46 protein-coding genes are annotated in these 57,671 nt (G+C 64.3%); 17 read left to right on the forward strand and 29 right to left on the reverse strand.

Annotated elements, in window-relative coordinates:
* Positions 1 to 162: 162 nt before the first annotated feature.
* Entirely contained in the window at positions 163 to 1,389 is a 1,227-nt protein-coding gene (locus QCM77_RS09820) for a lytic murein transglycosylase (RefSeq protein ID WP_279659566.1), read from the reverse strand.
* A 7-nt stretch (positions 1,390 to 1,396) separates the two neighbouring features.
* Positions 1,397 to 3,046 carry an energy-dependent translational throttle protein EttA gene (ettA, locus tag QCM77_RS09825; RefSeq protein WP_279659565.1) on the reverse strand — a complete coding sequence of 550 codons (1,650 nt, stop codon included), beginning with the start codon at positions 3,044 to 3,046 and terminating at the stop codon, positions 1,397 to 1,399.
* Positions 3,047 to 3,278: 232 nt separating this feature from the next.
* Between ettA and QCM77_RS09830 the strand changes: the two genes are divergently transcribed.
* Positions 3,279 to 3,494: a hypothetical protein gene (locus QCM77_RS09830; protein WP_279659564.1), complete on the forward strand. Its 216-nt coding sequence runs from the start codon at positions 3,279 to 3,281 to the stop codon at positions 3,492 to 3,494.
* Positions 3,495 to 3,598: 104 nt separating this feature from the next.
* Positions 3,599 to 4,561 (forward strand): D-2-hydroxyacid dehydrogenase family protein, encoded by a 963-nt coding sequence (locus QCM77_RS09835; protein ID WP_279659563.1) that lies wholly within the window; start codon positions 3,599 to 3,601, stop codon positions 4,559 to 4,561.
* A 4-nt stretch (positions 4,562 to 4,565) separates the two neighbouring features.
* On the opposite strand, the gene QCM77_RS09840 is transcribed toward QCM77_RS09835, so the two are convergent.
* The 3 genes from QCM77_RS09840 to QCM77_RS09850 form a co-directional block, all read right to left on the reverse strand.
* Positions 4,566 to 5,534 carry an NAD-dependent epimerase/dehydratase family protein gene (locus QCM77_RS09840; protein ID WP_279683173.1) on the reverse strand — a complete coding sequence of 323 codons (969 nt, stop codon included), beginning with the start codon at positions 5,532 to 5,534 and terminating at the stop codon, positions 4,566 to 4,568.
* 161 nt (positions 5,535 to 5,695) lie between these two features.
* Complete coding sequence (locus tag QCM77_RS09845) at positions 5,696 to 6,880, reverse strand: L,D-transpeptidase (protein ID WP_279683175.1); 1,185 nt, start codon at positions 6,878 to 6,880, stop codon at positions 5,696 to 5,698.
* 156 nt (positions 6,881 to 7,036) lie between these two features.
* Positions 7,037 to 7,213, reverse strand: a complete 177-nt coding sequence (locus tag QCM77_RS09850) for a hypothetical protein (RefSeq protein ID WP_279683177.1) — start codon at positions 7,211 to 7,213, stop codon at positions 7,037 to 7,039.
* Between QCM77_RS09850 and QCM77_RS09855 the strand changes: the two genes are divergently transcribed.
* Complete coding sequence (locus QCM77_RS09855; protein WP_279683179.1) at positions 7,212 to 8,003, forward strand: hypothetical protein; 792 nt, start codon at positions 7,212 to 7,214, stop codon at positions 8,001 to 8,003. The two genes, QCM77_RS09850 and QCM77_RS09855, sit on opposite strands and share 2 nt — an antisense overlap.
* Positions 8,004 to 8,070: 67 nt before the next feature.
* On the opposite strand, the gene sseA is transcribed toward QCM77_RS09855, so the two are convergent.
* From sseA to QCM77_RS09870, 3 genes are all read right to left on the reverse strand, one after another.
* Entirely contained in the window at positions 8,071 to 8,922 is an 852-nt protein-coding gene (gene sseA / locus QCM77_RS09860) for a 3-mercaptopyruvate sulfurtransferase (RefSeq protein WP_279659559.1), read from the reverse strand.
* A gap of 206 nt (positions 8,923 to 9,128) precedes the next feature.
* Positions 9,129 to 9,542 (reverse strand): rhodanese-like domain-containing protein, encoded by a 414-nt coding sequence (locus tag QCM77_RS09865; RefSeq protein WP_007613708.1) that lies wholly within the window; start codon positions 9,540 to 9,542, stop codon positions 9,129 to 9,131.
* Positions 9,543 to 9,759: 217 nt separating this feature from the next.
* The gene (locus QCM77_RS09870; protein ID WP_279659558.1) at positions 9,760 to 10,935 is read right to left on the reverse strand and encodes a vWA domain-containing protein; all 1,176 of its coding nucleotides are present in this window, start codon (positions 10,933 to 10,935) and stop codon (positions 9,760 to 9,762) included.
* Between the two features lie 123 nt (positions 10,936 to 11,058).
* Here QCM77_RS09870 and QCM77_RS09875 point away from each other — a divergent pair, with 123 nt between their 5' ends.
* Together QCM77_RS09875 and QCM77_RS09880 are read left to right on the forward strand one after the other, a co-directional pair.
* Positions 11,059 to 11,304 (forward strand): GlsB/YeaQ/YmgE family stress response membrane protein, encoded by a 246-nt coding sequence (locus tag QCM77_RS09875; protein WP_007613712.1) that lies wholly within the window; start codon positions 11,059 to 11,061, stop codon positions 11,302 to 11,304.
* A 93-nt stretch (positions 11,305 to 11,397) separates the two neighbouring features.
* A complete protein-coding gene (locus QCM77_RS09880) occupies positions 11,398 to 12,240 on the forward strand; it encodes an AAA family ATPase (RefSeq protein WP_007600695.1) in 843 nt (280 codons plus the stop codon).
* Between the two features lie 907 nt (positions 12,241 to 13,147).
* Here QCM77_RS09880 and QCM77_RS09885 read toward each other — a convergent pair.
* From QCM77_RS09885 to QCM77_RS09905, 5 genes are all read right to left on the reverse strand, one after another.
* Complete coding sequence (locus QCM77_RS09885) at positions 13,148 to 13,486, reverse strand: immunity 53 family protein (RefSeq protein WP_279659557.1); 339 nt, start codon at positions 13,484 to 13,486, stop codon at positions 13,148 to 13,150.
* Positions 13,487 to 13,548: 62 nt separating this feature from the next.
* Complete coding sequence (locus QCM77_RS09890; RefSeq protein WP_279683181.1) at positions 13,549 to 15,195, reverse strand: GMC family oxidoreductase; 1,647 nt, start codon at positions 15,193 to 15,195, stop codon at positions 13,549 to 13,551.
* Positions 15,196 to 15,209: 14 nt separating this feature from the next.
* Positions 15,210 to 15,803, reverse strand: coding sequence for a GNAT family N-acetyltransferase (locus QCM77_RS09895; protein WP_279683182.1), 594 nt, complete (start codon positions 15,801 to 15,803; stop codon positions 15,210 to 15,212).
* A gap of 205 nt (positions 15,804 to 16,008) precedes the next feature.
* A complete protein-coding gene (locus tag QCM77_RS09900) occupies positions 16,009 to 16,935 on the reverse strand; it encodes an SMP-30/gluconolactonase/LRE family protein (protein WP_279683184.1) in 927 nt (308 codons plus the stop codon).
* A gap of 201 nt (positions 16,936 to 17,136) precedes the next feature.
* Positions 17,137 to 17,490: a hypothetical protein gene (locus QCM77_RS09905; RefSeq protein ID WP_279659553.1), complete on the reverse strand. Its 354-nt coding sequence runs from the start codon at positions 17,488 to 17,490 to the stop codon at positions 17,137 to 17,139.
* Between the two features lie 185 nt (positions 17,491 to 17,675).
* Between QCM77_RS09905 and QCM77_RS09910 the strand changes: the two genes are divergently transcribed.
* Entirely contained in the window at positions 17,676 to 17,900 is a 225-nt protein-coding gene (locus QCM77_RS09910; RefSeq protein ID WP_279659552.1) for a hypothetical protein, read from the forward strand.
* 289 nt (positions 17,901 to 18,189) lie between these two features.
* Here QCM77_RS09910 and QCM77_RS09915 read toward each other — a convergent pair whose 3' ends face one another.
* Complete coding sequence (locus tag QCM77_RS09915) at positions 18,190 to 18,846, reverse strand: glutathione S-transferase family protein (protein WP_279683277.1); 657 nt, start codon at positions 18,844 to 18,846, stop codon at positions 18,190 to 18,192.
* Between the two features lie 167 nt (positions 18,847 to 19,013).
* On the opposite strand from QCM77_RS09915, the gene QCM77_RS09920 reads away from it, so the two are divergent.
* Positions 19,014 to 20,237, forward strand: a complete 1,224-nt coding sequence (locus QCM77_RS09920; RefSeq protein WP_279683186.1) for a polyhydroxyalkanoate depolymerase — start codon at positions 19,014 to 19,016, stop codon at positions 20,235 to 20,237.
* A gap of 129 nt (positions 20,238 to 20,366) precedes the next feature.
* Here QCM77_RS09920 and QCM77_RS09925 read toward each other — a convergent pair whose 3' ends face one another.
* A complete protein-coding gene (locus QCM77_RS09925) occupies positions 20,367 to 23,696 on the reverse strand; it encodes an adenylate/guanylate cyclase domain-containing protein (protein ID WP_279659550.1) in 3,330 nt (1,109 codons plus the stop codon).
* Positions 23,697 to 24,013: 317 nt separating this feature from the next.
* A complete protein-coding gene (locus QCM77_RS09930) occupies positions 24,014 to 24,529 on the reverse strand; it encodes a hypothetical protein (protein WP_279659549.1) in 516 nt (171 codons plus the stop codon).
* A gap of 570 nt (positions 24,530 to 25,099) precedes the next feature.
* Between QCM77_RS09930 and QCM77_RS09935 the strand changes: the two genes are divergently transcribed.
* Positions 25,100 to 26,026 (forward strand): catalase family peroxidase, encoded by a 927-nt coding sequence (locus tag QCM77_RS09935; RefSeq protein WP_279659548.1) that lies wholly within the window; start codon positions 25,100 to 25,102, stop codon positions 26,024 to 26,026.
* Between the two features lie 63 nt (positions 26,027 to 26,089).
* Here QCM77_RS09935 and QCM77_RS09940 read toward each other — a convergent pair whose 3' ends face one another.
* The 7 genes from QCM77_RS09940 to QCM77_RS09970 all read right to left on the reverse strand — a co-directional run bounded on the left by QCM77_RS09940 (position 26,090) and on the right by QCM77_RS09970 (position 35,245).
* Complete coding sequence (locus QCM77_RS09940; RefSeq protein WP_279659547.1) at positions 26,090 to 27,013, reverse strand: helix-turn-helix domain-containing protein; 924 nt, start codon at positions 27,011 to 27,013, stop codon at positions 26,090 to 26,092.
* Between the two features lie 288 nt (positions 27,014 to 27,301).
* Positions 27,302 to 29,170, reverse strand: a complete 1,869-nt coding sequence (locus tag QCM77_RS09945) for an ABC transporter ATP-binding protein (protein ID WP_279683188.1) — start codon at positions 29,168 to 29,170, stop codon at positions 27,302 to 27,304.
* A 201-nt stretch (positions 29,171 to 29,371) separates the two neighbouring features.
* The gene (locus QCM77_RS09950) at positions 29,372 to 30,298 is read right to left on the reverse strand and encodes a 2-hydroxyacid dehydrogenase (RefSeq protein ID WP_279659545.1); all 927 of its coding nucleotides are present in this window, start codon (positions 30,296 to 30,298) and stop codon (positions 29,372 to 29,374) included.
* Positions 30,299 to 30,315: 17 nt separating this feature from the next.
* Positions 30,316 to 31,644, reverse strand: coding sequence for an NAD(P)/FAD-dependent oxidoreductase (locus QCM77_RS09955; RefSeq protein ID WP_279659544.1), 1,329 nt, complete (start codon positions 31,642 to 31,644; stop codon positions 30,316 to 30,318).
* Between the two features lie 52 nt (positions 31,645 to 31,696).
* Positions 31,697 to 32,572: an ABC transporter permease gene (locus QCM77_RS09960; RefSeq protein ID WP_279659543.1), complete on the reverse strand. Its 876-nt coding sequence runs from the start codon at positions 32,570 to 32,572 to the stop codon at positions 31,697 to 31,699.
* 3 nt (positions 32,573 to 32,575) lie between these two features.
* Positions 32,576 to 33,526: an ABC transporter permease gene (locus tag QCM77_RS09965; RefSeq protein ID WP_279659542.1), complete on the reverse strand. Its 951-nt coding sequence runs from the start codon at positions 33,524 to 33,526 to the stop codon at positions 32,576 to 32,578.
* 27 nt (positions 33,527 to 33,553) lie between these two features.
* The gene (locus QCM77_RS09970; RefSeq protein WP_279659541.1) at positions 33,554 to 35,245 is read right to left on the reverse strand and encodes a peptide ABC transporter substrate-binding protein; all 1,692 of its coding nucleotides are present in this window, start codon (positions 35,243 to 35,245) and stop codon (positions 33,554 to 33,556) included.
* A 217-nt stretch (positions 35,246 to 35,462) separates the two neighbouring features.
* Between QCM77_RS09970 and QCM77_RS09975 the strand changes: the two genes are divergently transcribed.
* The 4 genes from QCM77_RS09975 (at position 35,463) to QCM77_RS09990 (ending at position 39,704) form a co-directional block, all read left to right on the forward strand.
* Positions 35,463 to 36,095: a cupin domain-containing protein gene (locus QCM77_RS09975; protein WP_279659540.1), complete on the forward strand. Its 633-nt coding sequence runs from the start codon at positions 35,463 to 35,465 to the stop codon at positions 36,093 to 36,095.
* 130 nt (positions 36,096 to 36,225) lie between these two features.
* Positions 36,226 to 38,067 carry an ATP-binding protein gene (locus QCM77_RS09980; RefSeq protein WP_279659539.1) on the forward strand — a complete coding sequence of 614 codons (1,842 nt, stop codon included), beginning with the start codon at positions 36,226 to 36,228 and terminating at the stop codon, positions 38,065 to 38,067.
* Positions 38,068 to 38,139: 72 nt separating this feature from the next.
* Complete coding sequence (locus QCM77_RS09985) at positions 38,140 to 38,589, forward strand: cupin domain-containing protein (protein ID WP_279659538.1); 450 nt, start codon at positions 38,140 to 38,142, stop codon at positions 38,587 to 38,589.
* 41 nt (positions 38,590 to 38,630) lie between these two features.
* Positions 38,631 to 39,704, forward strand: a complete 1,074-nt coding sequence (locus QCM77_RS09990) for a hypothetical protein (protein WP_279683191.1) — start codon at positions 38,631 to 38,633, stop codon at positions 39,702 to 39,704.
* Here the strand turns inward: QCM77_RS09990 and QCM77_RS09995 are convergent.
* The gene (locus QCM77_RS09995) at positions 39,701 to 41,044 is read right to left on the reverse strand and encodes a cytochrome-c peroxidase (RefSeq protein WP_279659536.1); all 1,344 of its coding nucleotides are present in this window, start codon (positions 41,042 to 41,044) and stop codon (positions 39,701 to 39,703) included. The genes QCM77_RS09990 and QCM77_RS09995 overlap by 4 nt on opposite strands.
* 13 nt (positions 41,045 to 41,057) lie before the next feature.
* Complete coding sequence (locus QCM77_RS10000; protein ID WP_279659535.1) at positions 41,058 to 42,785, reverse strand: phospholipase C; 1,728 nt, start codon at positions 42,783 to 42,785, stop codon at positions 41,058 to 41,060.
* Between the two features lie 279 nt (positions 42,786 to 43,064).
* Here QCM77_RS10000 and QCM77_RS10005 point away from each other — a divergent pair, with 279 nt between their 5' ends.
* Positions 43,065 to 44,240, forward strand: a complete 1,176-nt coding sequence (locus tag QCM77_RS10005; RefSeq protein ID WP_279659534.1) for a YncE family protein — start codon at positions 43,065 to 43,067, stop codon at positions 44,238 to 44,240.
* 37 nt (positions 44,241 to 44,277) lie between these two features.
* Here the strand turns inward: QCM77_RS10005 and QCM77_RS10010 are convergent, their stop codons facing one another.
* Positions 44,278 to 45,096, reverse strand: a complete 819-nt coding sequence (locus tag QCM77_RS10010; RefSeq protein WP_279659533.1) for a transporter substrate-binding domain-containing protein — start codon at positions 45,094 to 45,096, stop codon at positions 44,278 to 44,280.
* 272 nt (positions 45,097 to 45,368) lie between these two features.
* Here QCM77_RS10010 and QCM77_RS10015 point away from each other — a divergent pair, with 272 nt between their 5' ends.
* Positions 45,369 to 46,553, forward strand: a complete 1,185-nt coding sequence (locus tag QCM77_RS10015) for an efflux RND transporter periplasmic adaptor subunit (RefSeq protein ID WP_279659532.1) — start codon at positions 45,369 to 45,371, stop codon at positions 46,551 to 46,553.
* Positions 46,554 to 46,578: 25 nt separating this feature from the next.
* Positions 46,579 to 49,737, forward strand: a complete 3,159-nt coding sequence (locus QCM77_RS10020; RefSeq protein WP_279659531.1) for an efflux RND transporter permease subunit — start codon at positions 46,579 to 46,581, stop codon at positions 49,735 to 49,737.
* 97 nt (positions 49,738 to 49,834) lie between these two features.
* Here QCM77_RS10020 and QCM77_RS10025 read toward each other — a convergent pair whose 3' ends face one another.
* Entirely contained in the window at positions 49,835 to 52,102 is a 2,268-nt protein-coding gene (locus QCM77_RS10025; RefSeq protein ID WP_279683279.1) for a cation:proton antiporter domain-containing protein, read from the reverse strand.
* Between the two features lie 535 nt (positions 52,103 to 52,637).
* The gene (locus tag QCM77_RS10030; protein WP_279659530.1) at positions 52,638 to 53,810 is read right to left on the reverse strand and encodes an MFS transporter; all 1,173 of its coding nucleotides are present in this window, start codon (positions 53,808 to 53,810) and stop codon (positions 52,638 to 52,640) included.
* Positions 53,811 to 53,869: 59 nt separating this feature from the next.
* Here QCM77_RS10030 and QCM77_RS10035 point away from each other — a divergent pair, with 59 nt between their 5' ends.
* On the forward strand, positions 53,870 to 54,718 hold the full coding sequence (locus tag QCM77_RS10035) for an AraC family transcriptional regulator (RefSeq protein WP_279659529.1): 849 nt from the start codon (positions 53,870 to 53,872) through the stop codon (positions 54,716 to 54,718).
* Positions 54,719 to 54,909: 191 nt separating this feature from the next.
* On the forward strand, positions 54,910 to 56,262 hold the full coding sequence (locus QCM77_RS10040) for a malonyl-CoA decarboxylase (protein WP_279659528.1): 1,353 nt from the start codon (positions 54,910 to 54,912) through the stop codon (positions 56,260 to 56,262).
* A gap of 192 nt (positions 56,263 to 56,454) precedes the next feature.
* On the opposite strand, the gene tarD is transcribed toward QCM77_RS10040, so the two are convergent.
* A complete protein-coding gene (gene tarD / locus QCM77_RS10045; RefSeq protein WP_279659527.1) occupies positions 56,455 to 57,624 on the reverse strand; it encodes a D(-)-tartrate dehydratase in 1,170 nt (389 codons plus the stop codon).
* Positions 57,625 to 57,671 lie beyond the last annotated feature (47 nt).

Raw genomic sequence — 57,671 nt, forward strand, 5'->3', positions numbered from 1 at the left:
CTGCTACTGGCAGCGTCAGCGCTACTGGGATGGCTACGGCTGGACCGTCCGCCCGGTTCGCGTTTGCTACTGATCTGATCGCACGGCGTTCATGAGCGCCGCGATCGAAGCCCGGCCGAGCACCTCGGCCGGGCTTTTTCTTTGGCGAAGAGCTGCGGCTCGCTATCGCGCCGCCTGGATCGAGCGCAACACCTCTTCGCTCGGCCAGCAATCGACCTTGAGGCCTGCGGACTTCTGGTAGGCGCCGAGCGCGGCGCGCGTCTGCATGCCGGCCTTGCCGTCGATCTTGTCCTTGTAGAGCCCGACGCGCGTGAGCCCGCGCTGCATCGCCTCGACATCCTTGGTTCGCAATTGCTTCGAGGCCGACCACTGCGTCGCGAACGGCTGCGGGCTCGTCATGCGGTCGCCGAGATGACCGACGAACAGCACGTAGAGATCGGAGAAATTGTATTCCTTGATGACGAAGTAGTTCTTCGTTGTCAGGAAGGACGGGCCGTAGATGCCTTCCGGTTGCAGCAGCGAGGCCGGCTGTGCCTGCTCCGCGTCAGTGAGCTTTTGTCCGCGCACCGGCACAAAGCCTTCGCGCAGCCACTGGCCGATCGGCTTCGTCACCTCGGGCACGCCGGCGGTGCAATCGACCTTGGCCGGTGCCTGCACCTCGTAAGCCCAGCGCACGCCGCTCTGCCAGCCTTTGTTGACGAGCTGTTGCGCGGCGGAAGCCAGCGCATCCGGCACCGAATGCCAGATGTCGATGCGGCCGTCACGATCGAAATCGACGCCGTGCTTGTAATATTCCGACGGCAGGAACTGCGTGAGCCCGGTGGCGCCAGCCCAGGACGCGCGCATGTCTTTCCGCGTCACCACGCCCTCACCGAGAATTTTCAGCGAGAGGATGAACTCGTTGCGATAGGTGTCCTTGCGGCGGCCGACATAGGCCTGCGTCGCCAGCACGCGCACGAGATCGTAAGGCAGCGTGTAGCGGCCGTAATCGGTCTCGCGGCCCCAGATCGCCAGCATGACGGTGGCGGGCACGCCGGAGTTCTTCTCGATCTCGGTCAGCGCCTGACGATATTTTTGCAGCAGCCGCTGCCCCTCGCCCGCAAGCCGCGCGATCGAGGCTTCCCTGACGTAGTCGGCCGGCACCTGCACGAACTCCGCCTGCGACGGCGCACCCGTTGCGGGCCGCCCCGGCAGGATCAGATCGGGCAGCTTGTAATCAGGCTCGAGCCCGCGCGTCTCTTGCTCGAACGTCGCGCGCGACACGCCCGCGGCCTGCGCTTCCGGCCAGAGCGAGGCGATGAATTGCGTGAAGGCGGCGTCGGCGGCGCGGGCGGGCGACAGGCCACAGGTGATAGCGATCACCGCAGCTATGAGCGCCCGCCGCATCATAGTGAGGTCACCGCGTCAGCTTCTTGTACTTCACGCGATGCGGAATGATGCTGTCCTGGCCGAGACGGCGCATCTTGTCCTTCTCGTAGTCCTGGAAGTTGCCCTCGAACCATTCGACATGGCTGTCGCCTTCGAAGGCCAGGATGTGGGTCGCGATGCGATCGAGAAACCAGCGATCATGGCTGATGATGACGGCGCAGCCGGCGAAATCCTCCAGCGCCTCTTCGAGCGCTCGCAGGGTGTCGACGTCGAGATCGTTGGTCGGCTCGTCGAGCAGCAGCACGTTCGAGCCGGACTTCAGCATTTTTGCCAGATGCACGCGATTGCGTTCACCGCCCGAGAGCGCGCCGACTTTCTTCTGCTGGTCGGCGCCCTTGAAGTTGAACGACGAACAATAGCCGCGTGAATTGACTTCCCTCTTGCCGAGCAGGATCAGCTCGTTGCCGCCGGAGATCTCCTCCCACACGTTCTTGCTGCCATCGAGCGCGTCGCGCGACTGGTCGACGTAACCGAGATGAACGCTCTCGCCGACCGTGATGGTGCCCTTGTCCGGCTCTTCCTGCTTGGTGATCATCCTGAACAGCGTGGTCTTGCCGGCGCCGTTGGCGCCGATCACGCCGACGATACCGCCGGGCGGCAGCTTGAAAGTGAGATCGTCGATCAGCATGCGATCGCCGAAACCTTTGCTGAGGGCTTCGAAGTCGACCACGTTCTGACCGAGTCGCTCGGCCACTGGAATCGTGATCTGCGCGGTCTGTGTCTGCTTTTCGCTCGCCTGTTTCAGCAGTTCGTCATAGCGCTGATAGCGCGCCTTGGATTTGGCCTGGCGGGCTTTCGGCGAGGACGCGATCCATTCCTGCTCGCGGGCCAGCGTCTTCTGATGCGCGGCGTCCTCGCGGCCCTCCTGCTCGAGCCGCTTCTGCTTCTGCTGCAGCCAGGACGAGTAATTGCCCTCGTAGGGAATGCCCTTGCCGCGATCGAGCTCGAGGATCCAGCTCGTGACGTTGTCGAGGAAGTAGCGATCATGGGTGACGATCAGGATCGCGCCGGGATAGTTGCGCAGGTGACCTTCCAGCCACGACACCGACTCCGCGTCGAGATGGTTGGTCGGCTCGTCGAGCAGCAGGAGTTCGGGCTGGTCGAGCAGCAGCTTGCACAGCGCGACGCGGCGGCGCTCGCCGCCGGAGAGTTTCGACACGTCGGCATCGTCGGGCGGGCAGCGCAGCGCGTCCATGGCCTGGTCGACCTTGCTGTCGAGATCCCAGAGGCCCTGGGCCTCGATCTCGTCCTGCAGCTTGGTCATCTCGTCGGCAGTCTCCTCGGAATAATTCATCGCCAGCTCATTGTAGCGATCGAGGATGGCCTTCTGCTTGGCGACGCCCAGCATGACGTTCTCGCGCACGCTCAGCGTCGGATCGAGATGCGGCTCCTGCTCGAGATAGCCGACGCGGGCGCCCTGGGCGACCCAGGCCTCGCCGTTGTACTCCTTGTCGAGGCCGGCCATGATCTTGAGCAGCGTCGACTTGCCCGAGCCGTTGACACCGAGCACGCCGATCTTGGCGTCCGGGTAGAAGCTCAGATGGATGTTATCGAGCACCTTCCGGGTCGGGTAGCTCTTGGTCAGGCCCTGCATGAAATAGATGAACTGGCGCGCCATCGGTCCCGAAAACCTTCGATTTGAGGAAATTTGCTTGCCGCCGATGTAGCGATCCCGCCCCCAAAGGGCAATGTTTTCCCTCCGTTCACCACGGATGAATACGGGACGGACACCATCCCGCCGCCGATCCGGACAATTGAAACCATCTTTTAATAAATCAGGCCAAAGCTCGGCTTCGCGCGGAAACAGCGCCACCCGCTCAGAATGAACGGGAGCACAGCGAGACAGCGTCATGGCCATGATCGAGACCAATTCTCTTCCCGTTCCGGTAGACACCGGGAACGCGCCCGCGTTCGTCTCGGAGATCCGGGGCTTCTGGAAGCGCTTCTTCGTCACCGCTTTCAACCCCTACCGGCCCGAACTGCATTACATGCGCGGCCCCGGCCCCGCCTGGCGCGCCAAGCACGGCATGAATGCGCCGTTCCGGCTCAAGTCCCGCGACCTCTGAGCCCTTATCCCCTGTCGGATTTTTGAAGACGCGAACGGCTTGCGCAGGGTCCTGATTGCGCGCAACCATGGCTTGGTTCCACCTCTCGCCATGGATGAACGCCGATGACGCGGCTGCGCTGTGCAATTCTCGACGACTATTTCAACCTCTCCCTCGACGTCGCCGACTGGCAAAGGCTGTCCGACCGCGTCGACGTCACCGTGTTCAGCCATCCCTTCGCCTCGGAACAGGCCGCGGCCAGCGCGCTCGCCGATTTCGAGATCGTCTGCGCGATGCGCGAGCGCACACCGTTCCCCAAGAGCCTGTTCGAGAGCTTGCCGAAGCTGAAGCTGCTGCTGACATCAGGCATGCGCAACGCCTCGATTGACATCGAGGCCGCGAAGGCGCGTGGCGTCACGATCGGCGGCACGCAATATTCGCGCGATCCGACCGCGCCACTCGCCATGGGCCTGATCCTGGAACTGACCCGCGGCATCGGCCGCGAGAACGCGCGCATGCATGCGGGCGCGCCCTGGCAGACCTTTGCCGGCGTCGAGATCGAGGGGCTGACGCTCGGCATCGTCGGGCTCGGCAAGCTCGGCAACAAGATGGCGGGCATCGCGAAGGCGTTCGGCATGAACGTGATCGCCTGGAGCCCGAACCTGACGCCGGAGAAGTGCAAGGATGCCGGCGTCGGCTACGCCACCAAGGACGAGCTGTTCGCCAAGGCCGACATCATCACCATCCACGTGGTGCTGAGCGATCGCTCGCGCGGGCTGGTCGGCCGCGACGATCTCGCGCGGATGAAGCCGACGGCCTTCCTCGTCAACACCGCGCGCGGGCCGATCGTGGACGAGCAGGCGCTGCTCGAGGCGTTGCAGCAGAAGAGGATTGCAGGCGCCGGCATCGACGTGTTCTCGGTCGAGCCGCTGCCGACGGACCATCCCTTCCGCAAACTCGACAATCTCGTGCTGACGCCGCATCTCGGCTACGCCACCGAGGACGGCTTGCGCATCCACTACGGCCAGATGGTCGAGGCGATCGACGCCTTCACCAAGGGCGGCGAGCTGCCGCGGAAGCTGGCCTGAAGCCTCAGGCCGCCGAGCGGTGGCTGGTGGGCTGCCTTGCCGCATCGGCAAAGCCGTCGCGCCAGGAGGCATGCGCCGGCAGCCAGCCGAGCTCGCGCTTTGCCTTGTCGTTGGATGCTCCGCGCACCTCTGTCATCATCGCAACCATATGCTCGCCCGCAAGCAGGCGCCCGAGCCAGGCGGGAATGTGACGCGGCGGCTTGGCGCCAAGCAGTTCGGCCAGCGCGGGCAACCAATTCTTCACCTGCGCCGGATGATCGTCGACGATGTTGTAGATGCTGCCAGCGCGTCCGCGTTCAACCGCGGCAAGCGTGGCAGAGGCGGCATCTTCGGTGTGAATGAACGACCACGTGCCGCCGCCATCGCCGATCACTGGCACACGCCGGTGGCGCAGCTGGTCGATCATCGCCGGCGAGAGCGTACCGGTGCCGGGTCCATAGAAGAATCCATAGCGCAGCACGATGCCCTCCGGCTTGGTTGATGCGGTGACGCTTCGCTCCAGATACTGGATTGCCTCGAGCGTGCGTCGCAGCTCTTGCGGCGGATGCGGGTCGAGTTCATCGGCCTCGGTCTTCACCATTCCCCCGGCGCGACTGAAGGTCCAGCCGCAGAAGCTTTGCGCTATGAAGCGCTTGGCGCCGGCCTCGCGTGCGGCGTTGAGCAGAATGTCGGTTCCGCGCGTGCGGAGCTCGTTGGTTCGCGCGAAAGCCCGATCGAAATGCCGGAGGTCTGTGGCGGCCGCGAGATCTGTCATCTGGTGGATGACCGCGTCGGGCTTTGCCGCAATCACCGCAGCGCGCATGCTGTCGGCATCGAGGCCGTCGGCGACGACCGGCTCCGCACCCAATCGACGCACAAAGTCTGTTTTTGCCGCACTCCGTGTCGTGCCAATCACGGAATGACCCGCGGCGACCAGCGCCGGAACAAGATACTGACCGACCGCGCCGGTCGCGCCCGCAACAAAGATGCGCATCCTGTGCTCCTCAATTCGTTGCAATCCTCTTGGACGTAATCGAGGTGCGGAGCCGTTCAAGTAAGGCATGCGCAAGTAAGGCATGCGCGCATGCGTCAAATGATTACGGCGCGTGACCGAAGTTCACGCGCCGTAATCAGATCAATTCCTGCAAGGCCGGTTCAGCGCACGGTGACCGGCGCGGGCAGCGGCGGCACCACCGTCGGCTGGGTGCCCCCGACCGGACCGGCCTGGGCGGCCATCGGAGCCGGACCAGCGGCGCCGGGGATGGGCGCAGCGGAGGCAGTCGCCGTTCCCGGTGGCGGGCCACCCGGCATCACCACCACGCGGGTGCCGACCTTGACGCGATCGAACAGGTCGGAGACGTCCTCGTTCAGCATGCCGATGCAGCCGGAGGACACGAACTTGCCGATCGTCGAGGGCTGGTTGGTGCCGTGGATGCGGTAGACGGTCGAGCCGAGATACATCGCGCGGGCGCCGAGCGGATTGCCGGGGCCGCCGGCCATGAAGCGCGGCAGATAGGGCTGGCGCTCGATCATCTCCGTCGGCGGATGCCAATCCGGCCACTCGGCCTTGCGGGTGATCTTCTGCACGCCGGTCCAGGTGAAGCCATCGCGGCCGACGCGAACGCCGTAGCGGACCGCACGGCCGTTACCGAGCACGTAATAGAGATAGGTATTCGGGGTATCGACGATGAGCGTTCCGGCCGGCTCCTTGGTCGCGAGCGAGACCTCCTGACGGCGCAGGTTCTGCGGCAACTGCGCCGGAGCGGCGTCGGGCTGCTCCTCGGGCGGCAGCGAGGCGATCGACATCGGCCGGCCATCGGCGCCAACGGGGGGCTGACCAGCCTGGACCGTTCCGGTCGCGGCGGGACCACCAACGGCCTCCGGCGGACGCAGGCCGTCGCTACCGGGCGCCTGGCCCGGACGATCGGCGTAGATCACCGCGGGCGGACCGGCGGGGCGACCGTAGCGGGGATCGTCGGGCGACGTCACGGGACCCTGCGGCGGCGCGGCTGAGTAGACGGGGGCGCCTGCGGGACGTCCATAACGGGGATCATCCGGCGACATCACCGGGCCCTGCGGCGGAGCAGCCGAATAGACCGGAGGACCAGCCGGACGGCCGTAGCGCGGGTCCGGACCAGGCGGCGGCAGCGCCGCCTGCGGCATCGCGTCGTCGTCATCTTCCAGCGCGTCGAAATTCGGCGTGCGGTCGCCGGGCCGATATTCGGCCGGCGCGCCATAGCCCGGGGCCTGCTGGACCGGATAGCTCTGAGCCTGTGCGAGCGAGGTTCCCGCCGCAGCGACTGTTGCGGCAGCGCATATCGTCAGAAAATGTTTGATCATCATCGCTCTTGTATAGTCCCCGGGCCCCGTCCGGACCATTAACGGCCAGATGACCGAAGATAGCGGCACATTCAAGACATTACAGGCTGATTTGTGCCTGATTTGCCGATTTGTGATCCGCAAGACTACCGTTAAGACTACCGTTGCCCCGTTGCATCACGGGACGAAAATCAACGCACGCCTGAGATCGCCAGTCGCCGGCTCCATTTTTTGCGGAACGGCGCGGAATCGTTGCGGTATGTTCGAATCAGCCTGATTCGCCTCCGCTTTGAGCTTCGATCCCCGCGTGGCGAACGCGGCAAGCAGTACCGTCACCGCGTTCAGATGGCTCATGGGCCCTGGCCACTTCGCCGCCGGGGCGGAAATTCGCAATCCCTCGATGCTTCCCGGCTTTCGCTTCCTGTTTGCCGCGATCCTGCTGTCAGCCTCCATCCTGGTGTTCGGCCTGGGCGCCGCCGCGCTGCTGCGCGCGACCCATGAGCAGTATGTCAGCAACCCCTCCTGGCGGAACGGTCCGCAGGAGCAGGTGTTTGCGCAAGCTCCCGAGCCGGCCCAGCCGGTGCTCGCGGCACTCCGCGCCGAGCCGGAGGCGGCCGAGCCCACGCCGTCGCTGCGTGACCAGGTGCCGACGATCGGATTGCCAGCGAGCGAGCCCGAGCAGGTCGTGGCGCTGACGACCGCGACCGACGTTCAGCCGCAGGTCGTTGCACCTCCGGCCGACGTCCCGGCCGAGGCGACGACGGATGCCGCAGCGCCAGCTCCCGCCGACACGCTCACCCCGGCCGACACCACGGCATCGATCCCCGAGACCAAGCCAGCCGCTGTCGCGAGCGCCAGCGCGCCGGCCCCGGCCGATCCCAGTGCCGCCCTCGCTTCCTCCGCGCTCGATATTGCCTCGGCCAAGGTGGCCGCGCTGAACGACCCCACGACCACCGCCTGGAAGGATCCGCCGGCGAAGGGCAAGGCCGCCGCCAGCGTGCCGGAGAGCAAGGCGACCAAGCGGCAGGCGAAGGCGAAGAAGCGGCACCGCGTGGTGCGGCGCCCCCCGCCTCAGCAACTCCAGCAGCAGCTCGACCCGTTTGGGCAGCAGCAGACCTTCACTACGACCACCCGCACGCGCTGACGCTTCACCTCTTCCCGCAAGAGCGGGGCGAGGGAGCGCACCTTCAGCGCGGCAACAGTCGGGCAGCTCATGCCGGCCCGGTCGCGACCGGCGGGCCGCCGGCCTGACCCCATTCCGACCATGAGCCGTCATAGAGCGCGGTGTCGGTGATGCCGAGGCGATAGAGCGCCAGCGTCAGCACACCGGCAGAGACGCCGGAGCCGCAGCTCGTCACGATCGGCGCATCGAGCTTGACGCCGGCGTTCGTGAAGGCGGCGCGGAGATCGTCGAGCGGCTTCATCGTTCCGGTCGCGGCATCGAACAGCAGATTGTAGGGCACGTTGCGGGCGCCGGGGATGTGGCCGGAGCGGATGCCCGGACGCGGCTCGGGCGCGCGGCCTTCGAAGCGATCGGCAGCGCGCGCGTCGATCACCTGCTCGGCGTGGCTTGCGACGTTGCCGATCAGCTGCTGCATGCTGCGCACGCGTTTTGAATCGTAGCTCGCCTTGAAGGTCGCAGGCCTAGGCTTCGTCTCGCCAGTCTCGGTCGCACGCCCTTCGGCACGCCACTTCTTCAGGCCGCCGTTGAGGATGCGCACATTGCTGTGGCCGTAGGACAGGAACATCCACCACGCGCGCGGCGCTGCGACCCAGCCGCCGGCATCGTAAATCACCACGGTGTCGGCATTGGAGATGCCGAGATTGCCGACGTCACGGCCGAACTGCTCGGCGCTCGGATACATGTGCGGCAGCGGGTTGGAATGGTCCGAGACCGCATCGACGTCGAAGAACACCGCGCCCGGCAGATGCGCGGCGAGATAATCATCCTTCGGCAATGGCAGCACGCCCGGCAGCTTGAAGCTGGCGTCGATCACCTTGACGTTGGTGTCGTCGATGTGGGCGGCGAGCCATTCGGTGGAGACGAGGGGATCGGTGGTCATCGGCGTTTCCTTGTGGTCATTCCGGCGCGCGCACAGCGCGGGCGAGGTTGAAGCAGGGCGCGGCAAACTCCACTGTCATCGTCCGGCTTGACCGGGCGATCCAGTATTCCAGAGGCGGTAGTGATTGAGCGGAAGGGCCGCGGCGTACTGGATTCCCCGCTTCCGCGGGGAATGACGCCGGAGATGGAGCAACGGCGAAACACCCCTCAGCCCTTCTTCTTCGGCTCCCACTGCTCCACCGGCCCGCCGGCGTCGCGCCAGGCGGCGTAGCCGCCGGCGATGTGGGCGACGGGTTTGAGGCCCATGTCCTGCGCGGTCTTGGCGGCGAGCGCGGAGCGCAGGCCGCCGGCGCAGTGGAACACGAACTTCTTGTCCTCCTGGAACACCGGCTTCGCATACGGGCTCTGCGGATCAATCCAGAATTCGAGCATGCCGCGGGTGCAGGCGAACGCGCCGGGGATGCGGCCGTCGCGCTCGATCTCGCGGGGATCGCGGATGTCGACGATGACGACGTCGCCGTTTTTGGAGATCTCGATGGCGTCCTTGGCGGTGAGCGTCTCGATCTCGGCATTGGCCTCGTCGATCAGCGCCTTGATGCCGCGGGTGATGGTCTGGGGCATGTGGCTCTCCCTCTTGTTCTGTCGCCAATCCTAGGCGATCTGCCGGAGGCGGTGGTCACCTCTTCCGCTTGCGGGAGAGGTCGCGGAGCGAAGCGACGCGGGTGAGGGCTCTCTCCTCTAGGGAAGCGTCGCCCGTGGAGAGACCCTCTCCCCGACCCTCCCCCGCAAGCGGGGGAGGGAGCGCGGTCCCATCGCCGATGGAGCGCCTCGTCATGAGCTAGTGCGTCAATTCCTTCATCGCACCTTCCAGACCTTCAATCGTGATCGGATACATGCGGTTGGCGAAGATGCGCTTGATGATGGTGGTGGATTCCGAATAGTCCCAGTGCTTCTGAGCGACCGGGTTCAGCCACACCGAATGCGGATAGGTGTGGATGATGCGGTCGAGCCAGACCGAGCCAGGCTCCTCGTTGACGTGTTCGACCGAGCCGCCGGGCACCATGATCTCGTAAGGCGACATCGAGGCGTCGCCGACGAACACGATCTTGTAGTCGTGCGGGTATTTATGCAGCACGTCCCAGGTCGGGGTGCGATCGGTGAAACGGCGCTTGTTCTGCTTCCACACGCCTTCATAGAGGCAGTTGTGGAAGTAGAAATACTCCATATGCTTGAACTCGCTCTTCGCCGCTGAGAACAGCTCTTCGACCTGCTCGATATGCGCGTCCATCGAGCCGCCGATATCGAAGAACACCAGCAGCTTCACGGCGTTGCGCCGCTCGGGCCGCATGTGGACGTCGAGATAGCCGTGATTGGCGGTCTCGCGGATGGTGGTGTCGAGATCGAGCTCGTCCGGCGCGCCGGTGCGCGCGAACTTGCGCAGGCGGCGCAGCGCCACCTTGATGTTGCGGATGCCGAGCTCGACATTGCCGTCGAGATCCTTGAACTCGCGCTTGTCCCACACCTTCACGGCGCGGTTGTTGCGGTTTTTCTCCTGGCCGATGCGGACGCCTTCGGGATTGTAACCGTGGGCGCCGAACGGCGAGGTGCCGGCGGTGCCGATCCACTTGCTTCCGCCTTGGTGCCGGCCCTTCTGCTCCTCGAGGCGCTTCTTCAGGGTCTCCATGAGCTTGTCCCAGCCCATGGCCTCGATCTGCTTCTTCTCGTCGTCCGTCAGGTATTTCTCGGCGAGCTTCTTCAGCCACTCCGCGGGGATCTCGGCGCCTTCCATCGCGTCGAGCAGGCTTTCCAGCCCCTTGAACACGGTGCCGAAGACGCGGTCGAACTTGTCGAGGTTGCGCTCGTCCTTCACCAGCGAGGCGCGCGACAGATAATAGAAGTTCTCGACCGTGTAGTCCGCCAGATCGGCGTCGAGCGCCTCCATCAGCGTGAGGTATTCGCGCAGCGTCACGGGGACCTGCGCATCGCGCAGAGAAGTGAAGAATTGCAGGAACATGGGTGACAGATTGCCCGTCGGGGGGCGAACGTCAAGGGGCGGAGGCCGCTGCTCTGCGCTGGACCGGGAGGCTTTTTGCTCTAGAATTCGCGGTCTCATGGGGTTGTTTTGGGGACGTTTGCAATGGGAATTCTCGCAGCGCTCATCATTGGCGCGATCGCCGGCTGGCTCGCCGGCAAGATTGTCCATGGGGCGGGATTTGGACTGATCGGCAACATCGTTGTCGGTATCATCGGCGCGCTCGTGGCGAGCTGGATTCTGCCTCAGCTGCATATCCAGCTCGCAACGGGCACGGTCGGGGCCATCGTGGATGCCACGATTGGCGCAGTGATTGTGCTCGTCATCCTTTCGCTGATAAAACGGGTCTGAAAGCCTGACCGAACCAGGAACGGCCGCCACGCGCGGCCGTTCCCATGTCGCGACCGGGGCGATGCCTGGGCCGACGATCAACAAGGACGCGCGATGAAATTTACCGGCACCAAGGACTATGTTGCGACCGACGATCTCAAGGTCGCCGTCAATGCCTCGATCGTGCTGGAGCGTCCGCTGCTCATCAAGGGCGAGCCCGGCACCGGCAAGACGGTGCTGGCGGAGGAAGTTGCGAAGGCGCTGAACGCCCCGCTTCTGACCTGGCACATCAAGTCCACCACCAAGGCGCAGCAGGGTCTCTACGAATACGACGCGGTGTCGCGCCTGCGCGACAGCCAGCTCGGCGATGCGCGGGTGTCCGACATCAAGAACTACATCAAGCGCGGCAAGCTGTGGGACGCCTTCACCGCCGAGCAGCGCCCGGTGCTGCTGATCGACGAGATCGACAAGGCCGACATCGAATTCCCGAACGACCTGCTGCTCGAGCTCGACCGCATGGAATTCCATGTCTACGAGACCGGCGAGACGATCAAGGCGAAGCAGCGCCCGATCATGATGATCACCTCCAACAACGAGAAGGAGCTACCGGACGCGTTCCTGCGCCGCTGCTTCTTCCACTACATCAAGTTCCCCGACGCCGACACCATGACCCGGATCGTCGACGTCCACTTCCCCGGCATCAAGAAGCGCCTGGTCGAGGAAGCCTTGCGCATCTTCTTCGAGGTCCGCGAGGTGCCCGGCCTGAAGAAGAAGCCCTCCACCTCCGAGCTGCTCGACTGGCTCAAGCTGCTGCTCAACGAAGACATGAGCGTCGAGCAGCTCAGGGAACGCGACCCGCGAAAGCTGATCCCGCCGCTGCACGGCGCGCTGCTCAAGAACGAGCAGGACGTGCATCTGTTCGAGCGGTTGGCGTTCCTGAGCCGACGGGAAGTGTAGGCCACAGCGCCTCCGCACGCTCGCCTCGCAAACTTGAAGCCCCATGCAAACCACAGGGTCGTCCTGGCGAAAGCCAGGACCCATACCGCGTGATCTATCGATTGAGACTCCGCGGCTAGTACCGCCCACCAAACCAAACCCTGTGGTAATGGGTCCTGGCCTTCGCCAGGACGACATTGGAGAGGCATCGCGCTTCAACACACCCGCATCCTAAATCGCAGACACGCCTTCGCGTCCTCGCGGCGCATTCCGCCCGAGCTATGCTCTCTCCGTCACCCCTTTGAATACAGAGGGTGCAGGGAAGGCCGGGTGCCGGCTTGGCACCCACGGTCCGCTGTGCGCATGTAGCGCAAAAGGACTGCACAGCGGCATACAGGCGAAGCCCAACACACGGCCTTCCCTGCGCAATGGTTGGACGGCTTATGCCGTGCCCTCCCGGGAGCCGAGTTCGTTCTGGCCTCCCTCGCTCCAGCGAAATTCGCCGGCACCGCGCCGGTTGACGCGACTGCCGCCTTCGCCAAAGCTTGACCGTAGCAACGACGGCCAGGACCACACGGTTTTGCCGTACGCACGGTTCGCTTGTTCGCCGCATGATCTCCCGGCGTTGTCGACGTTGCCGGAAAAATGCTGGCGAGACGAACCTTGCAGCGCCGTCGTCCGCACGAAGCCTTAGGGCTCACGGAGAGCAATCCGCCCTGCCCTCAGCCGCTCGTGCCGACGCTGCCGCGTCCACCGCAACCCGGCCCGCGTTTCGAACGACTCGCGAACCGCCCCTCTTCGTCGGGCCGGGCTGTTTCAATGTATGCCGCAATTCCGAATTTCGGTAAAGTGGAATATTTTTGTGGGGAGGGGTTGACGGGGTGGCGGGTGTTTTGCCCGACGGGCCAAGTAGCCCGGACCATCCGGTCTACCTTGCGGGATTTTCGACCTGCTCCGCCGGAGAAGTTTCGGCCCAGCGCAAGAAGACCGAAATGACTTCGCGGAGCCTATTGGGAGGGCACATACCCGTGAACACATCGTCCTTCACGCGACAATGGAAAAACTCCCGGTGATCACTTGATTGAGGCTCGGCAATTTCTTCGAAAGTCCAACCGGACAAATAGGTATCTCTAAGCTCCACCTTGAAGCTCCAGCCGGGATTGTCCAACGTCTCGATCGTTATGCCGTAGGTGTGTTCCCAATCTCCATTGCATTGAGCCGCATACCAACGCTCCAGTCGTTCAAGCATGTTGCCTGCGTCGTGCATTGGATTTCTTTCTCTTGGATGATCAGCTGTAGCGTGGATAACCCACCTTGCGAAGACGTGCCCTACGCCACCGCCGCATCCGGCACGCGCGCCGCTTCCATCGGCTGCTTGCCGCGGATGAGGTCCGAGGCGCGGTCGGCGATCATCATGGTCGACGCATTCAAATTCGCCGAGATCATGCGCGGCATCACCGAGGCGTCGATGACGCGGAGGCCTTCGAGGCCGTGGACGCGGAGCTGGTCGTCGACCACGGCCCAGGTCGAGTCCGCGGGACCCATGCGGCAGGTGCAGCCGGGGTGGAAGGTGGTGGTGCCGCGTTCGGTGGCGGCGGCCAGGAACTCGTCGTCGGTGTTGATGTTCGGGCCGGGGAAATCCTCGTAGGCGTAATAGGGCGACAAGGGCGCGGACTTCAGGAGCCTGCGCGCGAGCTTCATGCCGCCGACGATGACGCGGCGGTCGAGCTCGGCGTCGAGATAATTGGTCTGGATGATCGGCGGCGCAAACGGATCGTTGGAGCGGATGCGGACATAGCCGCGGCTCTCCGGGCGCTGCTGCCAGGACGCGACGGTCATGCCGGGCTCATCCTCGAGCTGGCCCTGCACGCCCTCCTTGTAGCTCGCAGGCGTGAAGGTGAGCTGGAGATCGGAGCTGTCGGCACTCTCGCCGGAATGCCAGAAGCAATAGACCATGGTCGGCGACAGCGAGAGCAGGCCGCGGCGCGTGGTCGCCCATTTCAGCGCCTCGATCCAGAGCGAGATGCCGCGGCGAAGCTCGTTGATGGTCTTGATGTCTTTGACGCGCGCCACCGTGCGCGGGGCGTAATGATCCTGCAGGCCTTCGCCGACCGGCAGCGCGTGACGCACGTCGATGCCATGCGCATGCAAGAGGTCGGGCGAGCCGATGCCGGAGAGCTGAAGCAGCTGCGGCGAATTATAAGTGCCGCCGGAGAGGATCACTTCCTTGTTGGCGCGGACCTCGACCGGCGTGCCGCCAGAGCCGCCCTTCATGTAGCGCACACCGACGGCGCGCTTGCCCTCAAAAATGATCTCGGTCGCGTGCGCGTGGGTGCGCACATGCACGTTGGGCCGCTTCATCGCCGGCTTGAGGAACGCGGTCGAGCCGGAGACGCGCAAGCCCTTGTCGATGGTGCGCTGGCAGTAGGAGACGCCTTCCTGGGTCTTGCCGTTGTAATCGGGGTTGCGGGGAATGCCGAGCGAGACCGCGCCTTCCATGAAGGCTTCGCAGAGCGGATCGCGCCACTCCATCGTGGTGACGGTGAGATTGCCGTCGCGGCCGCGATAGGTGTCCTCGCCCTCGCCGACCCGCTTCTCCAATCGTTTGAAGTACGGCAGCACGTCGGCATAGCCCCAGCCGCGATTGCCCATCTGCGCCCAGGTGTCGAAATCCATCCGCTGGCCGCGGTTGTAGATGTGACCGTTGATCGAGGACGAGCCGCCGAGCGTCTTGCCGCGCGGCGCGTAGATGCTGCGCCCGCCGGTCCAGGGCCCGACCTCCTGCTGGTAGGCCCAGTTGATGCTCTTCATGTGGAAGGTCTTGATGAAGCCCGCCGGCAGATGGATGTAGGGATGCCAGTCGCTCGGGCCCGCTTCGAGCACGCAGACGCTGGTCGAGGGGTCTTCGCTCAGCCGGCTGGTAAGCACGCAACCGGCGGAGCCCGCGCCGACGATCACATAGTCAAATCTATCCATGGTGCCTCGGCCGCTCAGCGCGGCTTGTCGTTGAGTTGATATTCGAGATGCGTTCGCACGGTCGGCCATTCGGCTGCGGTGATGCTGTAGACCACGGTGTCGCGCAGCGCGCCGTTCGGCGCGACCTGGTGGCTGCGCAAGATGCCGTCCTGCTTGGCGCCCAGGCGCTCGATGGCGCGGCGGCTCTGGTGATTGAAGAAATGCGTGCGGAATTCCACTGCGATGCAGTTCAGGGTTTCGAAGGCATGGGTGAGCAGCAGGAGCTTGCACTGCGTGTTGAGCGGGCCGCGCTGCGCGCTCTTGCCATACCAGGTCGAGCCGATCTCGACGCGGCGATTGGCGGCATCGATGTTCATGTAGGTCGTCTGGCCTACGATCTTGCCGCCCGCGTCGAACACGGTGAAGGGGAGCATCGAGCCCGCGACTTGCAAGGCCAGCCGGCGGTCGATCTCCTTGGTCAAATTGTCCGGTGTCGGGATCGCGGTGTACCAGATCGTGGAGAGCTCGCCGTCCTTCACGGCCTCGGTCAGCCCCTCGCGGTGCTGATGCGACAGCGGCTCCAGACGGGCGTGCGGTCCACGCAATGTGACGGGATCAGGCCAGGGCATTTTGAAGTCTCCTTACGTCATTGCGCGGCGAGGCACCGGGGCTGCCAGTCCCTCATCCTGAGGAGCGCGGAACGCGCGTCTCGAAGGATGAAGGCCCCGCCCAGAACATCCATTTGGGCCTCGCCCTTCGAGACGCGCGCGAAGAGCGCGCTCTCAGGGTGAGGGTCTGCTGGTTGCTTTGCCTCGCTCGCAATGACGGCTTGGCTCACTTGTTCAAGAAATTCAACGGCAATCCGCCGCGCGGCCAGTCCATGGCGATCAGCTCGCCCCTGCCTGACAGCGTGATGTAGGCGGTTTTCAGCCCCTCGCCGCCGAAGGCGATGTTGGTGGTGACGCGGTCGCCGGTCGGGACCTGCTCGACCAGAGTGCCATCGGGCGCGATCACCGAGATGCAGCCGGAGACGAGGGTGGCGACGCAGACATTGCCGCCGGCTTCCACCGCGAGCGAGTCGAACATCTGGTAGCCGCCGAGGCCGCAGATCGGCGTTCCCCGCTCGCCGCGATAGATCACGTCGCGCGGCTTGAGGGTGCCGGGCGCGGAGAGTTCGTAGGCCCAGAGCCGCCCCGTCGGCGTCTCCGCGATGTAGACGGTGTTTTCGTCCGGCGACAGCCCGATGCCGTTTGCCGGCAGCACGCCATGCACGACCTCGACGATCTCTGTCATGCCGGGCTTGAGGTAGTACATGCCGCCGACGTCCATCTCGCGCGCGCGGCGTTTTCCGAGATCGGAGAACCAGAGGCCGCCCTGCTTGTCGAACACCAGATCGTTCGGCCCGCGCAGATCGTGCCCGCCGCAACTCGTCACCACGGTCTCGATCTTGCCCGATTGCAGATCGACGCGCTGGATCGAGCCGCCCTGATAATCGTCCGGCTGCGGACCCGGCATGATCATGTTGCGGGTCGGAATCCAGGAGAAGCCGCCATTGTTGCAGATGTAGACCTTGCCGTCAGGACCGAGCGCCGCGCCGTTCGGGCCGCCCGGAATCTTCGCGACGATCTCCTTGCGGCCGTCGGGTGAGATGCGGGTCAGGCGCTGGCCGCGGATTTCCACCAGCACCACCGAGCCGTCCGGCATCACGACCGGCCCTTCGGGAAATTCGAGGTCGGTAGCGAGAACGCGGACGTTGGACATGTGGGCCCTCCCGGCTGCTTGTTTTGACTTGCACGGGATGTCCGGCACGGGCCCCACACGCAAGATTTGCCTGCGGTTATGACAAAGTCACCGGGGCTTGCCAAGCAAGCGGGATGGTATGCCAGCGTTGCGCGCTACTGCTTCTCGGTCCCGGCTCGGCGGAGCAGCGTTACACGCTGCACCGCGTCCGGGACACGACATTCATTTCGCATCCTTCGGCGGCGGCGCGTCCTGCTTCTTCTTCACATCCTCCGCCATCTTCGCCTGCGCGGACTGGAGATCACCGAGCGTCTTCTGCAGGCCGGCCACGGTCGTCTTCAACGCATCGATCTGGCGACCCGCGGCATCCAGCTTCTGCTGGTGATCGAGGTTCAGCTTGGTGATCGTTTTCTGGAGGAAGTCGACATTGCTCTGGAGGCAGCTGGTGCGGCGCTCCATGGTCTTCTCGACGGTGCATATCTCGATGCCGGGCACGTCCTGCGCGCGGAGCGGCGAGATCACCAGCGTGGCGAGCAGCAACATCACGCAACAAGCGCCGGCGCTTCGAAGCAGCATTGCAGGTTCCTCGTCAAATCAATCACGGCAATGTGCGCTTTTTGCGCGCGGCCAGTCGAGGCTACCACACTCGTACCGCATTCTCGCGTTGAGCTTGCAGCTGTTCCCTTGGACGGGGAACGATGATCTGCACGCGGGGGAAATGGGCGCTCCTTCCGCGGCTTTGTTTAGGGGAGATTTCTGGAATGGCAACGCGCGACAGACGACTGGCAGAATTCGACGGCGCCGGAGAACCGCCGCCCGGCCTTGCAGTCGAAGTGCTGTGCGAGGACCACAGCGGGACGTATCAACTGCCGTTCGCCTGCCGCTATGTCGAGGGACGCTGGCAGAACCACGCGGCCGGCGTCGCGGTCGAAGCAACCGTCATCGGCTGGCGCGTCCCGCGCGTGAAGCACTCGGGCGCGGCCTGAACACCAATGTCTGTCTCAAAATGCAACGGGGTCGCGTCCCGGCTTAACCTTCGGAACGCGGCCCGAACAAATCACGTCCGAATCAGCCGCAAGTCCGTGTCCACGCCTGTTCACGGCTAGATGTCGCAACCGGCTCGCACGCGTATACAATATCTGCTCAGCGCGTGAGCAGGCCCGAGCCGGCAGCGGACGCCAAAGGTTAACGGCTCCAATGACTTCAACGACATGGCGGCCGGGTACGGCGGTGTGAGCCTCGCTCCTAAAACAGGCAGCGCGGCACCAGGCCTGCCTAATATTCGACCTCGAGCTCCTCGATCTCGGCCGGCTCTTCCCTTGCCGCCGCGATCCATTCCCGCATCTCGGGCATGGCCATGATGGTATCGGCATAAGCCTTCAGGAGCGGGTCGAGCTTGACGTTATAGGTGGCGAAGCGCGTCACCACGGGGGCGTACATCGCGTCCGCCATGGTGCGCCTCTCGCCGAACAGAAAGGGGCCGCCCGATTTCTCCAGGCAATCGCGCCAGATCGCCCAGACCCGGTCGATGTCGGCCTGCGCGCGCGACCAGATCTTGAAGCCGGGGAAATGTCCCTTCAGATTCACCGGCAGCGAGGCGCGCAGCGTGGTGAAGCCGGAATGGATTTCGCCGCAGATCGAGCGGCAATGCGCGCGCTGGACGCGATCTGCGGGCAACAGCCCGGCATCCGGCATCGCCTCGTTGAGATATTCGGCGATCGCCAGCGTATCCCAGACGGTCGCGCCGTCGTGCCGCAGGCACGGCACCAGGATCGACGAGGACAGCAGCAGGATTTCGGCGCGCGCCGACGCGTCGTCCGGCGCGGTGACGATCTCCTCGAAATCGAGCCCGGAAAATTTCGTCAGCAGCCAGCCACGCAGCGACCAGGACGAGTAGTTCTTGCTGCTGATGGTCAGTGTCGCCTTCGCCATGTGGCCTTCCCTCACGCCTGTGACCTGCACCCGCCCGGCCTGCGGCGTGCACATGATCTGTGCTTCCCGCGGAATGAGCAGCAAGCGACGTGCCAGTCTTGAGGGCGGTCCACCTCCCGTTTGGCTTCGATATTGCATAGCAGCACGGGACAGGTGGGCGTTTCAGTATGATGTCGATGTATTATCAGGCCTTTCAGAACCATATGGACCTGACGGCGCCGTGGCGGTCGGGGGCTTCGTCCGCGCTTAAATTCCTCAATCTGGTGCCGCAGGGCCTGTCGGATCAGGTCGTCGGCCGGCTGTCGGCCGCGCTGGAGCTGATCTCCCGCTCCACCCTCACCTATCACCGCCCTGCCTACGGCATCGACAGCGTCATGGTGGGCAATCGCGAGGTCGCCGTCACCGAGGAGGTCGCTTACGCGACCCCGTTCGGCTCGCTGCTGCGTTTCAAGAAGGAGGGTGTGGGCGAGCAGCCGCGCATGCTGCTGGTGGCGCCGATGTCCGGCCATTTCGCGACGCTGCTGCGCGGCACCGTGAAGACGCTGCTCCAGGACCACGACGTCTACATCACCGACTGGCACAATCCGCGCGACATTCCCCGCAGCGAGGGCCGCTTCGGGCTCGACGACTACACCGAGCATCTCATCGACTTCCTCGGCCAATTGGGCCCGCGTCCGCATATGGTGGCGATCTGCCAGCCCTCGGTCTCGGCACTCGCGGCCGCCGCGATCATGTGCGAGGGCAACCATCCCTCGCGGCCGGCGACGCTGACACTGATGGCGGGGCCGATCGACACGCGCATCCAGCCGACCAGGGTCAACGAATTCGCCAAGAGCAAGCCGATCGACTGGTTCGAGCAGAACCTGATCAACTACGTGCCGATGCAGTGCCGCGGCGCACTTCGGAAAGTCTATCCCGGCTTCGTGCAGCTTACCGCCTTCGTCTCGATGAATCTCGAGCGCCACATCAAGCAGCACATGGATCTCGCCAACCACATCGCCAAGGGCGAGAAGGAGAAGGCGGCCAGCATCAAGACCTTCTACGACGAGTATTTCGCCGTGATGGACCTGCCTGCGGAATTCTACATCGAGACCGTCCGCGACGTATTCCAGGAGCACCTTTTGCCGCAGGGCAAGCTGATGCATCGGGGACGTCCGGTGAACACCAAGGCCGTCAGCCGCATGGGGCTGATGACCGTCGAGGGCGAGAAGGACGACATCTGCTCGATCGGCCAGACCCTCGCGGCGCAAGACCTCTGCACCGGCGTGCGCGCCTATCGCCGCGTCCACCACATGCAGGCCGGCGTCGGCCATTACGGCGTGTTCTCGGGCAAGCGCTGGAACAACGAGATCTATCCGCTGCTGCGGGATTTCGTGCACGTGAATTCGTAACCCGTCAGCCCCTGGCCCGTACGTCACGTGCGAACCTCAACGCGCAATCGCAGTGAGGCGACCGGAGATGCTGGGCAGGATCGAGACGCCTCTCCTGACCAAACGGCTAGCTAGAGAAACCGCACGTGCCTAATGCACTTGCTTGAGCAGCTCTTTGGCTTCAACGACTTCGGGAAGATTGCGCTCCGCATCGAATTCAGCGAGCACGGGAGCGAGCACCTCGGATACCGCGCCCGCTCGGCCATTTGTCTTGTGCAGGCGTGCAAGTCCAAGGGCGCTGCGCAGCTCGAAAGTCTTCACCCGTTGGTGTCGTGCGATTTCCAGCGCTCGGTTGAGGGCATTTTCGGCACAGGCTAGGTCCGAAGGACCATGACGCAACAAAAGTTCCCCGTAGACGCGATGCAGCTCGGCATCAAGCCAATGCTGACCGGATTGCCCCGCCCATGCGATCAATCCGCTCAAGATTTCCAGCCCGTTTTCGAGTTGGCCCGATTCTGCATCCGCCATGGCGACATGCATCCCCCAAAACGGCTCACAGAGGTAGCAGTCATTCTCGTGCAGCAAGGTCCAGCCGCGACGCATTTCCGTTAGCCCGGCCATTCCATCGCCGGCACGCCACTTGGCCAGGCCATTCAGGTAGGTGCCGGCGGCCACATACAGCGGCATCGTGTGGTCGTGAGCGAGACCGAGCGCCAGGATCGTCTCTGTTTGCTGCAACATGCCCCCGCATAGTCCGTCGAACACAGCTCGATGAACAAGCGCATTGGCCTGAGAAAGCGCCCGTTTTTCTCCGGAAGCACTTATCGCTTCCGCGGCGAGGCGGCGTGCGCGAGCGATCCTGCCAAGCGGCCAAAGCACCAGGGCAAGAAACCTCATGATCACGAATGGGAGATCCAGCGCCGAGCCCCTGAACGTCGCGGGATCCGGCTCGTCACCATAGATCTCTAGTGCCTTCTCAAGATGTACTCTCGCGTTCAAGTAGTCGCCCCCGAACCAGCAGGTAACCCCGCCCGTCCAATGTGCAACGACGGCGGCCACCGGTGAGTCCGGTCGCCGGTCAGCGGCGTTCATGATGGCATCCACCAGCGCCCGCATCGGCGCGAGTTCGCCGTGTGTCAGGCAGGCATTGAAGAGGCCCGAATGGACCGGCGCAAGTTCAACCGGATCATTAATGTCGGCTGCGAACTGCCGGGCGCGCGTCCATGCGGCTACCGTTTCGGGAGCGCTGTGCCCAAGGCTGCCCCGCAATGCACGGCCATATGCAATTTGAAGATGAAGCCTACTCATCATCCGGTCGGGCTCATCGGGCAGCTCATCGGCGATGGCAATCGCCTTGCCGAGATGTGCAATCGCCTCGGAATAGGCGGAGCGTTTCAGCGCCTGCAGGCCCGCCTTGCGCCACCATTCGAGGGCGACCTCGTTCAGCCCCGCCTCAGTGAAGTGGTGTGCCAGAACTTCCGGCTCAGTCTCGGCGACGATTGGAAACTTCTCGCGCAGGACATCGCCGATGCGCTTGTGAAGCACCTGCCGTTTGCTCTTGAGCAGGCTCTCGTAGGCCGCTTCCTGAACGAGAGCGTGCTTGAAACTATAATTTGCTTCGGGCGGAGCCCCGCGACGCACCAGCAGTTCGGCCTCTTCGAGTTGCGCTAGCGCAGCGCTCAGCGTCAGATCATCGCGTCCCGCCACATATCTCAGCAGCGCGTATGAGAAGTCGCGACCGATGGCGGCGCCTATCTGTGCCAACTCCTTGACTGGAGCCAGCCGGTCGAGCCGCGCCATCAGCGAATCCTGCAGCGTCGCCGGAATAGCGAGCGGCGGGAGCGGACTATCGAGGCGATAGCGCCCGGCATCTTCGACGAGCAGTCCGGACTCCAGCACCATCTTGGTCAATTCCTCGACGAATAGCGGGATGCCATCCGTCCTATCGATGATCTGCTTCATCATCTCGCGTGGCAGCTGGCGACCAACGGCCACCTGTTCGACCAGCGCGCGCGAGTCCTGCCGATCGAGTCGGTCGAGCCGCAACAGACTGACGTTGGCAAGGCCCGACCATGAGGGCTCGAACTCTGGCCGGCATGTCATGAGCACGAGTATCGGCAGTCCCCTGATCCGGTCGACCGCGAGATCGAACAGTTCAAGTGTCGTGGCATCGGCCCAATGCATGTCCTCGCAGACAATCAGCAGGGGCTGCTCTCGCGCCAATCCCTCAAGCTGATCGAGAAGGGCGGCAAATGTCTGTCGCCGCTGCTGCGCCGGGCTCAAACCCAGCGGCGGACAATGGTCGCCGGTGGGAATCGAAAGGAGAGCCGCAATGAGCGGTGTCGCTTGGGCGACCTGCTGTGTTCCAAGCGCCAGCATTGCTTCGAGCTTGTCGAGCTTTTGCCCGGACGTGTCGTGCGAGCGGATGCCGGCGGCGCGCTCGAGCTGCGCGACAAAGGGATGGAGCGCACTGTTGGTATGGTAGGGCGAACACTGATATCGCACCCGGCGGTGCGCCCCCAACGAGGGGCTTTCGGACAACGTTGCGACAATGCGCGACTTGCCGATGCCCGCTTCGCCAGAAATCAATACCATCTGGCCCTGCCCCTGCCATGCCAGCCGCTGGCGCGAGAGAGTGAACTCGATCTCGTCCCTGCGGCCGACAAAACCGATCGAGCGCGCCGCGCGGACCGCCTCGAAGCGACTCTCGGATGCGATCGCTCCCTCCACCGCCCAGACTGCGATCGGTTCGGCTATCCCCTTGACCTCACGGCGGCCGAGATTGCGAAACGTGAAGAGATCACCAAGCAGCCGGCGCGTCGACGAAGCAACGACGACCGCGCCCGGTTCCGCCAGGCTCTGGAGCCGAGCGGCGAGGTTGGGTGTGTCGCCGACGGTTGCCTGCTCCTCTGACGCATCTCCGCTGATGAGGTCACCGACCACCACAAGCCCTGTCGCAATTGCGATGCGCAGTTCAACCCGTTCGTCGGCGCCTGTTTTGAGCTGCCTAATTGCGGAGATAGTGTCGAGGCCCGCTCGCACTGCGCGCTCCGCATCATCCTCGTGGGCGCGAGGATAGCCGAAATAAACGAGTATTCCGTCGCCGACGAACCTGGCTATCCTGCCGTCATAAGCGGCAATGACGCTCGCGCAGGCGGCGCGGTAGGCCCGGATCACTTCCCACATATCCTCGGGATCGAGACGCGCCGAGAGCGCGGTCGAGCCGACCAGATCGCAAAACATAACGGTGAGGTGGCGCCGCTCGGCGTCCTGAGGAGGGGTCGGCGATGCGATCAACGCGGCTGGATCGAGGTCGGCAATAGCACGCAGCATTTTGCGGCGATGGCCTAGCAGGACTCCGAGCTTATCAAAGTCCTCGTCCATCAGTTCGGGGAGGACGCCCACGTCGATCCCATTTTGGACAAAACGCTCTGCGTATTGCCCAAGCCCCAGTTTCTCGAGCCACTCCGCAATCTGCATTGGCTCCACCGATCGTGTGGTTGGCGGTTAGCAGAATTTTGGACCACGGCGTGGGGACGATATCCCAACATCGCCATGATGGCACGTCTTGTTTGTTGTGCGATAATTTAGGTTACTCAGTACCGACACGGCTTCCAAGCCGGGTCGCCGCCCGATGCGAACGACTGCGCTACCAAAAATCGCCTTCACGCAGCGTTGGACGACAGAGGTTGCGATGAGTGGTCACGACTCACTCCAGACCTGGAGCCGAATCCAACGCTGCGGCTTGTGCTCACGTCACGACGCCAAGCAGACGTTCTTCCGTGAGCACAATTCCTTCATTGCTTGTCCATGCGCGCTTCGTAGTTGCGAGCCATCGTGCCCGCCGCAACTTGGAGCGAAGAACCAACCACCCAACAGCCGGCAACAAAGGCTATCAGCCCACTGGCTGGGTTTTGATCAAGGACAAGGATGCTGACGGACAGAGTTGCGGCAATCGCGGCGCCGAACGTTCCGGCTGCACTCATGATCTCAGCCGGCTCGGAACCATTCCACTCTTCCGAGGTGCTCGAAATCGACTTCCGTGCGACACTGCGAGACAAATCAATTCCGACATAATAGCTAAGAGCTCCGTAGAGCATCGTTATCAGCACGATCCAGCCGCTTTCAAACAGTCCGCCTTTCTCACGCAACAGGGTCGCACCCACATAGAGGCCGCAAGAGGCCCCAACGGCTGCGAGCCCAATTCTTTCAAGAAGATGGGCCGACCTGATCAGACTGGAACGAGCGATCCGAAGATTGCCGGAGCCCCTCGTTAGGGAAAATGCGCTGGAAACTGCATCACTAATTTTCATTGGGGTCTCCTTCTTAAGTAAGTAGCGGCCTACCGGCCGACCCCGAATAGAGGCAGCCACGTGGACGCGTTTTGCGATTGCCTTGATTCCAATTTCTGAAAAATCTGTGCTGAGTGATGGGGCTGGCTTGCTCGTGAGCAAGACGAGAGCCAATCCAAAGCTGCGAGCACGCGGCTACGCAGGCATTGCATCTCACCCGTGTCTGTCAGTTAGGTCCGGGTGCGGCAATTTCTTGCGGGAGTGATAGCTCGAAAGAGAGTGATGAAATATGAGACGGTTCACATAACGCGGTTCCCCGTCGCTCCATCCGGTCACAATTTCCGGAGGACAGGTCTGCATCGTCGCGAGACCCGGGAGCGCGGGAGCTGAAAGAGCCGTCAGTTAACAAGTTGTCCCGCGTCTCGCCGACATCAGATCTATCCACTCATGCCGTGTTTCGTGCACGTGAATTCCTGAAGATCCGCCAAATTCCTTCAGCAGGATCGGACAAAGCAGCGCGGCTTTGGGAAAGACGCCGGCGCTGCACCAGCCCTAAAACACGGACATGCCGCTCGAGCCGGAGGCCTTGCCTTGTCCGAATTGCCAAATCCTGCCGCCACGCCGGCTGCGATCGTCGACGCATTGAAGACGCTCGCAGGCAATCCGCCGAAGGTGCGCGCGAGCTTCGCCAAGGGCCGATGCGTGCGCGGCACCTATGCCCCGTCCGACCGCGCGGCAGAGATCACGCGATCGCTGAGCTTCACAAAACCGTCGCGCGTGCTGGCGCGGTTCTCCGTCGGTGGCGGCAATCCCGGAGTGACCGACACCAACAACCTCGTGCTGCGCGGTTTCAGCTTCAAGCTTGGCGACGACGCCCATCGCTCGGACATCCTGCTGGAAAGCGCTCCGGTGCATTTTGCACGGACGCTCGACCAGATGCTCGCCTTCCTCGAGGCGCGCATTCCGGGCGTGGACGGCAAGCCCGACATGGCGAAGGTCAAGGCCTTCTCCGCGGCCAATCCTGAGACGCTGAACCAGGCGAACTACATCGCCGCGCGCCGGCTGCCCGGCAGCTTTGCCGGCACGACCTATTGGGGCGTGCACGCCTTCCCCGCGACCAACGCGAAGGGCGAGACCCGCTTCATCAAGTTCAAGCTCTCGTCCGTCGGCGGCGATATCACGCTGAGCGAGGATGAGGCCAGGGCGAAATCCGCGGACTTCCTGCATGACGATCTCGCGCGGAGGATCGCAGGCGGCGACGTCCGCTTCAATGTGATGGCCTTGCTCGACCGTCCCGGCGATCCCACCATGGACGTGACCCTGCGATGGCCTGACGAGGACAATCGCGAGGGGGTGCGGCTGGGGACGATCGTCATCACCAGCTTTGAGGCCAATGAGGCCTGCGACGGGTCCATCTTCAATCCGGCCAATCTCGCCGATGGCATCGGCCATCCGCCGGACGAGATCTTTGCGGCGCGCCGCACGGCCTACACGATCTCGCTGGCGAAGCGCCGCTGATCAGATTCTTGTTTTGACGCGTTTTCTTTACGCGAACCGGTATCCACTTGGTTCGAAAACGCGCTACTCGTCGGGTCCGCCATCGGTTTCGCGGCGCCACGCGCCCGGACTGACGCCGACCATGGACGAGAACACCCGCGTGAAATGGCTCTGATTGGCAAATCCGGCCGAGATGGCAATCTCGGACAACGGCAGGTCGCGAACCGTCATCAGTTGCTTGGCCGCCTTCACGCGCTGCTGGAGCAGCCATTGATGCGGCGGCAGGCCGGTGGAGATCCGGAATGCGCGCGAGAAGTGGCTGACCGAAAGGCCGAGCTCGGTTGCGATCTGCTGCAACGCGATCTTGCCTGAGAGATCGGAGTCGAGCCGATCGCACGCGCGCTTCACCTGCCATGGCGCGAGACCGCCGCGGCTCGGTTCTGCGGCTGGCTTCAGCCCACCATAGGTCTGGGCGACGTGGGCGGTGAGCGCAAGCATCATGTGATCGACGAAAAGCTGGTTGGTCTCGTCGGGTCGACGCAGACCGTGCTGCAACGAGGCGCCGACATGTCGAATGACCTCGTCGTCATGACCGACACCTGGCTCGTAGCTGAGCTCGCCGACGCGCGGCCCGCCGGGCTGCCTGGCAATGCCGTTGAGCGCCGAGCGCGGCAAATAGAAGAAGAGCGAGTGAAACGGCTTGTCGATCACATAGCGAGGGTCGCGCTTGAGATCGTACAGATAGGTCTCACCTGCGCGAACATCCGCCTTGGTGACACAGCGGCCCTCCTCCCAGCATTCGCAATCCGGATAGTCGCGGAATTTCAGGCTGACGAGATAGGCATCTTCCGCAGCCAGGGAGCCGGACATATCCGGCGTCGGATCGTCGTTGCGGACCTCGGTGACCGCGAGCGCGGCGCTGTGCAGCGAACGCGTGATCAGGACCGGTGCTTGCTTCGAGCGAAGGCCCCGCCCAAGCCTCTGTCCGTAGACGCCTGCTTGTGTCATTTCAATAAACCCATCCGTAAAGGCACGTCTTCGTCGGCCCTCCCGAGATCCGCATTATCGGAGATCGCCGGCCAACGGTCCAGCTGCAGCGCATAACACGAAGCTGTCGTGGCAGGCTGTCGCACCGGATCGCGACGCGATGATTTCATTGTGATTTCAGCGTGATGTCACAGGCCCCGGCGTCGCAAAGGACAACACCGTTAACCCGCTCGGCAAGTCATCGCGCGATTTCATCGTGCGTTCTCGAAAACGATTCGCGGCCGAAGGCGCGCTCGCGGCCTGCGCGCGTCAGGCGGACCATTCCTCGCCCCAAAGCTGAACGACGTGGCCCGGCGACACTTCGCGATATTGCCGAACCGGCGGCTGGAAGTCGGGCGCGCGCACCGGGCTTCTGATCTCGTCGTTCGAGGCTTGGCGCCTGGTGCCGCGGCGCGCTGGATCCGGCACCGGCACGGCCGCCATCAGCTTCTTCGTATAGGGATGCTGCGGATTGCCGAACAATGCCGCGCGCGGACCGGTCTCGACGATCTCGCCGAGATACATCACCGCGACGCGATGACTCATGCGCTCGACCACCGCGATGTCGTGGGAAATGAAGAGATAGGCAAGGCCCATGCTGGCCTGAAGGTCGAGCATCAGATTGACGACCTGCGCCTTGACCGAAACGTCGAGCGCCGAGACCGCTTCGTCCGCGACAATGAGCTTCGGTCCGAGCGCGAGCGCACGCGCAATGCAGATGCGCTGGCGCTGGCCGCCGGAGAATTCGTGCGGAAAACGCGCGGCCATGTCGGCGGTGAGACCAACGCGAACGAGCAGGTCGGCGACCTTCTCCCGCGCCTGTGACGCCGAGGCGAGCCCGTTGGCAAGCAAGGGCGCTGCGATTGCCGTTCCCACCGACATGCGCGGGTTGAGGCTCGCGAACGGATCCTGAAACACGATCTGCATCTGCTTGCGGAAGTCGCGCAAGGTGCGGGCATTCATGGCCAGCACGTCCTGCCCGTCGATCAGAACGGTGCCGCTGTCCGGCTCCGTCAGCTTGAGAATGGAGCGGCCCGTCGTCGACTTGCCGCAGCCGGACTCGCCGACCAACGCCAGCGTCTCGCCGGCGCGCAAGGTGAAGGAGATGTTCTCGACCGCATGGACGCGGCCCGAGACCTTGCCGAACAAGCCCGAGCGGATTGGAAAGCGCGTGGTGAGGTTGGAGACTTCGAGCAGCGGCCGCTCGGCAATCGAGACCGTATCGGGCGTCTCCGCCGGCTCGTCCGAGGTGCCCGTCACCTTGTCGACGATCGGAAAACGCATCGGCCGCGACCGCCCGTCCATCGAGCCGAGGCGCGGCACGGCCGCGAGCAGTGCCCTTGTATAGGGATGCGACGGCGTTGCGAAGATGTGCGAGGTATCGTCGGTCTCCACCGCCTGGCCGCTATACATCACCACGGTTCGGTCGGCGATCTCGGCGACCACGCCCATGTCGTGGGTGATGAAGAGGATCGACATCCCCTCTTCCTGCTGAAGCTCCTTCAGAAGCTCCAGGATCTGGGCCTGGATCGTGACGTCGAGCGCAGTGGTCGGCTCGTCTGCGATCAACAGCTTCGGCTTGCAGGCCAGCGCCATCGCGATCATCACGCGCTGGCGCATGCCACCGGAGAAACGATGCGGATGCTCGTGGAAGCGCGATTTCGCCGCAGGGATGCGGACACGATCGAGCAGGCGGACGGTCTCCGCCTCCGCCGCCGCGCGCGACAGGCCGCGGTGCTGGATCAGTGCTTCCGCAATCTGGAAGCCGATGGTCAGCACCGGATTGAGGCTCGTCATCGGCTCCTGGAAGATCATGGCGACGTCGTTGCCACGAACATCCGTCATGCCCGCTTCAGGCAGCGTCAGCAGATCGCGGCCAGCAAGCCGGACGCTGCCCTCGACGCGGCCGTTCTCCCTCGGAATGAGCCGCATGATCGAGAGCGCGGTGACGCTTTTGCCCGATCCGGACTCGCCCACGATCGCCACGGTTTCGCGTGGCGCGACGTCGAACGAGACATTGCGGACAACGGATATCCATTGCCGTTCGCGCATGAAGGACGTGGTCAGGCCGGCGACCGATAGCACGGGCGCCTGTGCTTGTGCGATCACCTGGTTGGCTCCGCTCGCACCGGTGCTCATGCGAAGAACCTGACGCTCGCCCCGAAGAAGGTGCGCTCCCTCCCCCGCTTGCGGGGGAGGGTTGGGGAGAGGGTATCTCCGCGGTCGAAAACCCCCCAGAGGAGAGAACCCTCACCCGCGCCTTCGGCGCGACCTCTCCCGCAAGCGGGAGAGGTGAGACGGGCCCGTGGCTGCACCGATGTTCCCATCATCATCACACCCTCAATAACCGCGGCTACGATCGACACGCCCCGGCAAGGTCTCGCCGCGGCGGTGACGTGCGATGGTGTCGAGCACGTAGTCGACCGCCGTCTCCGGCTTCGTCGTGCTGGCGATGTGCGGCGTCAGAAGAATGCGCGGATGACTCCAGAACGGATGGCCCGCAGGCAGAGGCTCGGGCTCGGCGACATCGAGAACGGCAGCCGACAGCACGCCGGCATCGAGCGCCGCGATGAGGTCGGCGTCGACCAGATGCCCGCCCCGCCCGACATTGAGCAGCCGCGCGCCGCGCGGCAGACGCGCGAACAGATTTGCGCTGAGGAGACCGCGCGTCTCTGGTGTCAGCGGCAGCAGGCAGACCAGAATATCGGTCTGCCCGAGGAAATCCGGCAACGCGTCTGCGCCCGCATAGCAGGTGACGCCCTCGATGCTGCGCGGCGAACGGTTCCAGCCGAGCAGCGGAAAATCGAACGATTTGAGCCGTTCGAGCACGGCCTGCCCAAGCAGGCCGAGCCCCATCACGCCGACACGCCGCTCGCCGGTGTGCGTGACCGGAAGCTCACGCCAGACCTGCTCGCGCTGCTGGCCGATGAACTGCACGAGATCGCGATGCAATGCGAGCACGGACATGCAGGCATATTCGACCATGCGCTCGGTGATGCCAGGCTCCAGCATGCGGACCAGCGGAACATGCGGCGGAAGTTTTGTGATGTCGAACTGATCGACGCCGGCGCCGACCGAGAACAGCAGCTCGAGATTGGGGAACGTCACCGCGATGTCGTCCGGCGGCTGCCAGGCCACCAGATAGCGCACCGCCTGGGGATCTCCGATATCGGGCCAGAGCCGGAACGGCAGCTCCGGCGCGCGCTCGGCGAAGAGGCGAGCCCATTCGGCGCCGCGGACAAGATTAGCCTTGTAGAGGAATGTCATTTCGCCGACCGCCGCGGTTAGAACGGACTGACCGGCGCGAGCCGGCGGCCGTCGATCAGGCGCTTGTGGCTGTAGGCCGCGGGATCGACCAGCGGCGTCGCGCCCGTCACGATGTCGGCCGCGAGCTTGCCGGCCGCAGGGCCGATGCCGAAGCCGTGGCCGGAGAAGCCGGTGGCGAGGAAGAAGCCGGGCAAGGTGTCGACCGGCGAGATGACCGGAATGGTATCCGGCGTGCAGTCGATCGTGCCTCCCCAGGCTTCCGCGATCTCGATCTCCTTCAAATCCGGGTTCGACTTGATCAGCGAGGCCAGTGCCGCATTGACCAGCGACATGTCGGGCGCGGGATCACGCACGCGCTCGGTCTCGAACGGCGACGGCTTGTCAAAGCTCCAGCTCGTACCGCGCGCAACCTGGTCGAAGAACGACTTTCCGAATGACAGCTTCAATCCATTGCGGCGATGCAGATAGGTCGGCCAGAAGGTCCGCGCATAGCGGAACAGATCGGGTGACAGCTCGACCGTGCCGCGACCGCGCAGCGCCAAGGTGAAGCCACCGTCGAGGCGGCGGCGGATGCAATAGAAGTCGGTGCCGAGCGCGCCGGAGGTGATCTCCGGTGCCGGCGTGGTCCGGCACGCGGTCGCGTTGACGAGACCGATCGGCAGCTCGATGCCGTGGCGACGGCAGAACAGCGACGACCATGCGCCGCCGGACAGCAGCACCGATTGCGTGCGAATGGTGCCCTTCTCGGTGACGACGGCGCTCACCCGTCCGCCCTGCGTTTCAAGCCCACGCGCGGCGCAGCCCTGATGAATGGTGACGCCGTGTTTTCGCGCGGCGGTCGCAAGCGCAGGCACGGCCATCGACGGCTCGGCGCGCCCGTCGCTCGGCGTATGCAGGCCGCCGACCCATGTCTCGGAATTGCCGGGCAGGCGCTCGGCGACTTCCGCCGGCGTCAGGACGGTCGAGTGCACCTGCATTTCGCGCGCCGTTGCGGCCCATCGCTCCCAGCTGGCGAGCTCGTCCTTGCTCTTGGTCAGGAACAGCACGCCGGTGCGGCGGAAGCCGGCATCGACGCCGGCATCGTTCTGCATGTCCTCCCACAGAAGCAGCGCTTCGCGCGCGAGCGGGATTTCCTCGCGGGCGCGGCCCTGCTGGCGGCACCAGCCCCAATTGCGGCTCGACTGCTCGCCGCCGACATGTCCCTTCTCGACCAGCGCAACAGAAAGCCCCTTCTTCGCCAGATGATAAGCCGCGGACACCCCAATGACGCCGCCGCCGATGACGACGACGTCCACCTGCGCCGGCAGGCGTTCGTCGCTGTTTATACGGGTGAGCGGCGGGGACATGGGACACTCCTTAACGTCAGCCTGGACTTCAGTTCGATCGAGATCTTGCTCGTCATGGGATGTTCATTCGCGGGTCGAGCGCGTCGCGCAGGCCGTCGCCGAGGAAGTTGAAGCTCGTCACCGCAAGCGTGATGGCAACGCCCGGTGCAATCGCGAGCCAGGGCGCGCTGGTGAGATAGATCTGCGCGTTGTTGAGCATGTTGCCCAAGCTCGCGGCCGGCGGCTGGATGCCGTAGCCGAGATAGCTGAGATAGGATTCCAGCAGGATCGCCTTGGCGACGTTCAGCGTCGCCGCCACCACGATCGGCGCCATCGCGTTGGGCACGAGCTCGCGGAACATGATCCGCAGGTTCGACGAGCCGAACGCGAGTGCAGCAACCGCAAACTCGCGTTCCCGCAGCGAACGCACCTGGGCCTCGACGACGCGGGCCACCCACATCCAGGCGGTCGCCGCGATCAGCACGGTGGTGGTGACGAAGCCGGGCTCGGTGAGCGCCGCCAGCGCGAGCAGCAGAAAGATCGTCGGAAAGCACAGCACGGCATCGACGAGCCGCATCAGAACCGCGCCGACCACGCCGCCATAGAAACCGGCGAAGGCGCCGACGGCGATGCCGACCGCCATCGCAATCACCATCGCGATGATGCCAATCGACAGCGAGACGCGCGCGCCCATCATCAGCCGGGCCAGCACATCGCGGCCGAGCTCGTCGGTGCCGAGGATGTGCGCGCCCGACAATGGCGGCGCGAACCGCTTCATGATGTCGATATAGGTGTCGTCGAACGGCAGAAGATAAGGACCCAATGCCGAACCAAGAACAAGAACCAGAATGATCAACGCACCCGCGAGCGCCAGCCGGTGGCGGCGGAATCGCCGCCAGGCGGCCTGGCCGGGCGCGAGCTGGTCTGTGGAGAGAACCGCAGTCGTCATCGCCTAGCCCACCCGGATGCGCGGATCGACGACGGCATAGAGGATGTCGGCGAGCAGCGAGCCGATCAGAACCATGATTGCCGAGAACATCAGGATGCCCATCACCACGGGATAGTCGCGGTAGCCGATGGAATCGAGGAACAGCCGGCCCATGCCGGGCCAGGTGAACACGGTCTCGGCAACCAGCGCTCCTCCAAGCAGGGTCGGAAATTGAAGCCCCGCAACGGTGATCATCGGCAGCAGCGCGTTGCGCAGCGCATGCACAGTGAGGATGCGCCATTCCGGCATGCCTTTGGCGCGCGCGGTGCGGATGTAATCCTGGTTGATGACCTCGAGCATGGAGGAGCGCATGAAGCGCCCCCACATCGCGGTCTCGACCAGCGCCAGCACCAGCGCCGGCGCGATCAGATGATGCAGCAGGTCGAGCGGCGAGCCGTCGCCGATGGTCTCACGGTTGCCGGCCGGCAGCCAGCCGAGCTTCACCGAGAAGACATAGATGGTGACGAGGCCGAACCAGAAGGTCGGAATCGACAACGCGATCATGGCGCCGACGGTCGCCAGCGTATCGAACAGCGAGTAGCGGCGCAGCGCACCTAACACGCCGATCCAGCAGCCAAGCAAGACCGCGATGATCGTCGCCGTCGTCATCAACTCCAGGGTGGCGCCGAGATGCGATGAGATCACCGACAACACCGCCTCGCCGTCGCGATACGACCGGCCCCAGTCGCCTTTCAGCATACGGCCGAACCAGTCGAGGTACTGGATCGGCAGCGGGCGATCGAGGCCGAGCTGGCTCCTGACGCGATCGAGATCCTCCTGCGTCATCTGCGCGGACGCCGCAAATTGCGAGAGCGGGCCGCCCGGCGCCAGATGCAGGAGGGCAAAGCCGATCGCGGACACGATCACCAGCAGCATGATCGCCTGCGCCAGGCGATTGGCGACGTAACGGGCCATCTCAGGCGATCCTGCGGATCGGATGCATCAGGCCCAATACCACTCGCGGATGTTCCAGCAGTTGATCGACATGTTGATGTTGGGGCGGAAACCCTGGAGCCCTTCCTTCACGCCCTCGGCGATAAAGCCCTGGAACAGCGGCAGGATCGCGAGATCGTTGCGGACCAGCTTTTGCAGATCGCCATAGGTCGTCTTGCGCTGGGCCAGATCGAACTGCTTGGCGCCTTCGGCGAGAAGCCGATCCGCTTCCGCGCTCTGGTATTGATAGGTGTTGTAGCCGCGGCCGCCCTTGGCGGGAATCGCGCCGGAGCCGAACCGCGGCGTCACGTCGGGGTCGCTGCCAAGCATGAAGTTCACCCCCACGATCACCGAGTTGAACTTCGACTGCTGCCAGAAATCACCCCAGATCACGGCCGCCGGCATGTTGTTCACGCGCATGGCAGCACCAATCGCGCGCCAGTCCTGGATCAGGAGCTGCTGGGTCTGCTCGCGGACCGCATTGCCTGATGTCGTCGAGTTGGTGAATTCGAGCTTGACGCCGCCCTTCTCGCGCACGCCGCCGGCACCGCGAACCCATCCGGCGGCATCGAGCAGTGTATTGGCTTTTGCGGGATCATATTTGTGTTGCGGCAGGCCCTGCTGGAACGACCATGCCTGCTGCGGCACGAAACTTTCGGTCTGCGTCGGCAGGCCGTAATTCAGCGCATCGATGATCGCCTGCTTGTTGATCGCGAGGTACAGCGCCTCGCGCACCGTGCGGTCGGCGAACGCACCGAACTCCAGATTGGGCGCGATGTGCTCCACCGAGGACGTCGAGGAGACGAAGATCTTGCGCCCCTTCAGCGTCTTCGCCTCCTGCACGAAGTTCGGCAAGATGCCTTGCAGGCCGGTGTAATCGACCTGGCCGGTGCGGAACTGGGTGTAGAGGACGGTGAGGTCCGGAATGTACTTGAACACCACGCGCTCAACGTAAGGTCCCTTGCCGTGGTAGCCGGCATGAGCATTCAAGAGGATGTGGTCGCCCGGCACGCGCTCGCCCCAGCGGAACGGCCCGGTGCCGACAGGCGCGTTGTGGAACGGCGAGGCGTTCGGATCGGTCACCTTCTCCAGGATGTGCTTGGGCACGATGAAGGTCAGCGCCCCCAGGATCGACATATAGGGCGAATAGGCCGTTTCCATCCGCCAATGGATCTCGTCGGGCGCGACGACCTTGATGTCCTTTACGAGGCTATGGCCGACGCGGCTGCGCGCGCGGAAATCGGAATTGTTGATCAGATCGAGCGAGAATTTTACGTCCTCGGCCGTGAACGGCGTGCCGTCATGCCACTTCACGTCGCTGCGCAGCTTGATCTTCCAGGTCAGGCCATCGGCTGACAGGCCGCCATTCTCGATGGTCGGGACTTCGCGCGCGAGATCGGGAACGAACTTGCCGTCGGGATCGATGAACCAGAGCGGCGAGAACACCTGCCACCAGATACCCTGATCGACCTCGATGCCCGGCATCAGGGGATGAAAGACCGTCGGTTCCTGCGACAGCGCCGCGATCACCTGCCCGCGCGGCTTGTCCGGCGGATTGGAGGGACGTTCGGTCTGTGCAAATGCGTTGCCTGAAAGCGTCCATCCCGCCGCGGCGCCTGCGCCGAGCTGGACGAACTGACGGCGATTCGGAATGCCGAGATGCAGTGCCCCAACGCCGAACTTCCCGGTGTCGTCCGCCATGACCACTCTCCGTTGTCGCACGCGGCACCATCTCCCGCGCCCCGAGATCCCCGGCAAGGGACAGGAGTGGGCTTTAGTGCTTCTAAATTTTTCTATCAAAAGTTCATCATGACTAAATACAGCTGTCAATCACATTGCTAGGATGCGCGACCTTTTCACTCTACTGAAGCCCCGGACCGTCGTTGTCCGGGGCTGAGATGATGCATGGGAGAGCGACATGGATGGTCGCGGCGACACGAACAGTCCGAAGGGGGCCCCGACGATCGAGGCTGACGATGCGGTCGACCAGCGCCTCGGCGAGACCGTGCGGCTGCTGCGCCAGCGTGCCGGCCTCTCGATCCAGGACGTCGCCAACAAGACCGGCCTTTCCAACGGCATGATCAGCCAGCTCGAACGCGCGCGCGCCATGCCGTCGATACGCACGCTGCGCCTGCTCAGCATCGCGCTCGACGTCCCGATCTCCTATTTCTTCGAGACCACAGATCCCGCCGACGTGCAGCGCTACATCGTGCGCAAGAACAGCCGGCGCCTGCTGCGGCTCACCGCCAGCGGCGTCGTCAAGGAGGCGCTGACCCCGGCAGACAAAGGCCAGCTCGAACTCTACGAGCTTACGCTCAATCCCGGCGCGTCGTCCGGCACCGACTTCCTGCAGCACACCGGCGAGAAGGCGGGCTATATCCTCTCGGGCAGCCTGCGGCTGTGGCTCGACAACCAGGCCCACCTGCTCGAGGCGGGCGACAGCTTTCGCTTTCCGAGCATCGTGCCGCACATGTTCGACAACCCGACTCAGCAGACGGCGCGCGTGATCTGGGTGACGACGCTGCGCCAGACCGATTCGCCGGCAGGTTGAAGCGTCCGCCACCCGGCACCACCGCAAATTGCCCCTCGACGCCGCCGCACGGAATCTGTAGCTCACGTGGAGCCGGCCTCGTTGACAGGGCGGACACAAGGGTCCGCGACTGACGCGTTGGTGTGAGACCATGAAACTCAGGGGCGTTCTGACATTCGCGATGGCCGCGCAGGTCATCGTGACCGCGGCGGCTCTCCTCGTCTCCTATGCCGCGACCGGAACCGGCTTCGGCATTGCCCAGATTGTCGCCCTGCTGGCAAGCGGCGGCGTTGCGGTGCTACTCGCCCGTCTCTGCACGCGCGCGATCGAAACGTCGCAGGACAAGCGCACTGCTGCGCAACTGGCCGAGCAGGCTCGGGCCAGCGCGCAGATGACCCAGGCCGTCATCAAGACCGCACTCGATGCCTTCGTTCAAACCGACGCGAACGGTATCGTTCTGGAGTGGAGCGTTCAGGCCGAGGCCTTGACCGGATGGACGCGCAAGGAGGCGCTCGGCACTGACGTCGTCAGCCTCCTCATCGCCGAGCCGCTGCGCGAGGGCTTCAGGCAACGCATGATGCGGCTACTGCCGGAACTGTCGAACACGCCGATCGGCATCCGGTTCGAAGCGGGTCTGCTGCACCGGAACGGCGACGAGATCCTGATCGAGGCGTCCAGCACGGCGCTCCATCTCGGGGGCCGCACCCTCATCAACAATTTCGTCAAGGACGTCACCCGGAAGCGCGCCGCCGAGGAGCAGCTGATCCAGGCCCAGAAGATGGAGGCGGTCGGCCAGCTCACCGGCGGCATCGCGCACGAATTCAACAATATGCTCACCGTGATCACCGGCACGATCGAGATCCTTGCCGACGCCGTGAAGGACGATCCGCCGCTTGCGACCATCGCCAAGCTGATCAGCGAAGCCGCAGACCGCGGTGCGGCGTTGACGTCGAGCCTGTTGTCCTTTGCCCGCAAGCAGGCGCTCAAGCCGGCCGAGAGCGACGTCAACGAACTCCTTGAAGAGCTCGCAAAGCTGCTGCGGGCAACCTTTGACAAGAAGATCGAGATCGTGACCCGGCTCGACGGCAACATCTGGCTCGCCCTCGTCGATCGCGGCCAATTGAGCTCGGCGCTGCTCAACCTCGCGATCAACGCCCGCGACGCGATGCCGGATGGCGGCAGACTGACGCTGACGACGCGCAACGTCGTGTTCGGCGTCCGCGAGGCCGTGGCGGTCGGGGCCGGCTATGCCGGCGACTATGTCGGGATCGAGATCGCCGACACCGGCACCGGCATTCCACAGGCCATTCTGGAGCGGATCTTCGACCCCTTCTTCTCGACCAAGGAGATCGGCAAGGGCACGGGGCTCGGGCTCAGCATGGTGTTCGGTTTCGTCAAGCAGTCCGGCGGCGGCATCAAAGTCGCTTCCGAAGAAGGACGCGGCACGATTTTCACGATCTACCTGCCGAAGGCGGAGGCGAGCACGCTTCGCCCGGCCGGCTATGACGAGCGCAAGGTCGTGGGGGGTAAGGAAACCATCCTTTGCGTCGAGGACGACCGCGACGTCCGCCAGTACGTCACGGTCCAGCTCGAAAGCCTCGGCTACAAGGTCATCCCGGCCGCCAACGCGACCGAGGCGCTCGCCATCGCGGCCGAGGGCACGCGGTTCGACCTGCTTTTCACCGACATCGTGATGGCCGGCGGCATCAACGGACGCGAGCTCGCCGAGCAGATGGTGACTGCGCGGCCCTCGCTACGGGTGCTGTTCACGTCAGGCTATGCCTATGATTCGCTGCACGCGCAGGGACACGCCACCATGGGCGCGCCGCTTCTGACAAAACCCTACCGCAAGGCCGAGCTCGCGAACCTGCTGCGCCGTTCCCTCGACACCGCCGTCGACGCCGCTGGCGATCCGATCCCAAAGCCCTATTCGGTGCAGGCCGATGTCGAAGGCTTTCTGCGCAAGCAGGCGGCTGACCGCGACGGACGCTAGTGCAGTCGAACGGATGGACCGCGCGCGATATTTGCGCAAAACTCATCCAGCCAAATCCATTGGAGGCGAGCCATGACGTCACTCGAAAAAGGCATTACCGCAAACGGCACGGGCTATGGCGGCAAGACCTGGAACATCCTGGGCCAGGTCTATTTTCCCAAGGCCATCACCGAGTCCGCCTTTGCCTTCGAGACCAACAGCGAGCCGGGCCAGTTCGTGCCGGTGCACATCCATCCGACCCAGGACGAATTCATCCTGGTGCAGGAGGGCACGCTCGACCTCAAGCTCGACGGCAAATGGGTTAAGGCCCACGCCGGCGACCTCGTGCGCCTGCCGCGCGGCATCCCGCACGGCTATTTCAACAAGTCCGACAAGCCGGCCCGCGCGCTGTTCTGGGTCTCGCCGATGCAGAAGCTGGAGGCGCTGTTCAACCAGCTCCACAATCTGACCGACCCCGCCGAAGTCGTGCGCATCTCGGCGCTGCACGAGGTCGACTTCCTGCCGCCCGAAGCCAACGACTAGGCTACGATCCCCTGACCGACGAATCGTTGGGGGAACCGGCCATGCCTGCACGACGTCAACTCCTCGCAATCATCGCGGCGCTTGGGCTGGTCCTGACGACGTTCGTCCAGAGCCAGGCGCAAACGCTCACGGCAAGACAAACGGAGGCGCTCGCGGCCTACGAGCGCGCCCTCGGCGATTTCAAGTCCATCCTTGCCGAGCGGCGCGGCCAGATCGAGGCGAAGCAGCCGCTGCCGAACCTGCCGGGACAGGCGCTGTATCTGGCCCGCGTCGCCGTGATCAGCGCTTACAAGGATCTCACCGACGCCATGCCGTCTCGGATCGGCAGGCCCAACAAGTTCGAGATACCACCGGCCTATTTAGATGCCGACATCGAGCCGCTGATCGACGAATATTCAAGGCTGTTCGAGATCATGGAGGCGCCGCCCGCGGGGGCGCAGAATTCGGCGACGCCGTTCAAGGACGTCGTCGATCTCGCCGGCGCGATCGCGCGCGTCAGGGGGCTCGCGCCTGACCACGCGGAAGCTGCGGGCCGGATCAGCCTCGGGCTGTTCTTCGCCGAGACCAACGGCAAGCAGAACGTCCGCAACGGGCGCTCGAACACCTATATGGGCAGCTTCCAGACCGGCCCGTCCGAGGACCGCAACGGCCGCAGGAAATGGGAAGCCATCAAGGGAGAGATCGCGGCGGCCGATCCCGAACTGAGCGCACGCGATGACAAGGAAGAGGCCCGCGCCCGCGGCACCGATCACCGTTTCAACCACTGGACCAACGTGCGCGACGGCCTGATGAACGCGCATGCGGATGTTTTTCGGGAGATCCCGGGGATCGTGAAGACGCTGCCCGACCCGATCGACCAGATGAAGCTGTTCGAGCTGATCCAGATCGTCCCCACGCCGACGCGGTCCGCGCTCAAGTCCGGTGATCTCCTGAACTACAGGGTGTCCAGTCCGACGATCATGAAGCACCTGCGCAACAACAGCATTTTTGCTTTTGGACAGGCCGACCGGGCGCGAACCTCGGCAAGCCTCCGGGAAATCCTTGGCGCGATGTGGCTGTTCAAGCGGAAATTCGAGAAGGCGATGGTGAAATACGCGGAGATCAAGCCGCGCTAGTTCTCCGGCTTGTAGCCGTCCGTCAGCGTCTTCAAGAAGGCGATGATGTCGGCCTCGTCCTGCTCCGTCATCGCCGGCTTGTCGCCGGGGTGACGATCGAAGGGCGGATCGGAGACGTCGACATTGGCGTGATATTTTTGCGGCAGGTCGTTGTATTTCAACACATCGCCATCGGCTGCGCGCGGAAAAACCTTGTCCGGATTGGTGTCGCGGAAATTGTAGAAATCGAGCACCTGCTCGAGGCTATGGAAGACACCGTTGTGGAAGAAGGCGTGGCGCGTCGCCGTGTTGCGCAACGTCGGCGTCAGGAACATGCCGCAATATTGCGTCTGCTCGGCGATGTCGGTGCGATGCGGACCGCAGACGCCCAGGTCGAAATGATCGGGGTCGCGATTATTGGCGAGCGCCGCATTGCGCGGCGCGCCGAGCGCCTCGTATTGATGATCGGTGAACAGCGGCGGCAGGCCGTCGCGGGTCGGCGCAGAGGTGTGGCAGCCGGCGCAATTGGCCTTGTCGGGATCGTTGAACAATTGCAGGCCGCGTAGCTCGCTCTCCGAAAGCCGTGCCTTGCCTTCGAGCCAGTAATCGTACTTGCTGGTGTAGGGATGGAAGCTCGGCTCTTCCACCTGATAGCGCGCGACCGCGAACATCGCTTCTGCGATCAGAAGCCGCTGATTTCTCAGCACACCAGCGCCGAACAGCTCGACGAAGCGTTGCACATAGGGCGCGCGGCGCAGCTTGTCGGCCACGATCTCGGCGCTGCCGCCGTCCATCTCGTTCGGATCGAGCAGCGGAAACAGCGCCTGGTCCTGCAGTGTGTCGGCGCGGCCGTCCCAGAACAGGCCGCCCTGCGGCACGATGTTCGCCGACGCGCCGGTGCCGCCCGCGGTCTTCGTCGTGCGCGCCGCCTGCTGGCCGAGCGCGGCCATCTGTGCGAGGTCGATGACGTTGTCGTCGTCGCCCTTGTCAGGGCCGATGCTGAAATTCGGGTGGCGGTCGAGATAGGTCAACGACGGTACCGCGCGCGCACCCTGCCGCGACAGATTGGCGCCGCCGAGCATGACCGGCCCGTCGTTGGGCGGGCCGTAAGCGTGATCCGGGCTGTGACAGGAAGCACATGACAGCGCGCCGGACGAGGATAGCGAGGCGTCGTAGAAAATCTCCTTGCCGAGCTGCGCCATCGCGGACAATTGAGCTGTGGGCGAGCGCATGAGGCGAACCGGGTTGGGATTCGCGCCGGCCGGATTGGCCTCCGCAAATCCTTGCGTCTCGACGGCGAAGACGGCGCCGGCCAGACAAAGCAGGCCGGCGCCGAGAAGCCACATCGTGCGGCTGTTCATAGGATCAGTGGTCCTAGTGGTGGTGATGCTCGTCCGGCGGGCTGGTGATCACCGTGCCGGAGCTCGGATCGAGGAACAGCGCATCGGTCCGGTAATCATGGCTGTGATCATGATCGAAATCGAACAGGTCGATGATCGATCCGGCGCTGGCGTCGAATGAGCCGCCGCCGAGACGCTGGCCGCGCAACCAATTGTCCTCGATGAACCGCACCACGGAGGCCTGGGAGATGTAGGTGTGGCTGACGAAGTTCGTTCTGGCGTAAGGCGAGACCACGATGAAGGGAACGCGCGTGCCCGGACCGCAACGGCCGTTCACCGGCTTGCCGCCCAGGCCCTTCGGCGCAGGCTGCTTGTTGGAGCCGAGGCCGCACAGGCCCGGACCGTTGACCTGATCGGCAGTCGGATCGTAGGAGGCGCTCTTCGGCGCGACGTACTGGTGGTCGTACCAGCCGTCGGAGTCATCATAGGTGATGATGACGGCGGTCTCGCGCCATTCCGGCTGCTTCTGGAGGAAGTTGATCAGCTCGACATTGCCGACCTGCTCGTCGAGCGGATCGGAGTTGCCGGCATGACCGTCCTGGAAGGCCGGCATCTTGATGTAGGAGACGGCCGGGAAATTGCCGGCCTTCACCGCGGCGTAGAAGTCCTCGAGATCGTAGCCGTGGTTGGCCGGATCGACCTTGCCGTTGAAGTCGTAGGTATGGCCGATCGCGCGGACCGAGCTCGGCCGCGCATGGGTCGGGTTGGCGGTCGATTTGTAGTACTGGAACCAGGCGTGGTGCGGAATGTAGTCCACGATGGTGCCGTTGACGTTGCTGGAGAACGTGCTGCGACCGCAGCCGGTGGTGCCGTTGGCGTTCTTGAGCGTCAGGTCGAAGCCGCCCATGAAGCTGCCCCAGCCGATGTGCTCGGCATTGAGCAGGTCACCGATGTTCTTGCCGTCCATCAGGATGGTGCTGGTCTTGCTCGAGCAGGGATCGTTGCCCGGATCGGTGTCGCCGATCAGCGTCAGGCCGCCCTGGCCGTCGGGCACGGTCTGCGTCGAGGTGCCGACGATGTTCTGCACCCCGTTGGTCTGACCCGAGATCACCTCGAGCATGCCGGGCGTAGACGGACCAAAGGTGTCGGTCCAGGCATTGTCGCTCATGGCGAAGTGCTGGGCGTAATTCCAGAAGGCGGTGGTGGTGTTGCCGTCGAAATAGCCCATCACCTGACCGTTGGTGCCGAAGGCGCCGGCGCCGCCGGCGGTGCCGCGGCCGGTGAACTTCGGAAACAGGTCTTCCTTGCCGTTGTCCACGGCCTGCTGCTCGGGCGTATAGGCGTGGTTCTGCGAGCGCGTGTTGGCCTGGGTGCGATCGAGGCGGAACGGATCCGTCGCGCCGGTGCCGTTGGCCGGGCTGTTGTTCGGATTGTTGACCAGCAGGTTCGCCGTGACGAGATTGTTCACCTTCGGCGTATGCGGCTTCGGCACGAACGGGATCGAGCCAGACGGATTGGCCGCGTTCGGATAGGTCGCGAAGTAATGATCGAACGAGCGGTTCTCGTTGAAGATGATCACGAGATGCTTGATCGGCGTCTCGGTGTGGATGTCATGCGGATGACGATGATGATCGCGGTCCTGATCATGATCCCGACCGTGATCGCGGTCGCGACCGAAATCGTCCGCGAGGACGGGAATGCTGCACGCGAGTGCCGTCGCGGCCGCGAATAACGCGACCGTCGTCAGAAATCTGGATTTCATTGTTCTGTTGCCCCGAAGGATTGACGCCGACCTGCGGGAGCCTAGCGATCACGGGTGACAGAGCTGTGTCAGTTTGACGCACGAGACACTCTGCGTAGTGATTCAGACAAATTTTTTCAGGACCGCGCTCGCCGGAAGCTCCACCTCATCCCAGCTCCGGGATGCGTCTTGCGCATTTATTCCATGCGCCGACGCAAAAAAGACTGCCGCCGAATTGTTGCGAAATCCGCCCGGTTGGATTTAGCTTCGCTGCACAAAAACAAAGTCTCTGGGGGAAACATGAAAGCCGCTCTTCGCGGGCGTACGCGCCGCGCCGCATCAACTCTGGTCGCAACGTCCCTGACAGCCCTCGCAAATTGCGCCGCCCATGCCGAGATCGTCGTCACCGCCAATGACGGCAAGATGGTGCTGGAGAACGGCAACGCCGTGGTGCGCAAGCAGCCGCTGCCGGACACGGTGAGCGTCATCGACTTCACCGACGGTGCCTTGAAACTGCTTGGCGAGGTGCCCGCCCCGGCCAGCGTCGTCGGCCCGCCGCCGAGCGTGGCAATTGCGCCGGATGGCGCGTTCGCCCTTGTCACCGGCGCGATGAAGCTCGATCCTGCGGATCCGGCCAAGACGGTGCCCGACGACAAGCTCTCGGTCATCGACCTGAAATCCACTCCGCCCAAAGTGCTGGCGACCTTGCAAGCCGGCGCGGGCGCTGCCGGCGTTTCGATCAACCGCGCGGGCACGCTGGCACTGGTTGCGAACCGCAGCGAAGGCACGGTCTCGGTCTTCGCGATCAGCGGGGGCACGCTGGCGCCGGCCGGCAAGATCCAGCTTGGCGACGCCAAATCAGGACCCAGCCACGCCGTCTTTTCCCGTGACGGAGCGACCGCGCTGGTCACGCGTGACGGAGACAGCAAAATCTCGCTTCTGACTGTGGACGGGAGCAAGGTCGAGTACGCCAAGCGCGACCTCTCGGCGGGCATTCGTCCCTACGACATCGATCTCACCGGCAGCGCCACCGCCATCGTCGGCAATGTCGGCGCCAGCAGCGGCGACGGTGACACGATCAGCCTGATCGACATGACCGCAAAACCAATCCGCGTCGTCACGACGGTCACAGTCGGGCAGACGCCCGAAGCCGTAAAAATGTCTCCGGATGGCAGCCATGTTGCCGTGACCGTCATGAACGGCTCGAACAAGCCGCCGGCCTCGCCGTTCTTCAACGATTTCGGCCTGCTCAAGGTCTACAAGATCTCGGGAACCGACCTCACGCCGGTGGCGGAAGCGAAGATCGGCCATTGGTGCCAGGGCATGGTGTGGTCGACGGACTCCAAATATGTCGTGGCGCAATGCATGGTCGAAAGCGAGCTGATCGCGTTCTCATTCGACGGCAAGGCGCTGAACAGGACGTCCACGCTCAAGATGCAGGTGAGCCCCGCGGGCATTCGCACCGCGGAGCCGTAGGGCCGGAGCGCGGCGCAGCCATCCTGCGCCGCGCGCCCTACTCGGTGCGGATCGGCGAGTCCTTCAGGCCGTTATTGTCATAGGCCTTGCGCAGCGTGCCGTTCGTCGTCGCTTCCGTCATGAACCTGGTGACGAATGCCAATGCCTGGCTGTGGCCGAGCGGCACGGCGACCGCGGTGACCGTCTTCTTGAACGTCTCGTCCAGCACCTTTGTACCAGGGATCCTCTGCGCCATCTTGTTGAGCTGATCGCGCGACAGCGCGAAGGCGTCGATCTCGCCGCTGTTGAGGAGGCCGAAGATCTCGTCATAGGTCTGGTAGCCCGTGACTTTCGCGTTCTTCAGATGCGCGGCCGCGCCGCGCATGGTGGTCGTGGCGTTGACGGCTGCGACCTTGATGCCCACCTGGTCGAGCGCGGCGAAATTGGTGACGCTCGCACCGGCCTTGACGATGTAGGTGGCGTCCGCGACCTCGTAGATCGGGCCGAACATCATCCTGGTCTCGCGCTCGGGGTCTTTGGGCAGCCAGGTGACGTCCCAGGCACCTTTTTCAAGAGTGCCATTGCCGGCGGCGTCGGTGATCTGCCCGGAATTCTGGTGCACGACATATTCGACGGGGACGCCGAGCTGGGCGGCCATCTCCCTGCCGAGATCGACCGGCACGCCGGCATAACCGGCCTCGGTCTTGGTCGACCAGAACGCGCCGCCCGCCGCGCTGATCGCAATCGCGACCCGCAGCTTGCCGGTCGGTGCGATGTCGTCCTTCAGACCATCGGCTAGCGCGGGCATGGCAACCGCCGCTGCGAGAACGAGGCCGGCAAGGACAGACTTAAGGACCGACTGGAGAGACGTGGGCATGTCATGATCTCCTGACCTTTTCTTCTTCTCTTGTTCTCTTCTTCTCTAGGTCTCTTGCTCCTCCCGACCGCTTCGCGCGCCGTCGCTCGGCCTTTGACACAATTCTGGTCGATCGTGCGCGCGATGAAAGGCGGTTTGTCTTGGCAAAGCTGCCAAAGGCCACAGCGCGGTTTGCAGTGCAGGGCCGGACGACTGCCATGGCTATGGTGTTCCACGGCCGGGCATTTGTTGGTAGCCTCCCACCCTGACAGACAGCAACCGGGGGCCCCCGAATGACCTGCGCGAATCCCGCACGGCGCAACGGAGCGTGGAGACATATCGGGCGGGCACTGGCCGCCGCGATGGCCGCGGCCGCGCTTACGGGCTGCGAGGACAAGAACACGTTCGTCGCCCCGCCGCCGCCCAAGGTGGACGTCGCCGCGCCCGTGCAGCGCCCGGTGACGCGCTATGTCGAGGCCACCGGCAACACCGCGCCGATCAAGAATGTCGACCTCGTCGCGCGCGTGCAGGGATTCCTGCAATCGATCGACTACCAGGACGGCATCTTCGTCAAACAGGGCACCCAGCTGTTCACGATCGAGCCCGAGACCTACAAGCTCAAGCTCGAGCAAGCGCAGGCTGCCGAGGTCGGCGCGCAGGCCACGCTCAAGCAGGCCGAAGCCGACTTCAAGCGGCAGGCCGATCTCGTGCAGCGCCAGGCGGTCTCGCAGGCCACCCTCGACACCTCGACATCCACCCGCGACAACGCCCAGGCCAGCCTGCAGCAGGCCCAGGTCAATACGAGGCTCGCCGAGGTCAATTACGGCTACACCAAGGTGAGCGCGCCGTTCGACGGCATCGTCAGCGCGCATATGGTGTCGGTTGGCGAGCTCGTCGGCGTCTCCTCCCCGACCCAGCTTGCGACCATCGTCGCGATGGACCCGATCTGGGTGAACTTCACCGTCAACGAGCAGGACGTCCTTCGCATCCGCGCCGAAGCGGCCCGCCGCGGGCTGACCGTCGCCGACCTCAAGCAGTTGCCGATCCAGGTGGGCCTCCAGACCGAGACCGGCTATCCGCATGAAGGCCACCTCGACTACGTCTCGCCGACTCTTAATTCATCGACGGGCACGCTCGCTGTGCGTGGCGTCGTTCCAAATGACAAAAGGGTGTTGCTGCCCGGCTATTTCGTCCGCGTCCGCGTGCCTTTCGACCAGGAGAAGTCCGCCCTCCTCGTCCCGGACACCGCGCTCGGCAGCGACCAGGGCGGCCGTTATCTCCTCGTCGTCAACGGCGACAACATTGTCGAGCAGCGCAAGGTGCAGATCGGCCCCGTCGACAACGGCCTGCGGGTGATCGAAAGCGGCTTGAAGCCGGACGACCGCGTGGTGATCGCAGGACTGCTGCGGGTAATTCCGGGCCAGAAGATCGACCCGCAGGTGACGAAGATCGAGCAGCCCCAGGCGTCGGCCAAGTAAGATCTGCAAGCAGGAGCGCCCGGCCATGATCTCAAAATTCTTCATCGAGCGGCCGGTCCTCTCGAACGTCATCGCGCTGCTGATGATCCTGATCGGCGGCGTCGCGCTGTTCAATCTCGCGATCGCGCAATATCCCGATGTGGTGCCGCCGACGGTGCAGGTGACGACGCGCTATCCCGGCGCCAGCGCCAAGACCGTGATCGACACCGTGGCTCTGCCGATCGAGCAGCAGGTCAACGGGGTCGAGGACATGCTCTACATGCAGTCCTACAGCGGCTCCGACGGCACCTATACGCTGACGGTGACGTTCAAGATCGGCACCGACCTCAACTTCGCGCAGGTGCTGGTGCAAAACCGCGTCTCCAGCGCGCTGTCGCAACTGCCGTCATCCGTGCAGAACCAGGGCGTCACCGTCCAGAAGAGGTCGACCTCGATCCTGCTGTTCGTGACGCTGACCTCGCCGGACAAGACGTTCGACAGCCTCTATCTGAGCAACTATGCCACCATCAATCTCCGCGACGAGCTCTCGCGCCTGCCCGGCGTCGGCAACGTCACCGTGTTCGGCGCCGGTCAGTATTCGATGCGAGTGTGGCTCGATCCGAACAAGCTGCAAGTCCGTGGCCTGGTGCCGCAGGACGTCATCCAGGCGATCCAGCAGCAGAGCCAGCAGGTCTCCGCCGGCCAGGTCGGCGCACCGCCGACACCGTCGGGACAGGCGTTCCAGTATACGCTCAACGTCAACGGCAGGCTCGACGACACCGCCGAGTTCGAGAACATCATCGTCAAATCAGGCACCAGCGGCGACGTCACGCGCGTGCGCGACGTCGGCTGGGTTGAGCTCGGCGCGCAGACCTATAGCCAGATCTTCTCCCTGAACCAGCAGCCGGCCACCGGCATCGGCGTGTTCCAGTCGCCCGGCGCCAACGCGCTCCAGGTCGAGCAGGCCGTCGAGAAGAAGATGGCGGAGCTCGCAAAGGCCTTCCCGCAGGGCATGAAGTACGACACGCCGTTCGACACCACCAAATTCGTGCAGGCCTCGGTGCACGAGGTCTACATGACGCTGATCGAGGCCGGCCTGCTGGTGCTGGTCGTGATCCTGGTGTTCCTGCAGGACTGGCGCGCGATGCTGGTGCCGGCAACCACGGTGCCTGTCACCATCATCGGCGCGTTCGCCGCCATGGCCGCGCTCGGCTTCACCATCAACATGTCGACCTTGTTCGCGATCGTGCTCGCGATCGGCATCGTCGTCGACGACGCCATCGTCGTGGTGGAAGGCGCCGCGCACAACATCGAGCAGGGCATGAACGGCCACGACGCCGCGATCAAGGCGATGGACCAGCTGTTCGCGCCGATCGTCGGCATCACCCTGGTGCTGATCTCGGTGTTCTTGCCGGCCTCGTTCCTCGCAGGCCTCACGGGGCGCATCTATTCGCAATTCGCACTGGTGATCGCGGCAACCGCGCTTTTGTCCGCCATCAACGCGGCCACGCTGAAGCCGACGCAATGTGCGCTCTGGCTGCGGCCGACGGTGCCGCCCGCGCAGCGAAACTTCTTCTACCGGGGCTTCAACGCTGTCTATGACCGCGTCGAGCGTGGCTACACGAGGCTGATCAGCTTGCTGTGCGGGCACGCCACGATCTCGGTCGCATTCGCGCTGGTGCTGATCGGGATCGGTGGCTACGGCCTGTCGCGGGTGCCGACCGGCTTCCTGCCGATCGAGGACCAGGGCTATCTGATCGCCGCCGTGCAACTGCCCGACGGCGCCGCGCTGGAGCGGACCCAGAAGGTGCTCGACAGAGCGAGCGAGCTCATCAAGGACACGCCCGGAGTCCAGCAGGTCATCACCATCGCCGGAATCTCCGCGCTCGACAACAGCGCCAGCCTTGCCAATGCCGGCGTCGCCTATATCATCCTGAAGGACTGGGAGGCGCGCAAAGGACCGGGCGAGGATCTGCGCTCGCTGGTCTACGGGCTGAACGACAAGCTCGCGGCCATCATGGAAGCGCGCACGCTGGTGCTGCCGCCGCCGCCGATCCAGGGCATCGGCAACGCGGCCGGCTTCTCGATGCAGGTCGAACTGCGCGACGGCAACAGCGATTTCGCCAAGCTGCAGGCGATCACCGGCGCGATGGTCAGCAACGGCCAGAGCCAGAGCGCGCTGCAGCGCGTCCAGTCCTCGTTCCGCTCCTCGGTGCCGCAATTCAACGTCGAGATCGACCGCATCAAGACCCAGACCCTGCACGTCACGACGGACCAGGTGTTCGCGGCGCTGTCGACCTATCTCGGCTCGTCCTATGTCAACCAGTTCAACAAGTTCGGCCGCGTGTTCCAGGTCTACACGCAAGCCGATCCCGCGTTCCGCGTCACCGAGCACGACATCGCCAACATGATGGTGCGCAACTCGAACGGCGACATGATCCCGATCGGCACCGTCGCCACGATCACGCCCGCCACCGGCCCCTCGCTGATCAGCCTCTACAATCTCTATCCCTCCTCGACCGTCATCGGCCTGCCGGCGCAAGGCTACTCCTCGGGCCAGTCGCTGCAACTGATGGAGGAGATCGCGGACAAGACGCTGCCGCCGGGCACCGGCTACGAATGGACCGCGATGTCCTATCAGGAGAAGGCGGTCTCCAACCAGATCTACTGGGTGTTCGGGCTCGCCATGCTGCTGGTCTATCTCGTGCTCGCCGGCCAGTACGAGAGCTGGTATGCGCCGATCTCGGTGATCCTGGCGGTGCCTCTGTCGTTGATCGGCCCCATGCTGATCCTCAACGGCCTCAAGATCGACAACAACCTCTACTGCCAGATCGGCCTGATCCTCTTGATCGCGCTGTCGGCCAAGAACGCCATCCTGATCGTCGAGGTCGGGCTCGAGCTGCATGGCCGCGACGGCAAGCCGGTGCTGGAATCCGCGATTGAAGCGGCGCGCGCGCGCTTCCGCCCGATCCTGATGACGTCGTTCGCCTTCATCCTCGGCGTGGTGCCGCTGGTGATCGCGACCGGCGCCGGCGCCAGCGCGCGCAAGTCGATCGGCATCACCGTGTTCTCGGGCATGCTGGCCTCGACCTGCCTTGCCGTGCTGTTCGTGCCGGCCTTCTTCGTGGTGGTGCAGCGCTTCGAGAACTGGCGTGCGTCGAAGAAGGCGCCGAAGGCGGTGGCGGTGGCCGAGGTGAAGCACTAAAGCGCGATGAGATGAGGATGAATCATCATCGCGCTTTAGGTTGTTGTTTGAGCATGATCTTTTCGGAAAACCGCTTCGCACTTTTCCGGATCATGCTTTAGGCTTTCTCGGTGGACGTCGGCCGCGCCTCGCCGCTCGAGACCAGGAGCACCGAGACCTTCGCCTGCCTGAGCACGGCGTCGGCGACGCCGCCGAAGGAGAGGTGATCGGCCTGGATGCGGTCGACGCCCATCACCACGAGATCGACATCGGTGGTCTCGATCTCGCGCAGGATCGCCGCCTCCGGCGCCCGGTTCACGCGCAAGGTCGTGGTGATGTCGACATCGTAGCGGGCCGCGAGATCGCTGGCGTCCTTCAGGATGCCGGCCTCCTGGCTCAGACTACGAGAGGCGCCGCGCTGCGCGCCCTTGTCGCGCGTCGTCGCCACATAGATCACCCGGAGCGAGCCTGATCCCGCCTGCGCCAGCGCGACCGCGACCTCGGCGCCGCGCTTGGAGACGCCGCCGCCGGAGACCGGAACGAGGATGTTGAGCGCGTCGGGCATCGGCTGCTTCAGGTGCTTCCCCTTGGCCGCCACGATTGCGAGCGGTCCTCCGAACTTCGCTGCAATGTCCTCGACCTTGCGATCGAAGCGATCCTTGGCGGCAGTGGCCTTGTCGACGCCGATGACAAGGAGATCAAAGCCCTTGCGCGCTTCGTCGGCGATGGCCTCGCCGAGCTCCGCGCGACTTGTCCGCGTGACGACATCGACGCTGCCGGCGTCACCATCGCCATGGGCCGATACGGTCTCGGCGGCCTTCTTCACTACCGCTTCGGGGCTTTCCTCCTCGTCGCGGCCCTTCTCCTGCTCCTTGGCGCGCTTGCCGATGTGCAGCACGGTGACCGGCAAGCCGCGCATGCCGGCGATCAGGCCCGCGATGTGGGCGGCGAAGGTGGCGTTGACGCTCTCGTCCACCGCCAGCAAGGGACGTTCGAGATTGGCGAGGAAGCCGCGCTTCTCGAATTCCTCCCGCTCCAGGCGGTCCTCCTCCTCCTTGTTCATCGGCAGCTTTGCCAGCGCCGCGCGCAGCATCGGCGGCATTGCCATCGTGGTCACGATCGCCATGGTCACGATCATCGTGAACAGGTTCTGGCTGAGCACGCCGATCGAAAGGCCGATGGTCGCGATGATCACCTCGGTCGAGCCGCGCGCGTTCATCCCGCTCGCGAGCGCCAGCGACTCCCTTGTGTTCAAGCCGCCGACGGTGCCGCCGACGAAGGCGCCGCCGAACTTTCCGACGCTGGCGATCACGACCAGCAGGCCTGTGAGCATCAGCAGATCGGGATCGCGGAGCACCGTGAGGTCGGCGCTCAGGCCGGCGAGACCGAAGAACACCGGCATGAAGAAGCTGGAGATCAACCCGCGCAGCCGCTCGTCGATCTGCCGCGTCAGGATCGGGGACTCCCCGACCAGGATGCCGGCGACGAAGGCACCGAGCACGGTGTGAACGCCGATCAGATGCGTGATCAGCGCCATCGCGCTCATCAGCAGCAGGATCACCGTGATGACGGGCGCGGTGCTGACGAGATTGTCGTTGGCCCAGCGGATCAGCTGAGACACAAGCTTGCGGCCGATGGTGAAGCTGACGGCGAGGAAGGCGAGCGTGCCCAGCACGGCTTTCGCCACCGAGGCGATATCCAGCGTGCCGTGCGAGGCCAGGCTGAAGATGACGGCGATGATGATCCAGCCGATGGCGTCGTCGGTGACGGCAGCGGCGACGATGATCTGGCCGACATTGCGGCGCATGAAGTTCATCTCACGCACGACCACAGCAACGATCTTCACCGAGGAGATCGACAGCGCCGTGCCCATGAACAGCGACGCAACCAGGCGGGCTTGCGGATTCGGCAGCAGTGTGTCCGGCAGGAACTCGCCGAGCACGAAACCGCAGGCGAAGGGCACGAGGATGCCGGCAATCGAGACCGCGATCGCGGCCCTGCCGACCTTCCTGACCAGCTTCAGGTCGGTCTCCATGCCGGTCAGCAGCAGCAGCAGGAGAATACCGAACTGCGCGATGCCGTCGATCATCGCCTTCTGCTCGGGCGTCTTCGGGAAGATCGCGTGCTGCGCGTCGGGCCAGAGCCAGCCGAACAGCGACGGCCCGAGCAGGATGCCGGCGAGCAATTCGCCGATCACCGAGGGCTGGCCGAAGCGCTGCATGATCTCGCCGAGACCGCGGCCGACCGCGATCAGCAGCACGATCTGCGCAACGAGCAGGAATTCGGACGGGCCGGCGGATTTACCGCCCTCGGCACAGGCCGCAATGGTGGTGAGGACAAGCGCCGCGGGGACAAGGCCGACCGGTCGGAGCAGGCTCCACTGCATGCAGGCGTCTTCCCCCTTCATCTGCCCCGGCAGGGTGCCGGGGGCGACAGAGGGTAGAACCCGCGGGAGGCAACGGGAGTTCCCTGACTTCGCGACGGGGGTAAGGGGTGCTTCAACAAAAAACGCGAAAACAACCCCATGCAAAGTAGAACGACATTGACGGCGTTGGGGTTTTTCGGCTGCACCGACGTTCAGCTGCACCGACGTTTGACTCGTCGGGCAAAACACCGGCAGAATGGCATCGTGGGTCGTGTGCGCGACCGCCTCCTCAGTCCGGTCATTGCGAGCGAAGCGAAGCAATCCAGAGTCCCTCCGCGGAAGGATTCTGGATTACTTCGTCGCGAGGGCTCCTCGCAATGACGAGAGAGTGCTGACGTTACGCCGCGCTCATGCCACGGACGCAGCGCAGCGCCACTTCGCGGTACGCTGCAGAGCCGGGGCCCATGCCACACGGGAATTCGCAGCCTCTGGGTCCCGGCTCTGCGCCGCAACGCTCGCGCGTTGCAGCTTGTCCGGGACACGAGAACGTTCCCCCTCAAACAGCCTGCGGTGTCCGGATCTCGCGCGGGAGAATGATCGCCGCTGCGATCGCGAGCAGGCAGAGTGCGGCGAAGGCATGCAGCATGGTGACGAAGCCGCCCTGCTCGTAGAGCCACGCGACCAGGCCGACCGAGGCGCCGGCGGCGGTGAAGCCGATGAAATAGCGCACGGCGTAGGCGCGCGAGCGCCACTCCTCGCTGGTGTACTTGCCGACCATGGCGTCGTTGACCGTGACCTGCCCGAACGCGCCCATGACGATGCCGATCGAGACCAGGATCAGCGGCAAATTGGACAGGCTCGCGGCCAGATACAGGAACGGCGCCAGCATGAAGGACAGCGGCAGCGCCACCGTTTTCAGCGAATAGCGGTCGAGCAGCCGGCCGATCGTGTACTGCGTCATCGCGCCGAACACGTAGACGCACGCTGCGATGACGCCAAGCAGCGCCGGGCTTTTGGTGAGATCTGCGAGCCGCTCGGCGAACAGCTTTGGCAGCGCGACGGTGACGGCGTTGAAGGTCGTCGAAATCGCGATCACCACGATCAGCAGCGACAGGATCACGCGCCACATGTCCTGCTTGGCCACGCGCGCCTGCGCCGCAGCCTGCTTCGAGCCCTTGCGGTCCTCGTGCACGACCATCATCGCGAAGGCAATGCCGATCAGGATGGTGACAATGCCCGGGACGATGAAGGCAAAACGCCAGCCGAGATATTGGCCGATCACGCCGGTGACCAGCGCCGATGAGGCAACGCCGAGATTGCCCCACACGCCGTTCAACCCCATCTCGCGGCCGAGCTTGTCCGCGTAAGACACGATCATCGCGGTGCCGACGGGATGATAGATCGAAGCGAAAATGCCGATCGCGAACAGCGCGGCGCCGAGCTGCGCCGGGGTCTGCACGAAGCCGACCGAGATCATGGAGACGCCGATGCCGACGAAGAAGATCAGCATCATGTGGCGGCGGCTCCAGCGGTCCCCGAGCCAGCCGGTGAGCAGCGAGCCCGCACCGAAGGCGACGAAGCCCGGCGTCGCATAGGGCAGAAGTTCCGAATAGGCCATGCCGAGCGCCGGTCCCATGATGATCACCGCGGCGGCGAAGATCAGCATCGCATAATGGTCGATGAAATGGCCTGCGTTGACGAAACTGATCACCCGGCTGGGGCTGTTCATAGCAATCCTCTCCTGCTCCGAAATGAGTTATATGTCGGGCGCATTACGGGATGCTGCCAATGACTGTCGTCGAGACGCCAATCCGGGAAGTTTTGGGCAACCACCGCTCGACCGCCGGCGTGCACCTGGTCGCGCGCGACTATCCCAAGGGATTGCGGCTCGACCCGCACATGCACCGCGAGGCGCAGCTGGTCTATGCGGCCAAGGGCACCATGCAGGTGACGACGCCCAAGGGGCGCTGGCTGGTGCCGCCGGACCGCGCGGTCTGGGTCCCCGCCGGGCTCGAGCACGCCATCGACCTGCTCGCCGACATCGAGATGCGCACGCTCTATTTCGACCTGTCCTGGCTCAAGCGCGAGCAGCGCCTCAAGAGCCTGACCAAGGAATTCGTGGTGCGGGTGTCGCCGCTGCTGAATCAGGCGATCCTCGCGCTGTTCGACGCCCGCAATACCGAGGAGCGCACCGATCTGCTGGTTCGCCTGGTGATGCTGGAATTGGTCCAGGCCGAGGATTCCGCGACCTTTGTACCGCTGCCGCACGAGCCGCGCTGCCGGCGCGCGGCCATGATCGTGCTCGACGATCCCACCGGCCTGCACGACATCGACACGCTGGCGCGCGAGGTCGGAACCTCCGCGCGCACGCTGTCGCGGCTGTTCTCGACGCAGACGCAGCTGAGCTTCAAGAGCTGGTGCCAGCGAGCAAGAATTGCGGCAGCGATCCAGCTTCTGTCGACCGATGCCAATGTGTCGGTGAAGCAGCTCGCGACCCAGCTCGGCTATGCCAGCGTGCCCGCTTTCTCGGCCGCGTTCCGTCAGGTGACGGGACGGACGCCGACGGAGTTTGCCACACACTCGGTGTCATCGCCCGGCTTGACCGGGCGATCCAGTACTCCGAGACGGCGCGGCTAGAACCGAGAAGCTGCGGCGTACTGGTTGCCCCGGTCAAGCCGGGGCATGACAGCGCGCTGCACAGCATGACAGCTTTCTTGGAGCGCATGGCACAGCTAAAGATGCAAGATTCTTGCGCTTGATTGTGATCGGCTTCCGCCTAAATCCCGTGTAAGCTTCCCGCACCGCACAAACCGGATTCGAAAGTCCAGATGGCCAGCGCCTTCTTCTCCGACCTGCTCACCACCATCTCCGAGCGCGGCCGCACGCTGCTTCGCCGCCGGGATTCTGCCGACACCAAGCAGGATGCCGACGGGCTGATCGAGCTTTGCGGCGCGCTGCTGTCGGGCCGGGGCGAAGCTTCGGGCACCGCCATGGCGCGTGAGGTGCTCGACATCTACCAGGAGTTGGATGCGACAGGACGCCGCGCCTTCTTCGAAGCACTGGTGCGCGATTTCGGCCCGGATCGGGAACGCCTGTCCAAGGCGATCGAGACATGGCGTGCCAAGCCGGCCGACGAGGATGCCAGCGCCCTGCACTTCGCCTCCGAGCCGCGCCGGCAGGAGCTGATCCGCCGCCTCAACCGCGCGCCCGGCGGCACCGGCGATCTCGTCAACATGCGCGCCGATCTGCTCGGCATGATGAACGGACACACCGATCTCGCCGCACTCGACCGCGACGTCTCGCATCTTCTCTCTTCGTGGTTCAACAGGGGGTTTCTCGTGCTGCGCAGGATCGACTGGTCGACCCCGGCCAACATCCTCGAAAAGATCATCCGCTATGAAGCCGTGCACGAGATCAGCGACTGGGATGATCTGCGCCGCCGCATCGATCCGGTCGACCGCCGCTGCTACGCCTTCTTCCATCCCGCGATGGTCGACGAGCCCCTGATCTTCGTCGAGGTGGCGCTGACCGAGACGATCCCCGGCGCGATCGCGCCGCTGCTCGCGGTCGATCGCCCATCCGTCCCGATCGAGCGCGCCCGCACCGCCGTGTTCTATTCGATCTCCAACACCCAGCGCGGTCTCGGCGGCATCTCATTCGGCAGCTTCCTGATCAAGCAGGTGGTGGAGGAGCTGCGCCGCGAAACGCCGAAGCTCGACACTTTCGTGACGCTGTCGCCGGTGCCGGGCTTCATGCAATGGCTGAAGCAGGACAAGGACCTGCCGCTGTCGGACGAGGACCGCGAGGTGCTGAAGCGTCTCGACGATCCCAAATGGTTCGAGAACCCCGAGACGACAGCGCTGCTGCGCGGCGTGATCGAACCGCTCGCGGCGCACTACTTCCTCAAGGCGCGCACGCCGAAAGGCAAGCTGATCGACTCCGTCGCGCGCTTCCATCTCGGCAACGGCGCCCGCCTCGAGCGCATCAACTGGCTCGGCGACCTCTCGCCGAAGGGCGTGCGCGAGTCCGCCGGCGTGATGGTCAACTACCTCTACCGCCTCGACGACATCGAGAAGAACCACGAGGCCTATGCCAATGACGGCGAGGTCGTGGCCTCGAGCGCGGTGAAGAAGCTGCTGAGGGGCGAAGGACGGCGGCTGCTTGACATGCGGTTGTCGTAAGAGGCGGCTGATTGAGTTGGTTCGTAGCCACAGTCTCGGTGTCGTCGCCCGGCTTGACCGGGCGATCCAGTATTCCAGAGGCCGCCGTTGAAGCGCTCGCTCTCGCCACATTCGCCACGGCGTACTGGATGCCCCGGTCAAGCCGGGGCATGACAGCGGAATGTGGCGCGGCCGTCGCGCTCTCAGCGCGGCTTACTCCGCCAGCGCCTTCATCTCCTTGTAGAGATCTGATTTGCCTTCGAAGCCGATGCCGGGAAGATCGGGCATGGTGATGTGGCCGTTCTCGACGCGGACGCCGTCGGGGAAGCCGCCGTAGGGCTGGAACAGGTCGGGATAGCTTTCGTTGCCGCCGAGGCCGAGGCCGGCAGCGATGTTGAGCGACATCTGGTGGCCACCATGCGGTATGCAGCGGCTTGGCGACCAGCCATGGGTCTTCAGGACCTCCAGCGTACGCTGGTATTCGCACAGGCCGTAGGACAGCGCGCAGTCGAATTGCAGCCAGTCGCGATCCGGGCGCATGCCGCCGTAGCGGATCAGGTTGCGGGCGTCCTGGTGGCTGAACAGGTTCTCGCCCGTTGCCATCGGCCCCGGATAGAATTCGGCGAGCGCGGCTTGCAGCGCGTAGTCGAGGGGGTCGCCGACCTCCTCGTACCAGAACAGCGGATAGTCCCGCAGCATTTTTGCGTAGGCGATGCCGGTCTCCAGATCGAAGCGGCCATTGGCGTCGACGGCGAGCTGCGCGTCCTTGCCGATCTCTTTCAGCACCGCCTCGATGCGCGTGCGGTCGTCCTCGATTCCCGCGCCGCCGATCTTCATCTTCACGACATTGTAGCCACGGTCGAGATAGCCGCGCATCTCGCCGCGCAGCATCGAGAGGTCCTTGCCCGGATAATAGTAGCCGCCGGCGGCGTAAACGAACACGCGCGGATTGGCTTTGACGCCATGACGCTTGGCGAGCAGGCGGAACAGCGGTTGGCCTGCGATCTTCGCCACCGCATCCCACACCGCCATGTCGATGGTGCCGACCGCGACCGAGCGCTCGCCATGGCCGCCCGGCTTCTCGTTGGTCATCATCGCGCCCCAGACCTTGTCGGGGTCGAGATTGTCGCCGGCCGCGTCCAGCAGCGATTTCGGATCGGCCTCCAGGATGCGCGAGGCAAAGCGCTCGCGGATCAGGCCGCCTTGCCCGTAGCGGCCGTTGGAGTTGAAGCCGTAGCCGACGACGCGCTTGCCGTCGCGGACGACGTCGGTGACGACGGCAACCAGGCTCGTCGTCATTTTGGTGAAATCGATATAGGCGTTGCGGATCGGCGAAGAGATCGGTTTTGTGATCTCGCGGACGTCGACGATGCGGACGGACATGGGCTTGGCTTTCGGTGGTCAAGAGAAAGTTCGTCAGACTGTTTCCC

Origin of the sequence: Bradyrhizobium nivariense, from assembly GCF_029846695.2 — a bacterium.
In the GTDB taxonomy this organism is placed as follows: Bacteria; Pseudomonadota; Alphaproteobacteria; order Rhizobiales; family Xanthobacteraceae; genus Bradyrhizobium.

Coding starts and splice junctions, on each gene's coding strand:
- QCM77_RS09820 (WP_279659566.1), bottom strand. CDS start 1,389: ATGATGCGGCGGGCGCTCATAGCTGCGGTGATCGCTATCACCTGTGGC.
- ettA (WP_279659565.1), bottom strand. CDS start 3,046: ATGGCGCGCCAGTTCATCTATTTCATGCAGGGCCTGACCAAGAGCTAC.
- QCM77_RS09830 (WP_279659564.1), top strand. CDS start 3,279: ATGGCCATGATCGAGACCAATTCTCTTCCCGTTCCGGTAGACACCGGG.
- QCM77_RS09835 (WP_279659563.1), top strand. CDS start 3,599: ATGACGCGGCTGCGCTGTGCAATTCTCGACGACTATTTCAACCTCTCC.
- QCM77_RS09840 (WP_279683173.1), bottom strand. CDS start 5,534: ATGCGCATCTTTGTTGCGGGCGCGACCGGCGCGGTCGGTCAGTATCTT.
- QCM77_RS09845 (WP_279683175.1), bottom strand. CDS start 6,880: ATGATCAAACATTTTCTGACGATATGCGCTGCCGCAACAGTCGCTGCG.
- QCM77_RS09855 (WP_279683179.1), top strand. CDS start 7,212: ATGGGCCCTGGCCACTTCGCCGCCGGGGCGGAAATTCGCAATCCCTCG.
- QCM77_RS09850 (WP_279683177.1), bottom strand. CDS start 7,213: ATGAGCCATCTGAACGCGGTGACGGTACTGCTTGCCGCGTTCGCCACG.
- sseA (WP_279659559.1), bottom strand. CDS start 8,922: ATGACCACCGATCCCCTCGTCTCCACCGAATGGCTCGCCGCCCACATC.
- QCM77_RS09865 (WP_007613708.1), bottom strand. CDS start 9,542: ATGCCCCAGACCATCACCCGCGGCATCAAGGCGCTGATCGACGAGGCC.
- QCM77_RS09870 (WP_279659558.1), bottom strand. CDS start 10,935: ATGTTCCTGCAATTCTTCACTTCTCTGCGCGATGCGCAGGTCCCCGTG.
- QCM77_RS09875 (WP_007613712.1), top strand. CDS start 11,059: ATGGGAATTCTCGCAGCGCTCATCATTGGCGCGATCGCCGGCTGGCTC.
- QCM77_RS09880 (WP_007600695.1), top strand. CDS start 11,398: ATGAAATTTACCGGCACCAAGGACTATGTTGCGACCGACGATCTCAAG.
- QCM77_RS09885 (WP_279659557.1), bottom strand. CDS start 13,486: ATGCACGACGCAGGCAACATGCTTGAACGACTGGAGCGTTGGTATGCG.
- QCM77_RS09890 (WP_279683181.1), bottom strand. CDS start 15,195: ATGGATAGATTTGACTATGTGATCGTCGGCGCGGGCTCCGCCGGTTGC.
- QCM77_RS09895 (WP_279683182.1), bottom strand. CDS start 15,803: ATGCCCTGGCCTGATCCCGTCACATTGCGTGGACCGCACGCCCGTCTG.
- QCM77_RS09900 (WP_279683184.1), bottom strand. CDS start 16,935: ATGTCCAACGTCCGCGTTCTCGCTACCGACCTCGAATTTCCCGAAGGG.
- QCM77_RS09905 (WP_279659553.1), bottom strand. CDS start 17,490: ATGCTGCTTCGAAGCGCCGGCGCTTGTTGCGTGATGTTGCTGCTCGCC.
- QCM77_RS09910 (WP_279659552.1), top strand. CDS start 17,676: ATGGCAACGCGCGACAGACGACTGGCAGAATTCGACGGCGCCGGAGAA.
- QCM77_RS09915 (WP_279683277.1), bottom strand. CDS start 18,846: ATGGCGAAGGCGACACTGACCATCAGCAGCAAGAACTACTCGTCCTGG.
- QCM77_RS09920 (WP_279683186.1), top strand. CDS start 19,014: ATGATGTCGATGTATTATCAGGCCTTTCAGAACCATATGGACCTGACG.
- QCM77_RS09925 (WP_279659550.1), bottom strand. CDS start 23,696: ATGCAGATTGCGGAGTGGCTCGAGAAACTGGGGCTTGGGCAATACGCA.
- QCM77_RS09930 (WP_279659549.1), bottom strand. CDS start 24,529: ATGAAAATTAGTGATGCAGTTTCCAGCGCATTTTCCCTAACGAGGGGC.
- QCM77_RS09940 (WP_279659547.1), bottom strand. CDS start 27,013: ATGACACAAGCAGGCGTCTACGGACAGAGGCTTGGGCGGGGCCTTCGC.
- QCM77_RS09945 (WP_279683188.1), bottom strand. CDS start 29,170: ATGAGCACCGGTGCGAGCGGAGCCAACCAGGTGATCGCACAAGCACAG.
- QCM77_RS09950 (WP_279659545.1), bottom strand. CDS start 30,298: ATGACATTCCTCTACAAGGCTAATCTTGTCCGCGGCGCCGAATGGGCT.
- QCM77_RS09955 (WP_279659544.1), bottom strand. CDS start 31,644: ATGTCCCCGCCGCTCACCCGTATAAACAGCGACGAACGCCTGCCGGCG.
- QCM77_RS09960 (WP_279659543.1), bottom strand. CDS start 32,572: ATGACGACTGCGGTTCTCTCCACAGACCAGCTCGCGCCCGGCCAGGCC.
- QCM77_RS09965 (WP_279659542.1), bottom strand. CDS start 33,526: ATGGCCCGTTACGTCGCCAATCGCCTGGCGCAGGCGATCATGCTGCTG.
- QCM77_RS09970 (WP_279659541.1), bottom strand. CDS start 35,245: ATGGCGGACGACACCGGGAAGTTCGGCGTTGGGGCACTGCATCTCGGC.
- QCM77_RS09975 (WP_279659540.1), top strand. CDS start 35,463: ATGGATGGTCGCGGCGACACGAACAGTCCGAAGGGGGCCCCGACGATC.
- QCM77_RS09980 (WP_279659539.1), top strand. CDS start 36,226: ATGAAACTCAGGGGCGTTCTGACATTCGCGATGGCCGCGCAGGTCATC.
- QCM77_RS09985 (WP_279659538.1), top strand. CDS start 38,140: ATGACGTCACTCGAAAAAGGCATTACCGCAAACGGCACGGGCTATGGC.
- QCM77_RS09990 (WP_279683191.1), top strand. CDS start 38,631: ATGCCTGCACGACGTCAACTCCTCGCAATCATCGCGGCGCTTGGGCTG.
- QCM77_RS09995 (WP_279659536.1), bottom strand. CDS start 41,044: ATGAACAGCCGCACGATGTGGCTTCTCGGCGCCGGCCTGCTTTGTCTG.
- QCM77_RS10000 (WP_279659535.1), bottom strand. CDS start 42,785: ATGAAATCCAGATTTCTGACGACGGTCGCGTTATTCGCGGCCGCGACG.
- QCM77_RS10005 (WP_279659534.1), top strand. CDS start 43,065: ATGAAAGCCGCTCTTCGCGGGCGTACGCGCCGCGCCGCATCAACTCTG.
- QCM77_RS10010 (WP_279659533.1), bottom strand. CDS start 45,096: ATGCCCACGTCTCTCCAGTCGGTCCTTAAGTCTGTCCTTGCCGGCCTC.
- QCM77_RS10015 (WP_279659532.1), top strand. CDS start 45,369: ATGACCTGCGCGAATCCCGCACGGCGCAACGGAGCGTGGAGACATATC.
- QCM77_RS10020 (WP_279659531.1), top strand. CDS start 46,579: ATGATCTCAAAATTCTTCATCGAGCGGCCGGTCCTCTCGAACGTCATC.
- QCM77_RS10025 (WP_279683279.1), bottom strand. CDS start 52,102: ATGCAGTGGAGCCTGCTCCGACCGGTCGGCCTTGTCCCCGCGGCGCTT.
- QCM77_RS10030 (WP_279659530.1), bottom strand. CDS start 53,810: ATGAACAGCCCCAGCCGGGTGATCAGTTTCGTCAACGCAGGCCATTTC.
- QCM77_RS10035 (WP_279659529.1), top strand. CDS start 53,870: ATGACTGTCGTCGAGACGCCAATCCGGGAAGTTTTGGGCAACCACCGC.
- QCM77_RS10040 (WP_279659528.1), top strand. CDS start 54,910: ATGGCCAGCGCCTTCTTCTCCGACCTGCTCACCACCATCTCCGAGCGC.
- tarD (WP_279659527.1), bottom strand. CDS start 57,624: ATGTCCGTCCGCATCGTCGACGTCCGCGAGATCACAAAACCGATCTCT.